Source organism: Streptomyces sp. NPDC048185 (assembly GCF_043202495.1).
Taxonomy (GTDB): Bacteria; Actinomycetota; Actinomycetes; order Streptomycetales; family Streptomycetaceae; genus Streptomyces.
The window spans coordinates 1-54474 of the sequence record NZ_JBIDAN010000006.1 but is presented as its reverse complement, the minus strand read 5'-3'; the positions used below and the strand labels follow the sequence as shown (position 1 = coordinate 54474).

Annotated in this window: 59 protein-coding genes (1 of these 59 only partly in view); 29 read left to right on the top strand and 30 right to left on the bottom strand. The window is 72.1% G+C overall.

Annotated elements, in window-relative coordinates:
- Positions 1–7, bottom strand: partial view of a winged helix-turn-helix domain-containing protein gene (locus tag ACGF3H_RS18950; RefSeq protein ID WP_362490049.1) — the 5' end (the start) only. It extends 869 nt beyond the left edge of the window; only the first 7 of its 876 coding nucleotides appear in the window; its start codon is at positions 5–7; its stop codon lies off the left edge, out of view.
- A gap of 149 nt (positions 8–156) precedes the next feature.
- Between ACGF3H_RS18950 and ACGF3H_RS18945 the strand changes: the two genes are divergently transcribed.
- Positions 157–345 (top strand): hypothetical protein, encoded by a 189-nt coding sequence (locus ACGF3H_RS18945; protein WP_362489757.1) that lies wholly within the window; start codon positions 157–159, stop codon positions 343–345.
- Positions 346–393: 48 nt separating this feature from the next.
- Here ACGF3H_RS18945 and ACGF3H_RS18940 read toward each other — a convergent pair whose 3' ends face one another.
- Positions 394–1305, bottom strand: coding sequence for a GntR family transcriptional regulator (locus tag ACGF3H_RS18940; RefSeq protein WP_362489755.1), 912 nt, complete (start codon positions 1303–1305; stop codon positions 394–396).
- Between the two features lie 188 nt (positions 1306–1493).
- Between ACGF3H_RS18940 and ACGF3H_RS18935 the strand changes: the two genes are divergently transcribed.
- Complete coding sequence (locus ACGF3H_RS18935; RefSeq protein WP_077799238.1) at positions 1494–1679, top strand: hypothetical protein; 186 nt, start codon at positions 1494–1496, stop codon at positions 1677–1679.
- A gap of 147 nt (positions 1680–1826) precedes the next feature.
- On the opposite strand, the gene ACGF3H_RS18930 is transcribed toward ACGF3H_RS18935, so the two are convergent.
- The 3 genes from ACGF3H_RS18930 to ACGF3H_RS18920 form a co-directional block, all read right to left on the bottom strand.
- The gene (locus tag ACGF3H_RS18930; protein WP_362489753.1) at positions 1827–3083 is read right to left on the bottom strand and encodes a GNAT family N-acetyltransferase; all 1257 of its coding nucleotides are present in this window, start codon (positions 3081–3083) and stop codon (positions 1827–1829) included.
- 80 nt (positions 3084–3163) lie between these two features.
- Positions 3164–4147, bottom strand: a complete 984-nt coding sequence (locus ACGF3H_RS18925) for an asparaginase (RefSeq protein ID WP_362489751.1) — start codon at positions 4145–4147, stop codon at positions 3164–3166.
- Positions 4148–4238: 91 nt separating this feature from the next.
- Positions 4239–4874: an aerial mycelium formation protein gene (locus ACGF3H_RS18920; protein WP_362489750.1), complete on the bottom strand. Its 636-nt coding sequence runs from the start codon at positions 4872–4874 to the stop codon at positions 4239–4241.
- Positions 4875–5044: 170 nt separating this feature from the next.
- Here ACGF3H_RS18920 and dtd point away from each other — a divergent pair, with 170 nt between their 5' ends.
- On the top strand, positions 5045–5470 hold the full coding sequence (dtd, locus tag ACGF3H_RS18915; RefSeq protein ID WP_362489748.1) for a D-aminoacyl-tRNA deacylase: 426 nt from the start codon (positions 5045–5047) through the stop codon (positions 5468–5470).
- A gap of 114 nt (positions 5471–5584) precedes the next feature.
- On the opposite strand, the gene ACGF3H_RS18910 is transcribed toward dtd, so the two are convergent.
- The 4 genes from ACGF3H_RS18910 to ACGF3H_RS18895 form a co-directional block, all read right to left on the bottom strand.
- The gene (locus tag ACGF3H_RS18910) at positions 5585–6550 is read right to left on the bottom strand and encodes a folate-binding protein (protein WP_362489746.1); all 966 of its coding nucleotides are present in this window, start codon (positions 6548–6550) and stop codon (positions 5585–5587) included.
- A gap of 9 nt (positions 6551–6559) precedes the next feature.
- Positions 6560–6997: a transcriptional repressor gene (locus tag ACGF3H_RS18905; RefSeq protein ID WP_362489745.1), complete on the bottom strand. Its 438-nt coding sequence runs from the start codon at positions 6995–6997 to the stop codon at positions 6560–6562.
- Between the two features lie 16 nt (positions 6998–7013).
- Entirely contained in the window at positions 7014–7589 is a 576-nt protein-coding gene (locus tag ACGF3H_RS18900) for an FABP family protein (protein ID WP_362489743.1), read from the bottom strand.
- Between the two features lie 236 nt (positions 7590–7825).
- A complete protein-coding gene (locus ACGF3H_RS18895) occupies positions 7826–8683 on the bottom strand; it encodes a hypothetical protein (RefSeq protein WP_393816509.1) in 858 nt (285 codons plus the stop codon).
- A gap of 52 nt (positions 8684–8735) precedes the next feature.
- Here ACGF3H_RS18895 and ACGF3H_RS18890 point away from each other — a divergent pair, with 52 nt between their 5' ends.
- Positions 8736–9098, top strand: a complete 363-nt coding sequence (locus ACGF3H_RS18890) for a DsrE family protein (RefSeq protein ID WP_077799246.1) — start codon at positions 8736–8738, stop codon at positions 9096–9098.
- 22 nt (positions 9099–9120) lie between these two features.
- Here ACGF3H_RS18890 and ACGF3H_RS18885 read toward each other — a convergent pair whose 3' ends face one another.
- From ACGF3H_RS18885 to ACGF3H_RS18850, 8 genes are all read right to left on the bottom strand, one after another.
- The gene (locus ACGF3H_RS18885; protein ID WP_362489740.1) at positions 9121–9381 is read right to left on the bottom strand and encodes a DUF3099 domain-containing protein; all 261 of its coding nucleotides are present in this window, start codon (positions 9379–9381) and stop codon (positions 9121–9123) included.
- Between the two features lie 96 nt (positions 9382–9477).
- Entirely contained in the window at positions 9478–9765 is a 288-nt protein-coding gene (locus ACGF3H_RS18880; RefSeq protein ID WP_006139129.1) for a DUF1416 domain-containing protein, read from the bottom strand.
- Positions 9766–9797: 32 nt separating this feature from the next.
- Positions 9798–10643: a sulfurtransferase gene (locus ACGF3H_RS18875; protein ID WP_362489738.1), complete on the bottom strand. Its 846-nt coding sequence runs from the start codon at positions 10641–10643 to the stop codon at positions 9798–9800.
- Between the two features lie 127 nt (positions 10644–10770).
- A complete protein-coding gene (locus ACGF3H_RS18870; RefSeq protein ID WP_350310325.1) occupies positions 10771–10851 on the bottom strand; it encodes a putative leader peptide in 81 nt (26 codons plus the stop codon).
- A 272-nt stretch (positions 10852–11123) separates the two neighbouring features.
- Positions 11124–11861 carry a DUF2993 domain-containing protein gene (locus ACGF3H_RS18865; RefSeq protein WP_362489736.1) on the bottom strand — a complete coding sequence of 246 codons (738 nt, stop codon included), beginning with the start codon at positions 11859–11861 and terminating at the stop codon, positions 11124–11126.
- A gap of 148 nt (positions 11862–12009) precedes the next feature.
- Positions 12010–13329, bottom strand: a complete 1320-nt coding sequence (locus ACGF3H_RS18860) for a hypothetical protein (RefSeq protein WP_362489734.1) — start codon at positions 13327–13329, stop codon at positions 12010–12012.
- A gap of 2 nt (positions 13330–13331) precedes the next feature.
- Complete coding sequence (locus tag ACGF3H_RS18855) at positions 13332–13586, bottom strand: MoaD/ThiS family protein (RefSeq protein WP_362489732.1); 255 nt, start codon at positions 13584–13586, stop codon at positions 13332–13334.
- 62 nt (positions 13587–13648) lie between these two features.
- A complete protein-coding gene (locus ACGF3H_RS18850) occupies positions 13649–14518 on the bottom strand; it encodes an alpha/beta fold hydrolase (protein ID WP_362489730.1) in 870 nt (289 codons plus the stop codon).
- A gap of 234 nt (positions 14519–14752) precedes the next feature.
- On the opposite strand from ACGF3H_RS18850, the gene ACGF3H_RS18845 reads away from it, so the two are divergent.
- The 6 genes from ACGF3H_RS18845 to ACGF3H_RS18820 all read left to right on the top strand — a co-directional run bounded on the left by ACGF3H_RS18845 (position 14753) and on the right by ACGF3H_RS18820 (position 20343).
- The gene (locus tag ACGF3H_RS18845) at positions 14753–15526 is read left to right on the top strand and encodes a response regulator transcription factor (protein WP_362489728.1); all 774 of its coding nucleotides are present in this window, start codon (positions 14753–14755) and stop codon (positions 15524–15526) included.
- A gap of 68 nt (positions 15527–15594) precedes the next feature.
- Positions 15595–16617 carry a LacI family DNA-binding transcriptional regulator gene (locus tag ACGF3H_RS18840; RefSeq protein WP_362489727.1) on the top strand — a complete coding sequence of 341 codons (1023 nt, stop codon included), beginning with the start codon at positions 15595–15597 and terminating at the stop codon, positions 16615–16617.
- 109 nt (positions 16618–16726) lie between these two features.
- Positions 16727–17827 (top strand): S1C family serine protease, encoded by a 1101-nt coding sequence (locus tag ACGF3H_RS18835; RefSeq protein WP_393816508.1) that lies wholly within the window; start codon positions 16727–16729, stop codon positions 17825–17827.
- A 19-nt stretch (positions 17828–17846) separates the two neighbouring features.
- Positions 17847–18044 carry a hypothetical protein gene (locus ACGF3H_RS18830; protein ID WP_362489723.1) on the top strand — a complete coding sequence of 66 codons (198 nt, stop codon included), beginning with the start codon at positions 17847–17849 and terminating at the stop codon, positions 18042–18044.
- A gap of 122 nt (positions 18045–18166) precedes the next feature.
- Positions 18167–18907, top strand: a complete 741-nt coding sequence (locus ACGF3H_RS18825) for a response regulator transcription factor (RefSeq protein ID WP_362489721.1) — start codon at positions 18167–18169, stop codon at positions 18905–18907.
- Positions 18904–20343 carry a HAMP domain-containing sensor histidine kinase gene (locus ACGF3H_RS18820; protein ID WP_362489719.1) on the top strand — a complete coding sequence of 480 codons (1440 nt, stop codon included), beginning with the start codon at positions 18904–18906 and terminating at the stop codon, positions 20341–20343. Before ACGF3H_RS18825 ends, ACGF3H_RS18820 begins: the two co-directional genes overlap by 4 nt.
- A gap of 80 nt (positions 20344–20423) precedes the next feature.
- Here ACGF3H_RS18820 and ACGF3H_RS18815 read toward each other — a convergent pair whose 3' ends face one another.
- Entirely contained in the window at positions 20424–22247 is a 1824-nt protein-coding gene (locus ACGF3H_RS18815) for a bifunctional metallophosphatase/5'-nucleotidase (protein ID WP_362489718.1), read from the bottom strand.
- 182 nt (positions 22248–22429) lie between these two features.
- Between ACGF3H_RS18815 and mshD the strand changes: the two genes are divergently transcribed.
- Positions 22430–23356 carry a mycothiol synthase gene (gene mshD / locus ACGF3H_RS18810; protein WP_362489716.1) on the top strand — a complete coding sequence of 309 codons (927 nt, stop codon included), beginning with the start codon at positions 22430–22432 and terminating at the stop codon, positions 23354–23356.
- Positions 23357–23473: 117 nt separating this feature from the next.
- Here the strand turns inward: mshD and ACGF3H_RS18805 are convergent, their stop codons facing one another.
- The 5 genes from ACGF3H_RS18805 to ACGF3H_RS18785 all read right to left on the bottom strand — a co-directional run bounded on the left by ACGF3H_RS18805 (position 23474) and on the right by ACGF3H_RS18785 (position 27957).
- Positions 23474–24109 (bottom strand): ABC transporter, encoded by a 636-nt coding sequence (locus ACGF3H_RS18805; protein WP_362489714.1) that lies wholly within the window; start codon positions 24107–24109, stop codon positions 23474–23476.
- 14 nt (positions 24110–24123) lie between these two features.
- Positions 24124–25647 carry an ABC transporter permease gene (locus ACGF3H_RS18800; protein ID WP_362489713.1) on the bottom strand — a complete coding sequence of 508 codons (1524 nt, stop codon included), beginning with the start codon at positions 25645–25647 and terminating at the stop codon, positions 24124–24126.
- The gene (locus tag ACGF3H_RS18795; protein WP_362489711.1) at positions 25644–26504 is read right to left on the bottom strand and encodes an ABC transporter ATP-binding protein; all 861 of its coding nucleotides are present in this window, start codon (positions 26502–26504) and stop codon (positions 25644–25646) included. The genes ACGF3H_RS18800 and ACGF3H_RS18795 overlap by 4 nt, the downstream gene beginning before the upstream one ends.
- Positions 26505–26569: 65 nt before the next feature.
- Complete coding sequence (locus ACGF3H_RS18790; protein WP_362489709.1) at positions 26570–27418, bottom strand: zf-HC2 domain-containing protein; 849 nt, start codon at positions 27416–27418, stop codon at positions 26570–26572.
- Positions 27415–27957: an RNA polymerase sigma factor gene (locus ACGF3H_RS18785; protein WP_239765751.1), complete on the bottom strand. Its 543-nt coding sequence runs from the start codon at positions 27955–27957 to the stop codon at positions 27415–27417. Before ACGF3H_RS18785 ends, ACGF3H_RS18790 begins: the two co-directional genes overlap by 4 nt.
- Before the next feature lie 255 nt (positions 27958–28212).
- On the opposite strand from ACGF3H_RS18785, the gene ACGF3H_RS18780 reads away from it, so the two are divergent.
- The 7 genes from ACGF3H_RS18780 to pstB all read left to right on the top strand — a co-directional run bounded on the left by ACGF3H_RS18780 (position 28213) and on the right by pstB (position 36374).
- The gene (locus tag ACGF3H_RS18780; RefSeq protein ID WP_362489706.1) at positions 28213–30465 is read left to right on the top strand and encodes an RNA degradosome polyphosphate kinase; all 2253 of its coding nucleotides are present in this window, start codon (positions 28213–28215) and stop codon (positions 30463–30465) included.
- A complete protein-coding gene (locus ACGF3H_RS18775) occupies positions 30446–31588 on the top strand; it encodes a CHAD domain-containing protein (protein WP_362489704.1) in 1143 nt (380 codons plus the stop codon). The genes ACGF3H_RS18780 and ACGF3H_RS18775 overlap by 20 nt, the downstream gene beginning before the upstream one ends.
- A 25-nt stretch (positions 31589–31613) precedes the next feature.
- Entirely contained in the window at positions 31614–32057 is a 444-nt protein-coding gene (locus ACGF3H_RS18770) for an NUDIX hydrolase (RefSeq protein ID WP_362489702.1), read from the top strand.
- Positions 32058–32240: 183 nt separating this feature from the next.
- The gene (gene pstS / locus ACGF3H_RS18765; RefSeq protein WP_362489701.1) at positions 32241–33371 is read left to right on the top strand and encodes a phosphate ABC transporter substrate-binding protein PstS; all 1131 of its coding nucleotides are present in this window, start codon (positions 32241–32243) and stop codon (positions 33369–33371) included.
- 127 nt (positions 33372–33498) lie between these two features.
- Positions 33499–34512 (top strand): phosphate ABC transporter permease subunit PstC, encoded by a 1014-nt coding sequence (gene pstC, locus ACGF3H_RS18760; RefSeq protein WP_362489699.1) that lies wholly within the window; start codon positions 33499–33501, stop codon positions 34510–34512.
- Positions 34509–35567, top strand: coding sequence for a phosphate ABC transporter permease PstA (gene pstA / locus ACGF3H_RS18755; RefSeq protein ID WP_362489697.1), 1059 nt, complete (start codon positions 34509–34511; stop codon positions 35565–35567). The genes pstC and pstA overlap by 4 nt, the downstream gene beginning before the upstream one ends.
- Before the next feature lie 30 nt (positions 35568–35597).
- Positions 35598–36374 carry a phosphate ABC transporter ATP-binding protein PstB gene (gene pstB / locus ACGF3H_RS18750; RefSeq protein WP_030191650.1) on the top strand — a complete coding sequence of 259 codons (777 nt, stop codon included), beginning with the start codon at positions 35598–35600 and terminating at the stop codon, positions 36372–36374.
- Between the two features lie 163 nt (positions 36375–36537).
- Here the strand turns inward: pstB and pitH are convergent, their stop codons facing one another.
- Positions 36538–37536, bottom strand: a complete 999-nt coding sequence (gene pitH, locus ACGF3H_RS18745; RefSeq protein WP_362489695.1) for a low-affinity phosphate transporter PitH — start codon at positions 37534–37536, stop codon at positions 36538–36540.
- A gap of 7 nt (positions 37537–37543) precedes the next feature.
- Complete coding sequence (locus tag ACGF3H_RS18740) at positions 37544–38164, bottom strand: DUF47 family protein (protein ID WP_351021466.1); 621 nt, start codon at positions 38162–38164, stop codon at positions 37544–37546.
- A 227-nt stretch (positions 38165–38391) separates the two neighbouring features.
- On the opposite strand from ACGF3H_RS18740, the gene ACGF3H_RS18735 reads away from it, so the two are divergent.
- A complete protein-coding gene (locus tag ACGF3H_RS18735; protein WP_362489693.1) occupies positions 38392–38769 on the top strand; it encodes a metal-sensitive transcriptional regulator in 378 nt (125 codons plus the stop codon).
- A gap of 15 nt (positions 38770–38784) precedes the next feature.
- On the opposite strand, the gene ACGF3H_RS18730 is transcribed toward ACGF3H_RS18735, so the two are convergent.
- Entirely contained in the window at positions 38785–38964 is a 180-nt protein-coding gene (locus ACGF3H_RS18730; RefSeq protein ID WP_362489692.1) for a hypothetical protein, read from the bottom strand.
- A gap of 68 nt (positions 38965–39032) precedes the next feature.
- Complete coding sequence (locus tag ACGF3H_RS18725) at positions 39033–39920, bottom strand: hypothetical protein (RefSeq protein ID WP_362490046.1); 888 nt, start codon at positions 39918–39920, stop codon at positions 39033–39035.
- An 88-nt stretch (positions 39921–40008) separates the two neighbouring features.
- Here ACGF3H_RS18725 and ACGF3H_RS18720 point away from each other — a divergent pair, with 88 nt between their 5' ends.
- Complete coding sequence (locus ACGF3H_RS18720) at positions 40009–40179, top strand: hypothetical protein (RefSeq protein ID WP_362490072.1); 171 nt, start codon at positions 40009–40011, stop codon at positions 40177–40179.
- Positions 40180–40526: 347 nt separating this feature from the next.
- Complete coding sequence (locus ACGF3H_RS18715; RefSeq protein WP_362489690.1) at positions 40527–42122, top strand: FAD-binding oxidoreductase; 1596 nt, start codon at positions 40527–40529, stop codon at positions 42120–42122.
- 2 nt (positions 42123–42124) lie between these two features.
- On the opposite strand, the gene ACGF3H_RS18710 is transcribed toward ACGF3H_RS18715, so the two are convergent.
- The gene (locus tag ACGF3H_RS18710) at positions 42125–42832 is read right to left on the bottom strand and encodes a phosphatase PAP2 family protein (RefSeq protein ID WP_362489688.1); all 708 of its coding nucleotides are present in this window, start codon (positions 42830–42832) and stop codon (positions 42125–42127) included.
- A gap of 225 nt (positions 42833–43057) precedes the next feature.
- Complete coding sequence (locus ACGF3H_RS18705) at positions 43058–44002, bottom strand: bifunctional lytic transglycosylase/C40 family peptidase (RefSeq protein ID WP_362490044.1); 945 nt, start codon at positions 44000–44002, stop codon at positions 43058–43060.
- Between the two features lie 456 nt (positions 44003–44458).
- On the opposite strand from ACGF3H_RS18705, the gene ACGF3H_RS18700 reads away from it, so the two are divergent.
- The 6 genes from ACGF3H_RS18700 to ACGF3H_RS18675 all read left to right on the top strand — a co-directional run bounded on the left by ACGF3H_RS18700 (position 44459) and on the right by ACGF3H_RS18675 (position 51755).
- Complete coding sequence (locus tag ACGF3H_RS18700) at positions 44459–44767, top strand: hypothetical protein (protein ID WP_019526682.1); 309 nt, start codon at positions 44459–44461, stop codon at positions 44765–44767.
- A 205-nt stretch (positions 44768–44972) separates the two neighbouring features.
- The gene (locus ACGF3H_RS18695) at positions 44973–45809 is read left to right on the top strand and encodes a hypothetical protein (RefSeq protein WP_362489686.1); all 837 of its coding nucleotides are present in this window, start codon (positions 44973–44975) and stop codon (positions 45807–45809) included.
- Entirely contained in the window at positions 45799–47148 is a 1350-nt protein-coding gene (locus tag ACGF3H_RS18690) for a hypothetical protein (protein ID WP_362489685.1), read from the top strand. Before ACGF3H_RS18695 ends, ACGF3H_RS18690 begins: the two co-directional genes overlap by 11 nt.
- 14 nt (positions 47149–47162) lie before the next feature.
- On the top strand, positions 47163–48704 hold the full coding sequence (locus ACGF3H_RS18685) for an SCO6880 family protein (protein ID WP_393590069.1): 1542 nt from the start codon (positions 47163–47165) through the stop codon (positions 48702–48704).
- Between the two features lie 12 nt (positions 48705–48716).
- Positions 48717–50129, top strand: coding sequence for an ATP-binding protein (locus ACGF3H_RS18680; protein WP_361565647.1), 1413 nt, complete (start codon positions 48717–48719; stop codon positions 50127–50129).
- Between the two features lie 18 nt (positions 50130–50147).
- Positions 50148–51755: a type IV secretory system conjugative DNA transfer family protein gene (locus tag ACGF3H_RS18675; RefSeq protein WP_362489681.1), complete on the top strand. Its 1608-nt coding sequence runs from the start codon at positions 50148–50150 to the stop codon at positions 51753–51755.
- A 32-nt stretch (positions 51756–51787) separates the two neighbouring features.
- On the opposite strand, the gene ACGF3H_RS18670 is transcribed toward ACGF3H_RS18675, so the two are convergent.
- A complete protein-coding gene (locus tag ACGF3H_RS18670) occupies positions 51788–52348 on the bottom strand; it encodes a GNAT family N-acetyltransferase (RefSeq protein WP_362489679.1) in 561 nt (186 codons plus the stop codon).
- Between the two features lie 94 nt (positions 52349–52442).
- On the opposite strand from ACGF3H_RS18670, the gene ACGF3H_RS18665 reads away from it, so the two are divergent.
- Both ACGF3H_RS18665 and ACGF3H_RS18660 read left to right on the top strand, forming a co-directional pair.
- Positions 52443–53690, top strand: coding sequence for a histidine kinase (locus tag ACGF3H_RS18665; RefSeq protein WP_362489677.1), 1248 nt, complete (start codon positions 52443–52445; stop codon positions 53688–53690).
- Positions 53687–54373 (top strand): response regulator transcription factor, encoded by a 687-nt coding sequence (locus tag ACGF3H_RS18660; protein WP_362489675.1) that lies wholly within the window; start codon positions 53687–53689, stop codon positions 54371–54373. The genes ACGF3H_RS18665 and ACGF3H_RS18660 overlap by 4 nt, the downstream gene beginning before the upstream one ends.
- Positions 54374–54474 lie beyond the last annotated feature (101 nt).

Sequence of the window (54474 nt, the reverse complement as noted above, 5' to 3'; positions counted from 1 at the left end):
CGACCAGACGCTACAACTCCGACCTACCTAGCGGGAGTTGTTTGAAACTTGTTTATAACCAGTAGCCAAGTGGGGACAACATAGGCAGAGTTGGTTGCCAACTTATCCGAGTTGGCGGAAGTTTTACGTCCCGAAGCTTCCGAAGGGGGAAAGACCATGCCCGTCCTCGCCCTCGTCTCCGCGATCTTCGTCGTCGCCTTCGAGCAGATCGTCCAGTGGAAGTACGGCGCCACCGGAGTCGTCGGCCTGCTCCTGCTCACCATAGGCATCAAGGCCAAGAGCCCGTCCGTCAGCTCGGCCGGCGCCGTGGTGCTGGCCCTGCTGGTCGCGGGACCCGCCCTGTGAGGGGGCGGCCCCCGGATCCGCACGGGGGACATCCGACGTGGGAGGCGGTCAGTCCGTGAGCAGCAGCTCCGAACTGATCGTCTCCCACAGTGCGTCGAACCACAGGTGCGACTGCCGCACGAACGACGTGTCGCGCGGACCGGCCCCCTGCTCGAAGGCGAACAGCGTCGAGCGGGTGCCCTCGGCGTCGTACACCTCCAGCCGCTCCTCGCCGACCTGCTCCTCGCGCCGGGTGAGCGTGTAGTACGCGAACAGCGCCTCCGTGCCGTTGAGCAGGTACAGCTTCACCGGCGGGGTGAAGGGCAGCGCGCGGAAGGAGACGCTCACGTCGATTCCGTGGGTGGCGCGCAGCGCCAGCAGGTTGTGCTTGAGCACCTGTCCCTGGGCGTTGCGCATGGCCAGCCACCGTTCGTGCACCGGGCCGGCGCCGCCGCGGTCCGCCACCGGCACCGGGAAGGCCAGGTCGACGCCCCGGCCCGGCAGCAGCACACGGACGTCGACCTTGGCCGGTTTCCGCCGCCCGGCGTGGATCTGGCGCAGCGGTTCGCCGATGGCGAGCGTGAGGGAGACCGCGGTCAGGCACAGCGCGTCGATCGTGACGTGGTCGGCGGCGAAGGCGTCCGCGATCCGCGGGGCGAGGGCCACCGTGGTCGGCTGGGGCAGCACGTCCGGCCCGGTCAGGGCCTTGCCGGGGTCCGGCGCGACGGTCGCCGGGCTCCCTTTGGACACGTTGGTGAGCAGGTGCTCCGACTGCAGGATGCGCAGGGCCTGGCGGACGGTGCCGCGCTCCACGCCGAACTCGTCGGCCAACTGCGCCTGGGTGGGCATGCGCTGGCCCGACTGCAACGTCCCCGACCTGATCCGGGCGCGCAGTTCGTCGGCCACCTCGCGATGGGTTCTCGCAGGCTCCTGAGGCTTCTTCCGCCCGTTGACGGAGGCATGTTCCCGCTCCACGACCAAACACTACAACTTCCCGCCATCTTTGGGCAGTTCGCGGAAAGGTGGTTATCGGTCGCCCCCAAGCGGAGATAACTAAAGAGAAGTTGGCTGCCAACTTGGGCAACGTGGTCAGACCCCCTTGGGGGTTGGCCACCACGTGACAGCAGAAGGGGAGCGTCCCGCGCGGGACGGCCCGAAGGGGGACCGCCATGCCGCTCATCGCCATCGTCGTCGCCGCTCTGGCCATCGGGTTCGAGCAGCTGGTGCAGTGGAGGTACGGACCGATGGGAATCATCGCGTTCGTCGCCCTGTCCATCGGCATCAAGGCGAAGAACACCGCGATCGGCGGGGTGGGCGCGGTGATCCTCGTGATGCTGCTCGCCCAGTCCGGCTGAGCCGGCGCACCGCTGTCCGGTCTCTCCTCCGGAGGGGAGCCGGGAGCCCGGACAGCCGGTCGGCACCACCGCACAACAACCACAACCGAAGAGCAGGCGCTGACTACGGACAGCGCGTCCACCCGTCGCCGGCAGAAGGGAGCGGCCTCAGAACATGTCCGGGCACCAAGGCCGCCTGGGCGTACGCAGCAGGGCGTCGGCCAGCCGGGCGGCGCCCGCTCGCTCTTCCCCGATCCGGCCGAGCGCCGCCAGCCGCACGGCCGACTCGTCACCCAGCCACAGTGCCGCCAGCTCGCCGACGTCGAGCACCAGGTCGGCGCTCCCCGTGGCCGGCGTGCAGGACGCCCCGCTCTCCGTGGCCTCCAGCCGCCACCGCCCGCCGGTCAGCCCGTCCCGGTCGACGACGTCCAGCACCAGCGCCCCCTCGGCACCGTACGTGCGTGCCTCCAGCGCCCGTACGACGTCCAGGATCCGCACCCACAGCCAGTCCGCCTGCGTGACGATCCTCGCGGCGCGCGGGTCCGGCAGCAGGTGCGGGAGCAGGTCGTCGGGGGCCCGCCAGCCGCTCCTGACCGTGGTGATCCAGTCGATCGAGCACAGGTACCGCCACAGCGCCCGCTCGGCGGCCGGGGTCACGCCGATCAGCCAGTCGACGGTCGCCGTGTTCAGCGGCTGCTTGGCGTCGCCCCACCTGTCGTCCGCCCGGTAGGAGACCATGCCCTCGACCTCGCCGCCGGCCGAGCGGTACACGGCGTAGAACGGCTCGGTCCACGGTCCGGCGTCCATGCGCACCGCACCGGTCCTGGCCAGCCACCAAAGCTCGGCCCGGCTGACCGCGCCCGGCTGGGCCCGGCGCAGCCGCTCGTGCAGTTCGGGGCCGAGCTTGCGGACGTCCTCGCCGTCCACGAGGTCGATCCGGCCGCCGTCCTCCGGAGCGGTCCGGCACGGGTCGAGACCGGCCCGGGGCACGTCGACGGCCCACTCGGTCATGGTGGTGGCGGGGCCGAAGCCGTAGCGGCCGTAGATCCGGTACTCCGCCGCGATCAGCGTGGCGACGACGTCTCCGCGTTCCTTCGCCGCCGCCAGGTCCTGCGCCATCATGCGGGTGAGCAGGCCGCGGCGGCGGTGGGTCGGGCTGACGGTGACGTTGGAGACGGCGTCGGCCGGGACGACGGCCCCGCCGACGGCGGTGACCTCCTGGTCGAAGGACCGGAAGGTCGCCACGCAGCGGTCGCCGTCGAAAGGTCCGAGGAGCCGGCCGGGGACGAACTGGTGGCGGCGAGCCTCCAGCTGTTCGGCGCCGACGGCGGGCGGCTGCAGGAACCCGGTGTTCAGGGCGCGGTTCCAGTCGGGGAGCTCGGCCTCGGTTATGGGACGTACGTCGATGTCGGTGCGGCGGGTCATGCGCTCACGGTAGGTCGCCGACCACCCCGCCGTCGCGATGTTTTGCCCCGCCGCCGCGCGCCCCCCTGCGCTCCCCCGCGTCAGAAGGCCGCGCGGATCTCGCCCACCTCGTGGCCGCCGCCCAGCAGCGGGGCGCGGCCGATGCGCTCGACCACCGGGGCGTCCACGCCCAGCAGCGTCAGTGCGCGGGCCAGGACCGGGCCCAGTGCCCGGCTCGCCCCGTCCTCGACCTTGAAGGCGAGCGCGCGGCCGTCGGGCAGGGCCACCGCCTGGACGGCCTCCGCTCCCATCTTGGAGAGCGTGCCGGGCACCTCGTGCATCAGCCAGGTGTCGGCGCGGCGGGTTCCGGCGACGTACTCGGGGTGGGCCCGCATCGCGTCGGCGACCCGGCGCTCCGCGGTGCCGGGCTCGGCGCCCACGAAGGTGCGGAAGGCGCGGGCCAGCCCGACCAGGCTGATCGCCATCAGGGGTGCCCCGCACCCGTCGGTGCCGACGGCGGCGACCGGTTCGCCCGCCGCGTCCTCCACGACCCTGTGGATGAGCCGCTGGAGCGGGTGGTCCGCGTCGAGGTAGCTCTCCAGCGGCCAGCCGCGCTGGGCGCAGACGGCCAGCATCGCGGTGTGCTTGCCGGAGCAGTTCATGGTGATCCGGTCGGGCGCCGCGCCCGAGGCCAGGTACGTGTCCCGTTCCTCCGGGTCCAGCGGCAGGTCGGGCGGGCACTGGAGCAGGGCCGGGTCGAGGCCGTGCTCGTCGAGCATCTTGCGGACCAGGTCGCGGTGGAAGGGCTCCCCGGAGTGGCTGGCCGCGGCCAGCGCCAGCCGCTCCCCCGCGAGGTCGAGACCGGCCCGCAGCACGCCCGCCGCCTGCATCGGCTTGTTGGAGGAGCGCGGGAAGACCGGCGCCGTCACGTCCCCGAGCGCCAGCTCCACCGCTCCGTCGGCGGCCAGGACGACCAGACTGCCCCGGTGCCGCCCCTCCACGAAGCCGGACCGGACGACCTCGGCGAGGACGGGCGGCGCGACGGGCGAGAGGGCGGACGTGGGCGCGGACGGGGACGCGGGCATCGGCGGTGGCCTTCCGGACGGGTGACCCGCCGCCGTGACGGCTCGGGTTCACCGAGCCCTCGGGGGCGGCTGTACCGGGCCGCTCCCCGCGTCACACGAGCAGGTCGTCGACTTGTGCTTCCCCCTCACGGTACCGGCGTGCGATCTCCGCGCTGCAGTCGTCGGCCGTCCGCTGCAGCCGGTGGCGCCGCCGGGAGACCTGCTGCTCGTAGCGCACGAGGCGGCCCATGGCGGCGTTCAGCTCCGGATCGGTGCGGGCCGTCAGGTCGGACAGCTCCACCTCGCCCAGCATCTCCGCGGCCAGCCGGCGGCCCTCCTCGCTGCGCGGTGTGCCGAGCGTCACATGGCGCGCGGAGGACCGCTGCCGGGCCGGCGCGTCGGTCAGGATCTCCGGCAGCCGTGCCACGACGGACGGCACGGACTCCGCGGCCGTCACGTCCGGATCCACCACGGGCCCCGGGCCGCGCCGCGCCAGCTCGGCCCGCAGGATGTCGATCCGCCCCTGCAGCAGCCGCCGTACGTAACTGAGATCGGCCTCCTCGCGCTGGGCGTCCCGGCGCAGGGTGCGCAGCTCGGGCAGGCTCAGCACGGGCAGGTCGTGCTCCGGCGGGCCCACGGGCAGCTCCGGGCTGTCCGTGCGCTGCACGGGCGGCCGGGGCGGCTCGAGGCCCCCCGGGCAGGTCCACGCGACGGCCCCAGGCGGCTGTCCCGTACTCGGTGTGCTCATATCCCTCAACCGTCCCCTCGACCGGCGTCTGGGGAGCATCGTGCCACCCCAAGTGGCCGCTATGTGACCGAGTGCCCCCGATCGGCCCCAGATGGGGGGTTACGGAGCGAAAAGAAGCCCCCGTACGGCCCGCCCGCCGGAGCCTCCGGGCGGCACGGCATCATGGCGGCATGCGTGCGGTGGTGCAGAGAGTGGACGGCGCGAGCGTCGTCGTGGACGGCGAGACGGTGGGCGCGATCGACGGCGAGGGACTGTGCGTCCTGGTCGGCGTGACCCACGAGGACACGAAGGAGAAGGCGGCGCAGCTGGCCCGCAAACTGTGGTCGGTGCGGATGCTGCACGAGGAGAGGTCGTGCAGCGACATCGACGCCCCGCTCCTGGTGATCAGCCAGTTCACCCTGTACGGCGACGCCCGCAAGGGCCGCCGCCCCACCTGGAACGCCGCCGCTCCCGGGGATGTCGCCGAGCCGCTCGTCGACGAGGTCGTCGCGCAGCTGCGCGCGCTGGGCGCGACCGTGGCGACGGGCCGCTTCGGCGCGACGATGCGGGTGTCGCTGACGAACGACGGCCCGTTCACGGTGCTGATCGAGGTCTAGGGGGTGGGTGTCGTCCGGATCAGGCCGGCTCCGGACCACGGTGCCGTGCTGCCGACCCGAGCGTGCCGGACCCCGTGACCCCGGCAAGATCCGAACGACGCCCCCTGGGAGCCCCTACGGCTCGACGACCGTCTCCTGGGCGGCCGCCGTGCCCTCGGCGACCAGCCGGGCGTCCACCGGCACGTTCCGCTTGACCAGGGCGAGGGCGACCGGGCCGAGCTCGTGGTGGCGCACGGACGTGGTGACGAAACCGATCCTGCGGCCGTCGGGCCCGTCGTCGGCGAGCCGGATCTCGGCCCCGGCGGGCGGCAGGTGGACCTCGCTGCCGTCCAGGTGCAGGAAGACCAGCCGACGCGGCGGCTTGCCCAGGTTCTGCACGCGGGCGACGGTCTCCTGCCCCCGGTAGCAGCCCTTCTGCAGGTGCACGGCCGTGCCGATCCAGCCCAGCTCGTGCGGGATGGTGCGGTGGTCGGTCTCGAAGCCGAGGCGGGGCCGGTGCTGCTCGACGCGCAGCGCCTCGTGGGCGAGGATCCCGGCCGGCGGACCGGCCTCGGCGGCGAAGGCCTCCAGCTCGTCGCGCGGCAGGAAGAGATCACGGCCGTACGGCGTCTCCCGCACGACGGCGCGCTCGGGGGCCGCGGCGATGGAACCGGCCGGCAGATGGACGACCGCGGTGTCGGCGGTGCGGTCGGCGACCTCGACCCGGTAGAAGAACTTCATCGACTCCAGGTAGGCGATCAGCTCCTCCTGGCTGCCGGGCTCCACGTGGGCCCACACGGTCTCGCCGTCGTCCACGAGGTACAGGGCGTGCTCGATGTGACCGTTGGCGGAGAGGATCAGCGCCTCGGTGGCCTCGCCGGCCGGCAGCTCGCTGACGTGCTGGGTGAGCAGCAGGTGCAGCCAGGCCAGCCGGTCGTCGCCGCTGACGGTGACGACACCGCGGTGGGAGAGGTCGACGAAGCCGGTGCCGTCGGCGAGGGCACGCTGCTCGCGGAACAGGTCGCCGTAGTGGGCGGCGACGCCTTCGTCCACGCCCTCGGCGGGGACGGCGCCGGGCAGGGACAGCAGGGGGCTCTTCATACGCCTAGCCTACGACTCGGCGTTCGGACCCTTCCGGGAGCACTCCCGGCACCGGCCGAAGATCGCGAAGTGCTTCATGTCGGTGTCGAAGCCGAACTGTTCGCGCAGTTTCGCGGTGAACTCGGCGGCCACCGACAGGTCGGCCTCGATGACGTTGGTGCAGTCCCGGCAGACCAGGTGGATGTGGTGGTGCCGGTCGGCGAGGTGGTAGGTCGGCGCCCCGTGCCCGAGGTGGGCGTGGCTGACCAGCCCCAGCTCCTCCAGCAGCTCCAGCGTGCGGTACACGGTGGAAATGTTGACCCCCGACGCCGTCTTCCTCACTTCGCCGAGGATGTCGTCGGGGGTCGCGTGTTCCAGGGTGTCGACGGCTTCGAGCACCAGCTGCCGCTGCGGGGTCAGCCGGTAGCCGCGCTGCCTGAGGTCGCTCTTCCAGTCGGTGCTCACCACACCCCTGAGTCTAGGACTACTTGAAGAAAGCGATCCCGTCGTCCGGCATGTCGTCGGGCAGGGCCTTCGCCCAGCGCTCGACGTCCTCCGGGGTGACGACCTTCTTCAGGTGCGCAGACATGTAGGGGCGCAGCTCGACCTCGGGGGTCTGCTTCTCGCCGACCCACATCAGGTCGCTCTTGACGTAGCCGTACAGCCGCTTGCCGCCGGTGTAGGGCTGCGAGGCGGCCGTGCGGGCCACGGCGTCGGTCACCAGGTCGATCTGCGGCTTCTGGTCGGCCAGTTCGCCGTACCAGATCTCGATGACGCCGTCGTCGCGGGTCATCGTGACCTCGACCTTACGGTCGGCGTCGATGCGCCAGAAGCCGTGCTCGGACTCGAGCGGGCGGACCTTGTTGCCGTCCTGGTCCAGCACCCAGGTGTGGGACTGGTACTCCAGGAAGTCACGGCCGTCGTGCGTGAAGCTGACTTCCTGCCCGAAGTTGCACTTCTCGGCACCCGGGAAGTCGTGCACGCCCGCGCCCGCCCAGTTGCCGAGCAGGAAGACGAGCGGGACGAGGTCCTTGTGGAGGTCGGACGGGATCTCGATCATGAGCAGAACTTCCTGGCGTGGGGGGTCAGCGCTGGCCCTGGTACAGCTTCTTCACGGTCAGTCCGGCGAAGGCGAGGACGCCGACGCAGACCAGAACCAGCAGGGTTTCGAAGAAGATCTCCACGGGTGCTCCTCGATTGAGCGGGGTGCGGTGCGTGCGCTGTGTGCACAGGGGCCGGTGCCCAGCTTACGCGGCCGGAACACGGCCCCGCCTGTGAGGGGCGCCGGGGACGGGATCAGTGAAGCAGCCGGCTCTGCAGGGCGACGGTCTGCTGGAAGGGCACCGCCGCCGCGCCGCCCGCGCGGCTCTGCACGATCACCGCCAGGACGTCCCCGGCCCCGAGGTAGGCCTCGCGCACCTGTTCCCCGCCGTAGGGCTCGGGCTCGACGTAGAGGGAGTACAGCAGGTCACCGATCTCCGCCTGGGCTGGAAACCCTTCGTCGGCGACGACCTCTTCCGTGCCGCGCACGGCATGACCGGGGGCGGCGTACGGGGCGAGATGGCGGTTGCGCAACTCGTCCACGACAGCCGCGGTGTCGAAGTGCAGCAGGTAGATCCGCGTGTGGGTGCCGTCCTCAGTGGTCCAGCCGCGGGCGGCGATGTGGCGCAGCCCGTGGTCGACGAGTTTCTGCCGCAGCTCGGGGCGCTCGGCCTCGTCCCGGTACTCCTTGAGGAAGACGTCCGTGTCCAGCCAGCCGTCCTCGCCGCGCAACGCGTTGTCGGTCTCGGCCCCCTCGGGCGCGGGCGGCAGGAGCGCCCGCAGGTCCGCGTAGTGGGCGCCTGCCTTGTTGGTTTCGGCGAAGGGTGCCGGACTGCCCGACGGCAGGGGCGGCCTGGTCAGCACCGGAAACGTCCATCGCCCGTCCGGCTCCGTCGCCGGCCCGGGTACGTCGGTCCGCTCCATCCGTGTGATGCCGTACGCCGTCGCCGACCCGACCGCGGCGAAGACGGCGACGACCGCCGTCCAACGCAGCACGGCACGCAGCCCTGGGCGGCCCTTGCCCTTCTTCGCCCCGACCGGGGGCACCGGCGAAGCAGCGGGGTCCGGGACGGCGGGCGGGGTGTCCGGCACGGGCGGCAGGGCCGGCGGCATGAGACGCGCGGCCCGGGCACGGGGTTGTGGAGGAGTTGATTACGATTCCGTCATGGCGAAGAAGCTCGTGATCAAGGTGACGGCCGGGGCCGATGCGCCCGAGCGGTGTTCTCAGGCGTTCACGGTGGCGGCGGTGGCCGTGGCCAGTGGGGTCGACGTCTCGCTGTGGCTGACCGGCGAGTCCGCCTGGTTCGCCCTGCCGGGCCGCGCGGCGGAGTTCGAGCTCCCGCACGCCGCGCCGCTGCCCGACCTGCTCGACTCGCTCCTGGCCGGGGGCCGGGTCACCCTGTGCACCCAGTGCGCGGCCCGCCGCGACATCACGGAGAAGGACGTCCTCGAGGGCGTGCGGATCGCGGGGGCCCAGGTCTTCGTGCAGGAGTCCCTCGCCGACGACACGCAGGCGCTCGTCTACTGACCGCGCCCGCCGGGCAGCCCCCTCAGCGGCCGCGCCGCTTGCCGTCCAGCTCGTCCCACCACTCGTCGGACTTCGCGTCGCCCGAGGGATCGTCCCACCAGCGGTCGTCGGGGCCCCGGCGGTTGGCGACCATCGCGGCCAGCGGGGGGATGACCATGGCCACCACGCACATGCCGACGGCCGCCGGCACCGACCAGAGGCGCACGACCCCCCAGGCCAGGACGAACAGCGCGATGCAGGTGCCCATCATCACGAAGTAGACGTGCCGCCGCCGTGCGTACATACGTCCAGCGTAGGTCCGCGCACACCGAAGGGGCCGCACCCCAGGTGTCCAACCCGGTGGGTGCGGCCCCTCGGCCGTCAGGTGTCGCGTCCGCCGTCAGACGGCGATCGCGACCTCCGCCAGCCCGCCCTGCTGGGCGACGACGGTGCGGTCGGCGCTGCCGCCCGGGACGAGCGCCCGCACGGTCCAGGTGCCCTCGGCCGCGTAGAAGCGGAACTGGCCCGTCGCGGAGGTCGGCACCTCCGCCGTGAACTCGCCGGTGGAGTCCAGCAGACGGACGTAGCCCGTCACCGGCTCGCCGTCGCGGGTCACCTGACCCTGGATGGTGGTCTCACCGGGCTTGATCGTCGAGGCGTCGGGGCCGCCGGCCTTCGCTCCGCACATGTCGTACTCCTGAGGGGTTGAGGGGGGCGGGCTTACTTGTTGGCGCCGAGCTCGATCGGCACGCCGACCAGGGAGCCGTACTCGGTCCAGGAGCCGTCGTAGTTCTTGACGTTCTCCACGCCCAGCAGCTCGTGCAGCACGAACCAGGTCAGGGCCGAGCGCTCGCCGATGCGGCAGTAGGCGATGGTGTCCTTCGCCAGGTCGACCTGCTCGTCGGTGTAGAGCTGCTTGAGCTCCTCGTCCGACTTGAAGGTGCCGTCGTCGTTGGCGTTCTTCGACCACGGGATGTTGCGGGCGGACGGGACGTGGCCCGGACGCTGCGACTGCTCCTGCGGCAGGTGGGCCGGGGCGAGCAGCTTGCCGGAGAACTCGTCGGGCGAGCGCACGTCGACCAGGTTCTGCGCGCCGATCGCCTTGACGACGTCGTCGCGGAAGGCACGGATCGAGGTGTCCTGCGCCTTGGCCTTGTAGTCGGTCGCCGGGCGCTCGGGGACGTCGGTGCCGTCGACCAGCTCGCGGGCGTCCAGCTCCCACTTCTTGCGGCCGCCGTCGAGGAGCTTGACGTTCTCGTGGCCGTACAGCTTGAAGTACCAGTAGGCGTAGGACGCGAACCAGTTGTTGTTGCCGCCGTAGAGGACCACGGTGTGGTCGTTGGAGATGCCCTTCTTCGACAGGAGCTTCTCGAAGCCCTCCTGGTCGACGAAGTCGCGGCGGACCGGGTCCTGGAGGTCCTGGGTCCAGTCGATCCGGATCGCGTTCTTGATGTGGTTCTTGTCGTACGCGGACGTGTCCTCGTCCACCTCGACGATCGCGATGGTCGGGTCGTCCAGGTGGTCCTGCAGCCAGTCGGCGTCGACCAGGACGTCGCTGCGGCTCATGCTTTCTCCTCCGGGGCAGTTGCGGCGGGGCGTGCGAGTGAGAGGGCGCGCGCGCTCATGCCGTGGCGGCGCGCGGGTGCCCTGAGCAGGGCGGTGCGGGGAACCGGACGGCGGCGTCGCCGTCCGCTCAGAAAGTGCGACAGAGCATGGCGGCAACGCGGCACAGGTCCACTGCCCGCCGCTTCGTGAGATCCGCCTGTCGCTTCATAGGCTCGATCGTAGGGACGTGAACCGGGCCATGTCACCGGCGTGTCGCATGATGAGACACGATCGTCCGTAATGTGGGATCGATGAGGCTCCCGGGGCGCCGCCGAGGGGCTCGCGACCGTCGTCTCCGCCGGCACATCTGCGGTGCGGACGTCGGCGTCTCGCCTGTCGGACGTCGCCGGCGACGCCGGACGGTCGCAGGGGGGTCGCCGGGCGTTCGGCGCGCGGGCCGTGGGTCGCGGGTCGGGCCTCCCGGGCCCGCCGACCGTCGTCCTACCCTGCCAGCCTGACGCCCGAACCCTTCACCGTGATCTCGACGCCGTTCTTCGCCGCCTCGACCTTGTCCAGCTTGATCCCGCCGGGCAGCTCGTCGATGGTCTGCTGGAAGTCGGTGATGTCCCGGATCCGCGACTCGGCGAACTGCTTGCCGCCTATCGTCGGCAGGCCGTCGGCGACGACCTCGACGTTGTCGTCCTCGACCTTGACCGAGCTGAGCACGTCGACCGGCTCGGGCAGTTCGACACCCAGCACCGTGGCCCGGAGCGACACCTTGATCTTGCCGTTGCCGCCGTCGGAGAGGCCGACGACCTTGGCGGTGATGCCGGGCCCGACCTCCGTGGGCTCGGACTTGGCGGCCTTCATCAGCTCGTCGTAGCCGATCGTCGCGGTGCCGGTGGCCGTGGCCGCGGTGGCCGAGCCGAAGTCGCTGGAGAACTCGACGCCCTTCATGTCCGCCCGCAGGTCGTCGATACGGATCTTCTCGGTGCCGTTGCCGGTGGCGGCCTCGTAGTCGTGGATGCCGACCTCGACGTCGTCGAGCTCACCGCCGGCGAGCTGTGTGAGGAAGGGGAAGCCGTTGATGGACACGTCCGGCGTCGAGGCCAGGTTCTCGGTGGTGCGCAGCTTGTCCGCCGCCTGGCCCTCCGCGAAGTTGACCGCGACCCGGTCGGCGATCACGAAGAGCCCGCCGAGGATCACGACGACGACCAACAGTATTCGCAGTGCGCGCATGCGAGCGTTCCCCACCAGTAAACGTCAACGAGAGCGGTCCCCCGACGACCGGCGGCCGTCCAGCGCGAGCGTAACGCGGTGGGCGACGGCCGCCGGGTTTTTGTCGATCACCTGTGACAAGCGGGGTGCGTGTGTCCCGTGTCCCTGCTCAGCCGAGCGCCCGGCCGAGCAGGTACACGGCCGGCGCGGAGGCCGCCAGCGGCAGCGCCACGCCCGCCGTGAAGTGCACGAACCGGGACGGATAGTCGTAGGCCGCGACCCGGTGCCCGATCAGCGCGCACACCGCGGCGCCCGCGCCGAGCAGCGCACCGGACGTGCCCAAGCCCGTCGCCGCGCCGACCGCGATCCCGGCACCGGCCGCCGCGAGCAGCGCCACGACCACGGACGCGGGCGTCGGCAGCGGCAGCGCGCGGGCCACGACGGCCACCGCCACGGCGACCGCGCCGACCGTCACCGCGTCCGCGTCGGCCGCGAGGTACCCGCCCGCGACGACGGCCAGGGCCGCCGCGGCGACGGTCGCCGTCAGGCCGTACATGCGCTCGTCCGGGTCGGCGTGCGAGCGCAGTTGCAGGACGAGGGACAGCAGCACCCACACGCCGAGCGTGCCGAGGAGCGCCGCCGGGGAACGGTCAGACGCCAGCATCGCCGCGTCCGCGGCCAGCGCGCCCGCGAAGCCCAGCGCGATGCCCTGCCGGGCGGGCCACATGCCGTTCAGCCGAAACCAGCCCGCCGCGGTGACGGCCTGCAGGACGACCAGCGGGACGAGCAGCGCGTAGGTGCCGACCGCGGCCGCGCCGGCCAGCAGCAGCCCCAGCAGCGCGGTGAGCGCGGCCGGCTGCATCCCGGGGTCGATGATCGGCGAACGCCCCTCGGCGCGGGCCCGCTGCGCATCGGTGATCCGGGCGTTGCCCGCGAGTGTGGCAGGACCGTACTCGGGCGCGTCGGCGGCGTCGGTGGCCGCCGGGGCGGCCGTGGCGGCCGTGGCGGCCGTGGCGGCCGGAGGCTCAGGGGCTGCGGGCGACTGCGGCGCGTAGGGCTGCGGCTGGGCCTGGGCCTGGGGGGCGTACGGCTGGTACTGCTGGGCGGGCTGCTGGTACTGCTGCTGCGCCTGAGGCTCGTACTGCTGCTGCAGCGGCTGCTGGTACTGCTGCGGCTCGGGTTGCGGCTGCGGCGGCTGCTGCCGGTACTGCTGCGGCTGCGGCTGGTGCTGCTGCGATCCGTACGGGTGTCCCCCGTACCCACCGCCGTACGCGCCGTCCGTCTGCGGGGGCAGGTACGCCGTCTCCTCCGCCGGGACGGGCGGTTGCAGCTGGGTCTCCCAGGTCTGGCCCTGCCACTGCTGCGTGTGCTCGCCCTGCTGGTGCTGTCCGGGCCACACCTGGGCGTCGTACCCCTCGTGTCCCTCGTACGGCTGATGCGGCTGATGCGGCCGGTGCGGCTGGTGCCCCTGATACGGCTGGTCGGTCATGGTCACCCTCCCGCGAACGGCGGGAGCACCTCGACGGTGCCGCCGTCGGTCAGCCGTACCGTCTCGTGCGCCCGCGTGCCCACGGGGTCGCCGTCGACGAGGAACGAGCAGCGCAGCAGCACGCGCGTGAGTTCGCCGGGGTGGCTCGCGCGCACCGCGTCGAGCGCGTCGGCGAGCGTGGCCGCCTCGTACGGCTCCTCGGCCGCTCCCGCCGCGGCCTTCGCGGCGGCCCAGTAGCGCACCGTGACCTTTGCCATCTGGATCCTTCGTCGCCGGTGCCGATCGGCGTCCGTGCCGATCGGCGGTGAACACCGTCAGGCTAGCCCGCCCGCGCCACGGCCCAGTCGCCGATCCTGTGCAGCAGCTCCTCGCCGGAAGCGTGCTCGGCGTGGCCCATGCCGGGCTCCACCCAGAGTTCGCCGTGGTCACCGGCCGCCTCGGCCAGCATCCGGGGGTGGTCGAGGGGGAAGTAGCCGTCCCGGTCGCCGTGCACGAGCAGCAGCGGCGTCGGCGCGATGCGCGGCACCGCCTCCACCGGCGACAGCGGGACCGGGTCCCAGTCCCGGTGGTGGATCCGGGTACGCAGGCCGTAGCGGCCCACCAGGCGCCCGGCGGGCCGCATCACCAGCCAGTGCAGCCGGCGCATGGGGGCGGTGCCCCGGTAGTACCAGCGGGCCGGGGCGCTCACCGACACGACCGCGTCGGTGCGGGCGTCCCGGTCGTCGCCGTCACCGCCGTACAGCGCCGCGTGCCGCAGCACCACCGAGCCGCCCATGGAGAAGCCGACGGTCACCACGCGCGCGTGACCGAAGCCGCGCGCCCAGGCCACCGCCGCCGCCAGGTCGAGCACCTCGCGGTCGCCGACGGTCGAGTGCCCGCCCGAGGCGCCGTGGCCCCGGAAGGAGAACGTGACGACGGCCCCGTGGCGCGCGAACGCCTCCGCGATCCGGCGCACGTGCGGGCGGCCGACGTCGCCGGTGAACCCGTGCGCCACGACGAACACCAGGTCAGCGGCTTCCCGGCGGTCTCGTCCCGGCTCGTACACGGCCTCGATCCGCACCCCGTCGGACGTGCGCAGAAACGTCCGCGCGGGCGGGCGGCGGGGCCTTCGTCCCGCCGTCCCCGGGGGTGTCCCAGGATTCGGACGAATGGTGGAACGCGCCACATGACCTGCCCGACCGTCGCTCATGTCGGCTATTCTGCTGGGCAGAGGACTCGGGCGATGTAGCCCCCGGGTCCTTTTGTGCTTTCGGGAGCGTTCACCAGCGTTCACCTCCCGGACTCGCAGCGGACCCCACGGGCGCGGGGCCCGCACCGTACGAAGCAGTGCCGTAAACGTCCTCGCAGGGACCGAGGAGGAACCAGACGTTATGGGCGAGCGAACCGTGCACGACCGTGAGACGACCCAGGCAGGTGGGGCGCGATGAGTTCTCTACTGCTCCTGACCAACGCCCTCCAGCCGTCGACGGAGGTGCTTCCCGCCCTCGGCCTGCTGCTGCACAACGTCCGCGTGGCCCCGGCGGAGGGGCCCGCCCTCGTCGACACCCCCGGCGCCGACGTGATCCTCGTCGACGGGCGCCGCGATCTCCCCCAGGTCCGCAGTCTGTGCCAGTTGCTGCGGTCCACGGGGCTCGGCTGTCCGCTGGTCCTCGTCGTCACCGAAGGGGGCCTCGCCGCCGTCACTGCCGACTGGGGCATCGACGACGTGCTGCTGGACACCGCCGGTCCGGCGGAGGTCGAGGCCCGGCTGCGGCTCGCCATGGGCCGCCAGCAGATCGTCGGCGACGACTCCCCCATGGAGATCCGCAACGGCGACCTGTCGGTGGACGAGGCGACGTACTCCGCCAAGCTCAAGGGCCGGGTCCTGGACCTGACCTTCAAGGAGTTCGAGCTGCTGAAGTACCTCGCCCAGCACCCGGGCCGGGTCTTCACCCGCGCCCAGCTGCTGCAGGAGGTGTGGGGCTACGACTACTTCGGCGGCACCCGCACCGTCGACGTGCACGTACGGCGGCTGCGCGCCAAGCTCGGCCCCGAGCACGAGTCGCTGATCGGCACCGTCCGCAACGTCGGCTACCGCTTCGTCACGCCCGAGAAACCGGAGAAGAAGGAGCGCGCCGCGGAGGAGACCAAGGCGAGGGCGGGGTCCGGGGCGAAGGCGGACGCCGCGGAGGCGGCGCACGCCGCGGCCGAGGCCTGAGCGTTACCGGGCGGACCGAGAGCTGATACGCCCTGCCCGGAGCGGGTCCATCCGCGTAGACTCCGCGCGTGGCCAAGGTGACTCGGGATGATGTGGCGCGACTGGCGGGGACTTCGACCGCCGTCGTCAGCTATGTCATCAACAACGGACCCCGGCCGGTCGCCCCGGCCACGCGCGAGCGTGTCCTCGCCGCGATCAAGGAGCTGGGGTACCGGCCCGACCGGGTCGCCCAGGCCATGGCGTCGCGGCGCACGGACCTGATAGGCCTGATCATCCCGGACGCCCGCCAGCCCTTCTTCGGGGAGATGGCCCACGCCGTCGAACAGGCCGCGTCCGAGCGCGGGAAGATGGTCCTCGTCGGCAACACGGACTACGTCGGCGAGCGCGAGGTGCACTACCTGCGCGCCTTCCTCGGCATGCGGGTCTCCGGCCTGATCCTCGTCAGCCACGCCCTGAACGACCTGGCCGCCGCCGAGATCGACGCGTGGGACGCCCGGGTCGTGCTGCTGCACGAACGCCCCGAGGCCATCGACGACGTCGCCGTCGTCACCGACGACCTGGGCGGCGCCCAGCTCGCCGTACGCCACCTGCTGGAGCACGGGTACGAGTACGTGGCCTGCATGGGCGGCACCGCCGAGACCCCGTCCGTCGGCGACCCGGTCTCCGACCACGTCGAGGGCTGGAAGCGGGCGATGAAGGAGGCCGGGCTCTCCACCGAGGGCCGGCTCTTCGAGGCGCCGTACAACCGCTACGACGCGTACAAGGTGGCCCTGGAGATCCTCGCCGGGCCCCGCCGCCCGCCCGCGGTCTTCTGCTCCACCGACGACCAGGCGATCGGCCTGCTGCGCGCGGCCCGCGAGCTGCGCATCGACGTCCCCGGCGAGCTGGCGGTGGCCGGCTTCGACGACATCAAGGAGGCGGACCTGGCCGACCCGCCGCTGACGACGGTCGCCTCCGACCGGTCGGCGATGGCGCGGTCCGCCGTCGACCTGGTCCTGGACGACGGGCTGCGGGTCGCGGGCTCGCGGCGGGAGCGGCTGAAGGTGTTCCCGTCACGGCTGGTGGTACGGCGGTCCTGCGGCTGCGAGTAGCCCCGGCGGTCGCGGGAGCCGGGTGCTTTATATCGGGCATACGAGGTTCTGCCGGGCTTCTCAGGCGGGACTCAGGAAGCTCTCATACGCGGGCGCGAAGCTCATGGACATGACCGAGAGCTTCCGCCGCAGCGGCGAGTACGAGAACGCGCATCCGTACGTGACCCCCTACGAGGGCGCCCAGCAGCACGCCTCCTCGCCGGACAGCCACGCGGCTCCGGTGACCCCCGGGAGTCACACGAGCCCGGTGAACCCGGAGTGGCCTCCTCCGCCGGCGCAACCGCCCCACCCCCCGACGGGCGCCGGGCCGGACGAGCCCGCCCAGCCGGCCCGCAGGCGGACCCGGCGCGGCCCGGTCGCCCTGCTCGCGGCCGTGGCGATCGTCGCGGCGGCCGTCGGCGGCGGCACCGCCTACGGCATCCAGGAGCTGACCGGCAGCGACACCGTCGCGTCCAGCTCCACCAGCACCAACGTGGTGCCCTCCAGCCAGAAGGGCACGGTCGCCGGCGTGGCCCAGGCGGTCAGCCCGAGCATCGTCGAGATCAGCGCCACCTCGAACGCCGGCTCCTCCACCGGGTCCGGCGTGATCATCACCGGTGACGGCGAGATCGTCACCAACAACCACGTGGTGTCCGGTGCCTCGTCGGTCAAGGTGACGACCAGCGACGGCAAGCAGTACGGCGCCGAGGTCGTCGGCACCGACAGCAAGAAGGACCTGGCGCTGATCAAGCTGGAGAACGCCTCCGGCCTGAAGACCGCCACCCTCGGCGACTCCGACGGCGTCCAGGTCGGCGACCAGGTCGTGGCGATCGGCTCCCCCGAGGGCCTGACCGGCACCGTGACCAGCGGCATCGTCTCCGCCCTCGACCGTGACGTCACCGTGTCGACGGACGAGGGGCAGCAGCAGGAGCAGCAGCGGCAGGGCGACCAGTGGCCGTTCGAGTTCCGCGGCCGGCAGTTCAACGGCGACACCGGTTCGTCCACGACGACGTACAAGGCGATCCAGACCGACGCCTCCCTGAACCCGGGCAACTCCGGCGGCGCGCTGATCGACATGAACGGCAACATCGTCGGCATCAACTCCGCGATGTACTCGGCGGCCGGTTCGTCCTCGTCGGCGGACGCGGGCAGCGTCGGCCTCGGCTTCGCCATCCCGGTCAACACCGTCAAGGCGGACCTGGCCACGCTGCGGGCGGGCGCCGACAACTGAGCGAAGGAGCGAGCACGCCATGATCCAGCGCATCGCGCACGCCGCGACGTCCATCGGCGGCGGCCCGGCCGCGGTCGTCCTCGCCCTGGAGGTCGCCTCCGCGCTGCACCCTCCGGTGCCCCGGGCGCCGGAGGTGCCGGCCCGCGCCACCACCCGCACCCCCGCCCGCCCCGTGGCGCACCGCACCGCCTCCCGCCGCCGCGCCGCACGGAGCTGACCCGCACCCACCGCGCCGCAGGGCGCCGGCCCCCGGCCCACGGCGCCGCACGGGCCGGCCCGGACGTGCGACGCTGAAGGCGTTGGCAGCCCTTACCCACCGCACCCGAGGAACCCGAGCCCATGAGCCCCGCAGAAGGCGACCGCGACCGTGACACCCAGCGCATCCTGATCGTCGACGACGAGCCGGCGGTCCGCGAAGCCCTCCAGCGCAGCCTCGCCTTCGAGGGGTACGGCACCGAGGTCGCCGTCGACGGCGCCGACGCCCTGGAGAAGGCGGCGGCATACCGGCCCGACCTCGTCGTCCTCGACATCCAGATGCCCCGCATGGACGGCCTGACCGCCGCCCGCCGGATCCGCGGCGCGGGCGACACGACCCCGATCCTGATGCTGACGGCCCGCGACACGGTCGGCGACCGGGTGACCGGCCTGGACGCCGGCGCCGACGACTACCTGGTCAAGCCCTTCGAGCTGGACGAACTCTTCGCCCGCATCCGCGCGCTGCTGCGCCGCAGTTCCTACGCGGCGGCGCTGGAGGCCACCGCCGCCGACGACGACACCCTCGGCTTCGCCGACCTGACCATGGACCTGGCGACGCGGGAGGTCAGGCGGGCCGGACGCCCGGTGGAGCTGACCCGCACGGAGTTCACCCTCCTCGAGATGTTCATGGCGCACCCGCGTCAGGTCCTCACCCGGGAGCAGATCCTGAAGGCCGTCTGGGGCTTCGACTTCGAGCCCTCGTCCAACTCCCTCGACGTGTACGTCATGTACCTGCGCCGGAAGACGGAGGCGGGCGGCGAACCGCGCCTCGTCCACACGGTCCGCGGCGTCGGCTACGTCCTGCGGCAGGGCGGCGCGGAGTGATCAAACGGTTCCGCACCCTGCCCCTGCGCTCCCGCCTGGCCCTGCTGGTCGCGGCGGCGGTGGCGTTCGCGGTGGCGGCGGTCTCGGTGACGTGCTGGTTCGTGGTGCGCAACCAGCTCTACCACCAGCTGGACGACCAGCTGCGCGGTGAGCAGGTCTCCAGCCAGCTGCTGCAGAGCATGCTGGCCAACTGCCGGTCGGCCGACCCGCAGGAGCTGCCCCAGGCACCCAACGCGCCCATCGTGACGATCCTCTACTCCGACGGCTCCACGTGCGTGGACCCGGGCAGCGAGGAGATGCGCGTGCAGGACGCGGACGTGGCCGTCGCCGACGGCCTGGCGGAGAGCACGCTGCACACCGGCAGGACGACGGAGGGCACCAAGGTCCGCGTCTACACCCGGCCGGTCGTCGACCGGCTGACGAAGCAGGTGCAGCCGGGCGTCGCCGTGTCCGTCGCCAAACCCGTGAGGGAGGTCACCGATCCGCTGTCCTCGCTGGTCTGGGTCCTCCTGCTCGTCTCCGGCATCGGCGTCGTGGGCGCCGGGGCCGCCGGACTCGCCGTCGCCCGGGCCGGTCTGCGGCCGGTGGACGACCTGGCCCAGGCCGTCGAGCACGTCGCCCGTACCGAGGACCTGAACGTCCGCATCCCCGTGGAGGACGACAGCGAGGACGAGATCGCCCGTCTCTCCCGGTCCTTCAACTCGATGACGTCCTCCCTGGCCAGCTCGCGCGACCTGCAGCAGCAGCTCATCGCCGACGCCGGCCACGAACTCCGCACCCCGCTCACCTCCCTGCGCACCAACATCGAGCTGCTCTCCCGCAGCGAGGAGACCGGCCGCCCGATCCCCGAGGCCGACCGCAAGGCTCTCCTCGCCTCCGTGAAGGCGCAGATGACGGAGCTCGCCGCGCTCATCGGCGACCTGCAGGAGCTGTCCCGCCCGGACACCGGGCAGCACGCGGGCAAGGCACAGATCCTCGCCTGGCAGGACGTCGTCGAGGCGGCGCTGCGCCGGGCCCGCCTGCGCGGACCGGAGCTGACGATCACCGCCGACGTCGCGCCCTGGTACGTACGGGCGGAGCCCTCCGCCCTGGAGCGGGCGATGGTCAACATCCTGGACAACGCGGTGAAGTTCAGCCCGGACCGCGGCACCGTCGACGTACGCCTCGCCGACGGCGTCCTCACCGTCCGCGACCACGGCCCCGGCATCCCCGCCGAGGAACTCCCGCACGTCTTCGACCGCTTCTGGCGCTCCCCGTCGGCACGCGCCCTGCCCGGCTCGGGCCTCGGCCTGTCGATCGTGGCCCGGACCGTCCAGCAGGCCGGTGGCGAGGTGACGCTGGCCCCGGCCGAGGGGGGCGGCACGACGGCCACGGTGCGGCTGCCGGGGGCGCCGGTGCCGCCGCCGGAACTGGACGCGGCGGACGGGGACCGCTGACACGGCACGAGGCCCGGGCCGCGTACCAGGTGGACGCGGACCGGGCCTCGGCGCGGAGGTGCGGAGGTGCGGACGGTCGCTTACTGCACGACCGTGATCCGGTCCGCGGCCGGCGGCGCGATCGGGGCCGACGCCGACGAGTTGGCCGTCAGGTACTGCTGGAGGGCCGCCAGGTCGTCCGTGCCGACCAGCTCGTCCGTGCCCTGGCCCAGCGTGGTGAACCCGTCGCCGCCGCCCGCGAGGAAGCTGTTCATCGCGACGCGGTAGGTGGCCGCCGGGTCGATCGGGGCGCCGTTCAGGCGGACGGAGCCGGTGACGACCCGGTCCGCGCCCGTCTTCGTCAGGTCCAGGGTGTACGTCAGACCGGACGAGACCTGGAGGATCTTCGGCGCCGCCTCGTTGCCGCCGCTCACCTGCTCCTTGAGCGCCTGGATCAGCTGGGCGCCCGTGTAGCTGCGCAGGTTCACCGTGTTGGCGAAGGGCTGGACCGTGAAGCCCTCGGCGTACGTCACCACGCCGTCGCCCTCACCGGCCTTCGCCGCGTACGTGAGCGGCGCCCGGATGCCGCCCGGGTTCATCAGGGCCAGGTCGGTCTCCGGGTCCAGGGACTTGCCGTAGGCCAGCTGCGCGTCGGCGATCAGGTCTCCGAGGGGGGACTCGGTGCCGTCACGGTTGATGTCGCCGGAGATGTAGCCGATGGGACGGTTGCCGATGGGGGCGGCCAGCGTGTTCCAGCGGTCGATCAGGCGGGTCATGTCCGGTGCCTTCGGGACGTCCCGCGTCACCACGTGGTTCGCCGACTTCACGGCCGTACGGGCGATGTCACCCGTCGCGCGGTCGTACGTCAGCGTCGTGTCCGTGTAGAGGCGGCCGAAGGACGCGGCCGACGTGACCATGCGGGGGTTGCCCGCCGGGTCGGGGATCGTGCAGACGTACGCGTTGTGCGTGTGGCCGGTGACCAGCGCGTCCACGTCGGGCGTGACGTTCTTGGCGATGTCGACGATCGGTCCGGAGATGCCGTCGCCGGCGCCCGGGGAGTCACAGTCGTAGTTGTAGGAGGACGACGCCGGGAAGCCGCCCTCGTGGATGAGGGCGACGATCGACTTCACGCCCTGGCGCCGCAGCTCCTTGGCGTACTTGTTGATCGTCTCGACCTCGTCCTTGAACTGCAGGCCCTTCACGCCGTCGGCGGAGACGATGTTCGGGGTGCCCTCCAGGGTCACGCCGATGAAGCCGACCTTGACGCCCTTCTGCTTCCACACCCAGTACGGCTTCAGGATGGGCTTCTTCGTCTTCTCGTCCAGGACGTTGGCCGCCAGGTACGGGAAGTCGGCGCCCTTGAACTTCTTGTCCGTGTAGCAGCCCTCGGTGGGGTGGCAGCCGCCGTTCTGCAGGCGGGCCAGCTCCTTGGCGCCCTCGTCGAACTCGTGGTTGCCGACGGACGTCACGTCGAGGTCGAGCTTGTTCAGCGCCTCGATGGTCGGCTCGTCGTGGAAGAGGCCGGACAGCAGCGGAGAGGCGCCGACCATGTCGCCGCCGGCCGCCGTGATGGAGTACGGGTGGCCCTTGCGGGCCTGGCGCAGGTGGGTGGCGAGGTACTCGGCGCCGCCCGCGTCGACGGTCTTCGTGGTGCCGTCCGGCTGGACCTCGGTGACGCGGCCGGAGGAGCCGGCCGGGGGCTCCAGGTTGCCGTGCAGGTCGTTGAAGGAGAGGAGCTGGACGTCCTGGTAGCGGCCCGGCCGGTGATCGGGCTTGTGACCGCGGTGGCTCTCGCCCGCGTTCGCCGACGCCGGGAGCGTCGCGGCGGCGAGCGCCCCGGCGGTGACGACACCGGCGGCCACCGCGAGGAGGCGGCCGGTACGGCGTCTGCGGCGCGGTTCGTACGACTGTGCTGTGGCTGGCATGCGCCCCCCTGTGGGTCTGCCTGCGGATCTGCCTGGTGCGGGCCGTCACGGAGAGGGACGGCCCGTCGGCGCAGCCTAGGGTCAACGCGCGTAGCACGACAGGGGTTTCCGGGTTACAGCCTGATGTACCTTCCCCGTCCCGTGCCGCCACTTTGCCGGGCCCGCCCCTTACTCTCGTACGCATGACCAGCGACGACACCGTGCGGCCCGGCCGCCCCCGCTCGATCGAGACCCTCGCCGCACTCACCCCGGAACAGACCGAAGCCGTGCTCGCCCTGCTCGGCGAGGCCGCCCGGAACGACGGGCAGCACGCCGTGTCCGAGCAGGGGCGACTCCAGCTGCGCGGTGGCGCGCGGGAGGGCATCGCCCACCTGCTGCTCTCCGTGGACGGCGATCTCGTCGGCTACGCGCAGCTGGAGGACACCGACCCGGTGGAGCCGCCGGCCGCCGAGCTGGTCGTCCACCCCTCGCACCGGGGCCAGGGGCACGGGCGTGCGCTGGGCTCCGCGCTGCTCGCGGCCTCCGGCAAACGGCTGCGGATCTGGGCGCACGGCGGCCACTCCGCCGCCCGGCACCTCGCGCAGGTGCTCGGGCTGACCCTCTTCCGCGAACTGCGGCAGATGCGACGCCCGTTGGCCGGGCTCGACCTGCCGGACCCGCGTCTGCCCGAGGGCGTGAGCGTGCGCACCTTCGTGCCCGGCCGGGACGACGCGGCCTGGCTCGCCGTGAACGCCGCCGCCTTCGCCCACCACCCCGAGCAGGGCTCCCTCACGCAGCGGGACCTCGACGACCGCAAGGCCGAGGCCTGGTTCGACCCGGCGGGGTTCTTCCTGGCCGAGCGCGGGGGCGAGCTGATCGGCTTCCACTGGACCAAGGTGCACGCCGAGGAGCGGCTCGGTGAGGTGTACGTCCTCGGCATCCGGCCCGACACCCAGGGCGGCGGCCTGGGCAAGGCCCTGACCACCATCGGCCTGCGGCACCTGGCGGAGCAGGGCCTGCCCACGGCGATGCTGTACGTCGACGCCGACAACAAGGCGGCGGTGTCCGTCTACGAGCGCCTCGGCTTCGCCACGCACGAGACGGACCTGATGTACCGCACGGAGACGTGAGCCGTCACCGGCGCGCCGTGCCTGTCGGGGACGGGAACCGAGCCCCCGCGCTCCACTCCTGCCGCGGGGGGCGCAGGGCTGGCCGGGCGGTCCGGGCGGGGTGACGGAACGCGGCCCTCATCCCTGTCTCCGCCGCCCCCGTCGGCCCACCGGCTCCGGCCCGCACGCCGCCCAGACCACCGCGACCGCGGTCAGCAGCACCGCCCACCGGTCGTGCGCAGCGGGCCACCGCGGGTCGTCCGGCACCACGAACAGCGACCGGTCCTCGGGTAGCAGCAGGGGCGCGAGGACGGCCACGACCAGCAGGGCCGCCGCGACCGCCGGGCCGGGGCGCGGCTCGTCCGTCAGCCGTACCGCCGCCGCGGCACCGGCGAGCGCCAGCACGCACATCGCCGCGGCCTCCAGGGTGATGTCGCCGGCCGGGGGACGGAGCCCTGAGGGCACGAGCAGCAGCACCGCCGTCCACCACAGCGCGGCGGGCGGTACGACGAGGGCCACCCGCAGTGCCTGCCGGAGGGGACGCCGGGTCGGTACGGGCGTGGTGAGGTGCCGGGCCCGGTCGTCCAGCAGGAAGGCCAGGCCGAGCGCGCCGATCAGGGCGACGCCCCGCAGCAGGGTGAGCGTCTGCCAGGGGGTCGGCTCGGCGCCCGCCATCCTCGGCGTCCCGGCGAGCAGCAGCCCCAGGGCGCCCGCCGCCCCCAGGGCCCGCCACGGCAGCGTGCGCCACACGGGGCCGGCCAGTGCGCGCGTCACTCGCGCGGGGCTGCTCACTCGCACGAGTCCGCCGTGGCCGGCCCGGCCACGCCCAGCAGCCTCGCGGCCTCGGCCGTCGTGACGTCCGGCGAGGTCAGCTCCGCCCAGTGCGCCTTCACCCGCTCGGCGACACCGGGGCCGGGCTTCTCGAGCAGCCGCCGCACGACGTCGGTCTGTCCCTCCGTCATGCTCAGCGGGTCGGTCGGGGACAGGACGATCGCGGAGCCCTCGACACTGTCGTCGAGACGGACCCGGCGCAGGGCGTTCACCGGGTCGTCCTGCCAGCTGAGGGAGAGCCACATGATGGTGACCATGCGCCCGTCGCACACCGCGTTGCTCGCCTCCTCGCTGCCCGCGACCAGCACGGCGGCGACGGCGGTGGAGAACTCCGGGACCCGGTTGCCGCCCCATGCGGTGCCCACGGTCACCTGGTGCGGGGCGGACAGCGCGGGGATCGCGGTGTCGCTCCCCAGGCCGTACCGGGCGTCTATGCGCTGCCGGACGAGGAGCCGCCGATCGTGTGCGGCGCCGCCGGCGAGGGACTGGACGTGGTCCACCACCCCGGCCCAGGCACGGGTCCGGGACTCCCACTCGGGGAACGCGCAGTACGTCGACGGGCCCCGCTCGACGCAGGTCTGCTCCTTCTCCGGGCTCACCGAGGCCCGTTCGCGGGCCGCGGTCAGCTCCGGCGACGGGTCCACGCCCCGGGCCTGCAGTATCCCGCCGGCGACCGTCAGGGCGAGGGTCAGGGCGAGGCCCGCCCGGACGGCCGGCCCGCGTCCGCCGGCGACCAGCACCGCGAGGAAGCCCACGCACAGGGCGGCGCCCGCCAGGTACAGGGCGTGCCAGGCGGCCGGCCGGCCCAGCAGGTCGGAGGGCAGGGAGTCGGGGCCGATCTCGGAGACCACCGGGGACAGCCACGACAGCCCGCCCGTGCCGCCCGGTCCGGTGCCGAGGACGAGCGTGAACAGCAGGCAGACCACCAGCAGCGGCGCGGCGACCGGTGCCCGCAGCACCCGGCCCAGCAGCACACCGAGGGCCCCGGCCAGCAGCACCGTCAGCGGTCCCACGAGCAGCTCGGCCGGTGAACCGGTCCCGACCGCGCCCGGCTTGGCCGCCTCCCGCGCGAACTGCCCGGCCACGCACAGCGCGGTGAGCAGCGCGGCCGGTACGACGGACAGCGCGTGCGCCACCGTACGGCGCCAGGGCGCCATGACCAGGATCGCGAACTGGGGCTCCGTGCCGTGGCGCGCGGAGCGCAGGACGGCGACGTTGGCGGACACCAGGACGGCGAGGCCGACGAGCAGGGGGGCGCCCTGGGTGGCGCGGTCGGCGTCCTGGAGGGCCGGATAGCCGTCCCAGGAGCTGCGGGTGCGCCACACGATCCAGGCGACGTAGCCGACGAAGGCGATGAGGACGGGGACGCTCAGCAGCAGCCGGCGGGCCTCGAACCGGGCGAGGGCCAGCACGGCCCGGGCACCGCCGCCGCGCGGCCCGGCGTCCACGGCCGGCGGGGCGGCCGTCGTCGCGGTGCTCATGCCGACACCCCCGCACCGGCGCCGTCGAGGGTCAGCAGGTAGCCGTCCTCCAGCGTCGGTTCGAGCAGTTCGGCGCCGGGGGGCGGGTCGCCCACGTTCCGGAAGGAGCCCGTGCCGGTGCGCCACCCGGCCTTCGCCCGCGGGTCGCGTTCGGTGCTGCTCCACACGCGCCCGGCGGCCCGCGCGGTCAGCTCGGCCGGGGCCCCGTCGAACCGCACGGCCCCTTCGGCCATGACGAGGACCCGGTGGCAGAGCATCGCCACGTCCTCGGTCTGGTGGGTGGACAGCAGCACGGTCCGCCCCTCCCCCGCCCCGGCGATCAACTCACGGAACCGCATCCGCTGTTCCGGGTCGAGCCCCACCGTCGGTTCGTCGAGGACCAGGAACCCGGGGTCACCGACGAGCGCCGCCGCGAGCGCGACCCGCTGCCGCATGCCACCGGACAGCTTTCTGATCCGCTTGCCGCGGACATCCCCCAGCGCGACCTCGTCCAGGACCCGCCGCACCTCGCGGTGCCGGCCGGCCCGGTCGGTCAGCTCTTTCAGGATCGCGACGTAGTCGACGAACTCGAAGGCGGTGAAGTCCGGATGGAAGCCGGGCGTCTGCGGCAGGTACCCGAGGCGGCGCCGCACCTCCTGCCGGCCCCGCGCGGTGCCCGGGTCGTGCCCCAGCACGGTGAAGGTCCCCCGGTCGGCGGGCACGGCGGTCGCCAGCACCCGCAGCAGCGTGGTCTTCCCCGCCCCGTTCGGCCCGAGCAGTCCGGTGACGCCCGGCGTCAGCCGCAACGACACGTCGTCCAGGGCCCGGGTGCGCCCGTAGTGAAGGCCGAGCCCGGAGGCGGAAACGGTGGGGGTCATACGGCGCTCCCGTACAGAGGTCGAGTACAGAGGTCGAAAGGAGGAGGAGGAAAGAGAGGACGGACTCACGCGGCACCCCGCGGGAAGACGTCGAACCGGTCGCGGAACAGGACCAGCAGCCCCGCCCCCAGCACGGCCACGGCCGCGGACACGCCCTGCCCGGCCGCGGTGAACGGTGCCAGCGGACCGCCCTCGGCGGTCTGCGCCGCGTCGGCGGCGAACAGCACCGCGCCCCACGCCCCGGCGACCAGCGAGGGCGCGGCCACCGGTCCCAGCCGGGGCGTCAGCGCCAGCCCCGACGCGGTGAGGGCGAGCGCGGGCAGCAGCCAGGCCAGCGCGCGCAGCCCGTATCCCGGCAGGGCGAGCGTCGCGAGGCCGTTGACGCCGAGGCCGACGGCCAGGACGGCGACCGTACGGATCATCAGCAGCCGGAAGCCGTGCATGGGCGAGACGACGGCCATCTCGTACGTCGGATCCAGCGCGGGCCCGTAGGCGAGCGCCACCCCGGCCAGCGGCAGCAGCGGCGCGAAGGCGAGGAAGACCGTGGGCCTGTCGGTGACACCGGACGTGAAGGCGACGACGAACGTCGTCACCAGCACCGCGACGACCGCACCCAGCCAGGACCGGCGCAGCACGGGCGTGGCCGTGAGCAGCCGCGCCGTGTGGTCGGCGACCCCGCAGCGCACCAGCAGACCCTCGAGCCACCCCGGCCGGGGCGCGTCCAGCTCCGCGTCGAGCCGCTCCCACCCCGCCTCCAGGGCGGCGGCGTCACTCACCTCGGCGAGGACGCCCCGGCACCGTGCGCAGGCGGTCAGGTGGGCGTCGGCGGACCAGAGCACGGGCGCCGCGAGCTCGCCGAGGGCGTAGGCCCGCAGGTCGTCCTCGTCCACGTGCCAGCCGTTGTCGATTCTCATGCCAGCGCCTCCCGCAGCTGCCGGCGGGCCCGCATCGCCCGCGTCTTGACCGTGCCCGGCGGGATGCCGAGCAGGACGGCCGCCTCGCGGGTGGTCAGCCCGTCGATGACCGTGGCCTGGAGCACCGCGCGCAGCTCCGGCGAGAGCCGGACCAGCGCGCCGGCGAGGTCCCCGTGCTCGACACCGGCGAGCACCCGCTCCTCGGCCGATGCCTCGTCCCGGTGCCGCAGGCGGGCCAGCGCCTGCCGCAGCCGCCCCCGAGCGCCGTCGCCGCGCAGCGCGTCGACCAGCCGCCGCGATCCGATCCGCCACAGCCAGCCGGCCACGTCCCCGTCCTCGCGGTAGCGCGCGCTGCCCCGCCACACCGCCAGGAACGTCTCCTGCACGACGTCGTCGACGACACCGGCGTCGGCGCAGCGGCCGCGCATCCGGGCGGTCAGCCACGGGGCGTACCGCCGGTACAGCTCCTCGAAGGCGCGCCGGTCGGCGTCCGCGGCGACGGCCCGCAGCAGCTCGCCGTCCGTTCGTGTTTCGCTCACATCTCCTCATCGGACGAGCCGGGTCGTCCGGTTCACACGATCACAGGTGAATTTCCGGCCGGGCCCGGGGGCGGCGTCCGACGCGGCGCGCCGCCCGCCGGAGGCCGCCCGCTATCCCACACGTCATGTCCCCGTAACCATCGATTCAGACAGCCTTGCGACCCTCGCCGAATGGAACCGACCGTGCCACCAGGAGCAGAGCATTCCGCGCCTTCCGACGCGCCTGTCCTGCGCGCGGCGCGGAAGAATGGGTTCATGAGGCAGCCGAACACCCAGGCCGAGGTCCAGCACCCGCAGCCCTCCGTGGGCTCCATCGCCGCGCACCGCCCGCACACCGTGGCCGCCACGGTCTCCGACCTGGAGCCCGACATCGACGCGGACCTGGACGCCTACGAGGAGTCCCCGGCGCCCGGCGCCGACGGCACCGGCACGGGCACCGCCCTCCCCCAGGGCCGCTTCCTGGACCGCGAGCGCAGCTGGCTCGCGTTCAACGAGCGCGTCCTCGAACTCGCCGAGGACCCGAACACCCCGCTCCTCGAGCGCGCCAACTTCCTCGCGATCTTCGCCAGCAACCTGGACGAGTTCTTCATGGTCCGCGTCGCCGGCCTGAAGCGCCGCATCGCGACCGGCGTGGCCACCCGCTCCGCCTCCGGCCTGCAGCCCCGCGAGGTGCTGGAGATGATCTGGGCCCGCTCCCGCGAGCTCATGGCCCGGCACGCCGCCTGCTTCCACGAGGACGTCGCCCCGGCCCTGGCCGAGGAGGGCATCCACCTGGTCCGCTGGAACGAACTCGCGGAGAAGGAGCAGGCCCGCCTCTTCACGCTCTTCCGGCACCAGATCTTCCCGGTCCTCACGCCCCTCGCCGTGGACCCGGCGCACCCCTTCCCGTACATCTCGGGCCTCTCCCTCAACCTCGCGGTCGTCGTCCGCAACCCCGTCACGGGCCACCGGCACTTCGCCCGCGTCAAGGTCCCCCCGCTGCTGTCCCGCTTCCTCGAGGCGTCCCCGGGCCGCTACGTGCCCATCGAGGACGTCATCGCCGCCCACCTCGAAGAGCTGTTCCCCGGCATGGAGGTCCTGGAGCACCACGCCTTCCGCCTCACCCGCAACGAGGACCTGGAGGTCGAGGAGGACGACGCCGAGAACCTCCTCCAGGCGCTCGAGAAGGAGCTCATGCGGCGCCGCTTCGGCCCGCCGGTCCGCCTGGAGGTGGAGGAGTCCGTCGACCGGGAGGTCCTGGACCTCCTCGTCCGCGAACTGAAGATCGGCGAGGCGGAGGTCTACCCCCTCCCGGGTCCCCTGGACCTCACCGGTCTCTTCCGCATCCACAGCCTCGACCGTCCGGAGCTGAAGTACCGGAAGTTCGTCGCCGGCACCCACCGCGACCTCGCCGAGGTCGAGTCCGCGTCGGCGCCGGACGTCTTCGCCGCCCTGCGCAGCCGCGACGTCCTGCTCCACCACCCGTACGACTCCTTCTCCACCTCCGTGCAGGCCTTCCTGGAGCAGGCCGCGGCCGACCCGGACGTCCTCGCGATCAAGCAGACGCTGTACCGCACCTCCGGCGACTCCCCGATAGTGGACGCGCTCATCGACGCGGCCGAGTCCGGCAAGCAGGTCCTCGTCCTGGTCGAGATCAAGGCCCGCTTCGACGAGCACGCCAACATCAAGTGGGCGCGCAAGCTGGAGGAGGCCGGCTGCCACGTCGTCTACGGGCTGGTCGGTCTGAAGACCCACTGCAAGCTGTCCCTGGTCGTCCGGCAGGAAGGCGACACCCTCCGCCGGTACAGCCACGTGGGCACGGGCAACTACCACCCCAAGACGGCCCGCCTCTACGAGGACCTCGGCCTGCTCACCGCGGACCCGCAGGTCGGCGCGGACCTCTCCGACCTGTTCAACCGGCTCTCCGGCTACTCCCGCCGCGAGACGTACCGCCGCCTGCTCGTCGCGCCCAAGTCCCTGCGCGACGGCCTGGTCTCCCGCATCCACAAGGAGATCCAGCACCACCGCGCGGGCCGACCCGCCTACATCCGCATCAAGGTCAACTCGATGGTCGACGAGGCCGTCGTCGACGCCTGTTACCGCGCGTCCCAGGCGGGCGTCCAGGTCGACGTGTGGGTGCGCGGCATCTGCGCGCTGCGCCCGGGCGTGGCGGGCCTGTCGGAGACCATCCGGGTCCGTTCCGTCCTCGGCCGCTTCCTCGAGCACTCGCGCGTCTTCGCCTTCGGCAACGGCGGTGAGCCCGAGGTCTGGTTCGGCAGCGCCGACATGATGCACCGCAACCTCGACCGCCGTATCGAGGCACTCGTCCGGGTCACCGACCCGGCCCACCGGGCGGCCCTGAACCGGCTCCTCGAGACCGGCATGTCCGACGGCACCGCCTCCTGGCACCTCGGCCCGGACGGCGAGTGGACCCGGCACTCGACCGACGCGGACGGCCAGCCCCTGCGCAACGTCCAGGAGATGCTCATAGACGCCCGGAGGCGCCGGCGTGGCACAGCAACACCTTGACCCGACGAACCGCCTGGCCGGACCGGCCGAACGGTCCGGACCGGCCGGGCCGGTTCCCGCGGAAGCCCTCGCGAGCTACCTCCGTGCCCAGGCCACGGAGTTCCTCCGCGCCCTGCGCCTGCACCGCGAGTCGGGCGCGGGCACGAGCGTCGTGCACGGCGAGGGCCTCGGCAACGGCTCGGCGGGCCCCGTGGACGCGGCGCGCGCCCTGCGGCGCGCGGCCCGCCGCCTGAGCGGCACCCTGCACACCTACCAGCCCCTGCTGGACGCCGACTGGGCGGAGGGCATGCGCCCCGAACTGGCGTGGCTGTCCGGCACGCTGGCGCTGGAGCACGCCTACGCCTCGCGCCTGGAACGCCTGCTCCAGGCGCTGCACCGCCTCTCCGGCTCGTCGGCGTGCCCGGCCCGCAGGCCGGTGGCGGCCGCGGCCGTGGCCGCGAACCTCCCCGCGTCCCCCGCACCCGCGCCCCCGGAGCGCGGCAACCTCACGGTCGGCGCGGCCAAGGCGGGCGCCCTGCTCGACCGCCAGCTGACCCTGGCCCGCACCCGGGCCCACTCCACGGCACTGCAGGCCCTGGGCAGCAGCCGCTTCCACGCGGTCGCCGACAAGGTCGCGTTACTGGCCAGCGAGGTGCCCCTGCGGGCCACCGCCGACGCCACCGCCGACCTCCGCCCGCTGGCCGGGGCGGCGGAGGGCCGCCTCGCCGACGCGGTGGCCGCTCTGCCCCTGGTCACCGCGGGCCACCCGTACAACGCGGAGGCGCTGGTCCACGGCCTGTCCCCGGACCCGGCCCCGCACCCGCAGGACGCCCCCTGGCACCAGGTCCGCCTGCTGCTGCGCCTGCACCGGTACGCCCGCGAGGTCCTGGCCGGCGAGGGCGGCGGCCCGGGCGGTGAGGACGCCCGCCTGCGCACCGCGGGCGAGGCCCTCGACCGCCACCGCGACGCCTCGGAGGCCGCCGCCGCCGCGGCGCAGGCGGCCCGCACGCCCCGCATCGCCCCGGCGACGGCGTACGCGCTCGGCGTGCTCCACGCCGACCAGCGCCACGAGGTGGAGGCGGCACGGTACGCCTTCCAGCACGACTGGCAGCACAGGGCCGTCCGTCCGGCACCGGCCCCCTGACCCGCGAAGGGACGGCGATCCCCGCATGAGCACACCCGAGGGCACCACCGTCCGCGCGGCCGGATGCGTCCTGTGGCGCCGCGACCCGGACACCGGCGAGCCGCAGCTCTGCCTGGTCCACCGGCCGAAGTACGACGACTGGTCGCACCCCAAGGGCAAGCTGCTGCGCGGGGAGGACCCGCTCGCCGGGGCCCTGCGCGAGGTGGCGGAGGAGACGGGGTACACCGCGGTGCCCGGCGCCGAGCTGCCCACCGTGCGCTACCTGGCGGACGGCCGCCCCAAGGAGGTCCGGTACTGGGCGGCGGAGGCCGTCTCGGGCGGCTTCACCCCGAACGACGAGGTCGACCGCATCCTCTGGCTGCCCGCCGCGGCCGCCCGCGCCCGCCTCACCCAGCCCCGGGACCGGACCCTCGTCGACGCGCTGCCGGCCGCGCTGCGCCCGGACGGCGACGCCCCGTACGACGGGTGACCCGGGACCGCGCCGTGTCTTCGGCGTAAGCGTTCCGTGACCTCACCGCACCGTCCACAGGGGTTCACCCCTCGTTCATTCATGCCCATCGGCGGCTTCACCTGTTCTGCCTAATTTCGGCCGTAGACAGTCCTCGCACGCCGCCGGATTCAGGACGGCGGCTCCTGGAAGGAACTCCCTCAAGTGAAGCTTCAGCGCATGAACCGGCGGGCCCTCGCTCTCGGTGCTCTCGCCGTCTCCGGCGCCCTGGCCCTCACGGCGTGCGGCTCCGACGACACCGGCGGGGACAGCAACGGCGGCGGCGCCTCCGCCAGCACGCAGGCCGGCAACATCAAGTGCGAGGACGCCAAGGGCCAGCTCCAGGCCTCCGGCTCCTCGGCCCAGAAGAACGCCATCGACGCCTGGGTCAAGCAGTACGTCGCGGCCTGCAAGAGCGTGCAGATCAACTACAACCCGACCGGTTCCGGCGCGGGCATCACCGCGTTCACGCAGGGCCAGACCGCGTTCGCCGGTTCGGACTCCGCGCTGAAGCCCGACGAGATCGAGGCGTCGAAGAAGGTCTGCAAGGACGGCCAGGCCATCGACCTGCCGATGGTCGGCGGCCCGATCGCCGTCGGCTACAACGTGCCGGGCGTCGACACGCTCGTCCTGGACGCCCCGACGCTCGCGAAGATCTTCGACAGCAAGATCTCCAACTGGAACGACCCGGCGATCGCCAAGCTCAACCCGGGGGCCAAGCTCCCCGACCTCAAGATCCAGGCCTTCCACCGCTCCGACGAGTCCGGCACCACGGACAACTTCACCAAGTACCTGAAGGCCGCCGCGCCGAAGGACTGGACGTACGAGCCGGGCAAGTCCTGGGAGGCCAAGGGCGGCCAGTCCGCTCAGGGCTCCTCCGGTCTGGCCGCGCAGGTGAAGCAGACGTCCGGCGCCATCTCGTACTTCGAGCTGTCGTACGCCAAGGACGGCATCAAGACGGTCGACGTGAAGACCGAGGCCGCCGAGCCGGTCAAGGCCACCGTCGACAACGCCACCGCCGCCATCGGCGCGGCCAAGGTCGTCGGCACCGGCAAGGACCTCGCGCTGGAGCTGGACTACACGCCGACCGCCGGCGGTGCCTACCCGATCGTCCTGGTGACCTACGAGATCGCCTGCGACAAGGGCAACAAGGCGGAGACGCTGCCCGCCACCAAGTCCTTCCTGAACTACATCGCCTCGGAGGACGGCCAGGGCCTGCTGGCGGACGCCGGCTACGCCCCGATGCCCACCGAGATCATCACCAAGGTCCGCGAGAACATCGCGAGCCTGAGCTGACCCGAGTGCGGTCCGGCCCCCGCACGGGGCCGGACCGCACCGTCCGGTGCACCGCCGCCAGGAGCCCTCGCACGGGCGGCTCCGACCGAGCCGTCGCGAACGACGGCTCCGCAGACCGGAGAACCCGATGGACATAACCACTGACCCCCAGAAGCCAGCAGCAGCCCCAGCACCCCACCGGCCCCCGGGCGCCGAGGACAGGAGCGCCGCACGCGGCGCCACCCGGCCCGGCGACCGGATCTTCGTCGGGCTCTCCCGCGGGTCCGGCATCCTGGTGCTGGTCATCATGGCCGCCATCGCGGCCTTCCTCACGTACCGCGCCTCCCTCGCGATCAGCGAGGACGAGGCCAACTTCTTCACCAGCTTCGACTGGAACCCCAGCGGTGACCCGCCGCAGTTCGGCATCGCGGTCCTGGCCTTCGGCACCGTCGTGTCGTCGATCATCGCCATGGCCATCGCGGTCCCGGTCTCGGTCGGCATCGCCCTGTTCATCACGCACTACGCGCCGCGCAGGCTGGGCGGCGTCATCGCGTACGTGATCGACCTGCTCGCCGCCGTGCCCTCGATCGTCTACGGCCTGTGGGGCGCGCTCTTCCTCGTGCCGCACATGGACGGGCTCTTCGGGTGGCTGGACGAGTACCTCGGCTGGACCGGCATCCTCGAGTGGAACGGCGGAGCGCCGCGCTCGCTGCTCACCGTGGGCGTCCTGCTCGCGATCATGATCCTGCCGATCATCACCAACGTCAGCCGTGAGGTCTTCCGGCAGGTGCCGCGCATGCACGAGGAAGCCGCACTGGCCCTCGGCGCCACGCGCTGGGAGGTCATCCGGATGTCGGTGATCCCCTTCGGCCGCTCCGGCGTCATCTCCGCGTCGATGCTCGGCCTCGGCCGCGCGCTCGGCGAGACGATGGCCGTGGCCATGGTGCTCTCGCCGACCTTCGACATCAACGCCAGCCTGCTCGACCCGGGCGGCGGCACCTTCGCCCAGAACATCGCCAGCAAGTTCAACGAGGCCACCGTGATGGGCCAGGACGCGCTGATCGCCTCCGGTCTGGTGCTCTTCGTCATCACGCTGCTGGTCAACGGCGCGGCCCGCATGATCATCGCCCGTCGCAAGGAGTACTCGGGGGCCAACGCATGAGCAACGCAACCCTCACCCCCAAGGGCAGCGGCTCGCTGCGCGGCGCCACCCTGCCCACGTGGTTCCCCTGGGCGGTCGCCGCCGGGTCGGTCGCCGTGGGTCTCGGCATCAGCGCCGCGGCCGGGCTGAACAGCAGCATCCAGTGGGCCCTGATCGCCGTGGTCCTCTTCGTCGGCGGCACCTACGCCGTCTCGGCGCGCGTCGAGGGCGGCCGGCAGGCCAAGGACCGCGTCGCGACCAGCACGGTCTGGGTCGCGTTCCTCCTGGCGCTGATCCCCCTGCTCTCCCTGATCTGGGAGACGCTCAAGCGGGGCGTGCAGGTCCTCGACGGCTACTTCCTCACCCACTCGATGGGCGTGGTCGCCGACAGCGAGCCCGGCGGCGGCATCTACCACGCCATCCTCGGCACCCTGGAACAGGTCGGCCTGGCCACCCTGTTCTCCGTGCCGATCGGCGTGCTCACCGCGATCTACCTGGTCGAGTACGGCCGCGGCCGGCTCGCCAAGGCCGTCACCTTCTTCGTCGACGTCATGACGGGCATCCCGTCGATCGTCGCCGGCCTGTTCGTCCTCAGCCTGTGGGTGCTCATCCTGGACATGGGCCCGTCCGGCGTCGCCGGCTCGTTCGCCCTGTGCATCCTGATGATCCCCGTGGTCGTCCGCTCCACCGAGGAGATGCTCAAGCTCGTCCCGAACGAGCTGCGCGAGGCGTCACTGGCGCTCGGCGTGCCGAAGTGGCGCACGATCCTGAAGGTGGTCCTGCCCACCTCGGTCGGCGGCATCATCACCGGCGTCATGCTGGCCGTCGCCCGCATCACCGGCGAGACGGCCCCCGTGCTGCTGCTGGTCTGGGGCACCGACTTCATCAACGCGAATCCGTTCCAGGATCCGCAGGAGTCGCTGCCGATGTACATCTACCTGCAGTACAGCGCCGGTTCCGACGCGGCGTACGACCGTGCCTGGGCGGCTGCCCTGACGCTCATCGCGTTCATCATGATCCTCAATGCGGTGGCCCGCGGCATAGCCCGCTGGAAGGCCCCGAAGACCGGTCGCTAAGGCCCCGGACCGAAAGAAGCAGTGATTCACATGGCCAAGCGCATCGATGTCAGCGGCCTCAACGCCTACTACGGCTCCTTCCTGGCCATCGAGGACATCTCGATGACCGTCGAACCCCGCTCCGTGACGGCCTTCATCGGCCCCTCCGGCTGCGGCAAGTCCACCTTCCTGCGCACCCTGAACCGCATGCACGAGGTCACGCCCGGCGGCCGGGTGGACGGCAAGGTCATGCTCGACGACGAGAACCTGTACGGCGCCGGCATCGACCCGGTGGCCGTGCGGCGCGAGGTCGGCATGGTCTTCCAGCGCCCGAACCCGTTCCCGACCATGTCGGTGTACGACAACGTCGCGGCGGGCCTCAGGCTGAACGGCAAGTACAAGAAGTCCCAGCTGGACGACATCGTCGAGAAGTCGCTGCGCGGCGCCAACCTCTGGAACGAGGTGAAGGACCGCCTGAACAAGCCGGGCTCCGGTCTCTCCGGCGGCCAGCAGCAGCGTCTGTGCATCGCCCGCGCGATCGCGGTGGAGCCGAACGTCCTGCTGATGGACGAGCCCTGCTCGGCCCTGGACCCGATCTCCACCCTCGCGATCGAGGACCTGATCGGCGAGCTGAAGGAGCGCTTCACGATCGTCATCGTGACGCACAACATGCAGCAGGCGGCGCGCGTCTCGGACCGTACGGCCTTCTTCAACCTGGCGGCGGTCGGCCAGCCCGGCAAGCTGATCGAGATCGACGAGACGGAGCGCATCTTCTCGAACCCGTCCGTCCAGGCCACGGAGGACTACATCTCCGGCCGCTTCGGCTAGGCCGGACCCGATCCCCTCGCGGTGCTGCATGGCGGTGCCACCGCGAGGCGCACAAGGGCCCGCCCCCGGAACGGGGGCGGGCCCCTTGCTCACGCACACGGCTGCGGGCAGTCGCGCCGCCGGGCCGTCCGACCCGCCTCACGCGGCGACGGCACCGGGTTCCCTAGAGGAACACCAGGTCCACCAGCCAGTACGAACACGCCGCCACCACCGCGGCCGCCGGCATCGTGATGAACCAGCCCAGGATGATGTTCTTCGCGACGCCCCACCGCACCGCGTTGACCCGCTTCGTCGCCCCCACACCCATGATCGCCGACGTGATCACGTGCGTCGTGGAGATCGGCGCGTGGAAGAGGAACGCCGACCCGAACATGATCGACGCCCCCGTCGTCTCCGCGGCGAACCCCTGCGGCGGATCGAGCTCGATGATCTTCCGCCCCAGCGTCCGCATGATCCGCCAGCCGCCCGCGTACGTACCGAGCGACAGCATCAGCGCGCAGGCGATCTTCACCCACACCGGGATCGGATCGCCGTAGTCCTCGACGTCGGCGATGACCAGCGCCATCACCACGATGCCCATGGTCTTCTGCGCGTCCTGCAGACCGTGCCCCAGCGCCATGCCCGCCGCCGACACCGTCTGCGCGATACGGAAGCCGCGCTTGGCCTTGTGCGGGTTGGCCCGGCGGAACATCCACATGATCGCCGTCATGACGAGGTAACCCACGACCAGACCGATCACCGGCGACACGAACATCGGGATGACGATCTTGTCGACCACTCCGTGCCAGTACACGGTCGTGCTGCCCGCCAGCGCCGCGCCGACCATGCCGCCGAACAGCGCGTGCGAGGACGAGGAGGGCAGGCCGAAGTACCAGGTGATGAGGTTCCACACGATGGCGCCGATCAGCGCCGCGAAGAGGATCCCCATGCCCTTCGAGCCCTCGGGTGTCTCGATCAGCCCCTCGCTGACGGTCTTGGCGACCCCGGAACCGAGGAAGGCACCTGCGAGGTTCATCACGGCGGCCATCGCGAGCGCCGCCCGAGGCGTCAGCGCCCGCGTCGACACGGACGTCGCGATCGCGTTCGCCGAGTCGTGGAAACCGTTGGTGTACGTGAAGAAGAGCGCGACCCCGATGGTCACGATCAGAGCGAAGGTGTCCATGAAACGGTCAGGACTCCTTGACGGCGATGGTCTCCACCGTGTTCGCCACGTGCTCGAACGCGTCGGCAGCCTCTTCCAGCACGTCCACGATCTGCTTCAGCTTCAGCACCTCCATGGCGTCGTACTTGCCGTTGAAGAGGTGGGCGAGCAGCTTGCGATGGATCTGGTCGGCCTGGTTCTCCAGCCGGTTGACCTCGATCCAGTACTCGGTGAGGTTGTCCATGGTCCGCAGGTTCGGCATGGCCTCGGCGGTCAGCTCGGCCGCCCGCGCCAGCACCTCGATCTGCTGGTCGACGCCCTTGGGCAGCTCCTCGATGTTGTAGAGGACGACCAGGTCGACGGCCTCCTCCATGAAGTCCATGATGTCGTCGAGGGACGACGCGAGGGAGTAGATGTCCTCGCGGTCGAACGGCGTGATGAACGACGAGTTCAGCTGGTGGAAGATCGCGTGCGTGGCGTCGTCACCCGCGTGTTCGGCGGCCCGCATACGCTCTGCGATCTCGGCCCGGGCGGGTGCGTCCGCCCCGAGCAGTTCCATCAGGAGCTTGGAGCCCGTGACAATGTTGTCCGCGGACGCGGCGAACATGTCGTAGAAGCTCGTCTCCCTGGGGGTCAGACGAAAGCGCACGTGGGGTCCTCGGGGTGCATCGGTTTCGGTCAGGCTGATGCTAGGCGCATCATCCGGCCACGGCTAACGGGCCGTCCCCCAGTGTCGCCCATGAGGCACAGTGATGAGCAGGGGGGCGACCGGAGGCCGTGCTCCGCGCTGCGTCCAGGGCTCCCCTACCCCGGAAAATTCGGTACCATATACCCACCAGGGGTATATGTCGGCACACTGCCCAACAGGAGGACGCGATGACGACCACCGAGGCCGGCGCAGGCGCGCCCTCCCCCACCGCGGACACGGTGGAGACGGACGGTACGGACGTCGTCACGGACCACGACCGCGGCGTGCACGGGTACCACAAGCAGAAGGACGAGCACCTCAAGCGCCTGCGCCGCATCGAGGGCCAGATCCGCGGCCTGCAGCGCATGGTCGACGAGGACGTCTACTGCATCGACATACTCACCCAGGTCTCCGCCTCGACCAAGGCCCTGCAGTCCTTCGCCCTGCAGCTCCTCGAGGAGCACCTGCGCCACTGCGTCGCCGACGCGGCCCTCAAGGGCGGCTCGGAGATCGACGCGAAGGTGGAGGAGGCGACGAAGGCGATCGGCCGCCTGCTGCGCACCTGATCCGGCGGCCCCGGCCTACTGGCCGGCGCCGGTGCCGCGCTCCTCGGCGACCCTCAGCACCTCGTCGATGCTCTCCAGGCTGAGCCGCTCCCGGGCGGCCGAGGCCGCGATGATCAGCTCCCCGCAGAGTTCTATCTCGGCGAGCGCCACGTGGTCCTGAACTGCCGTACCGCCGACCGGAGCCACGCGCGTCACCTCGTCTCTGCCGTCACCGGCTTCCTAGAGTAGGGAGCGGCCTACGCACCGCGCATGGCACGGAAGGGCTAGTTCTTGCCGCCCGCGCCTCCGCCGGGGCCCTCTCCCGGCCCTTCGGCGATCTTCCCGGCGTAGATGTCGTCCTCCTCGGGCAGCCGTACGCGCACGGCGGCGCCGAAGTCGTAGAGCAGTGTCGTCGAGGCGACGGCCACGGTGCCCTCGCTCCGCCCGTTGGCGAAACTGAACCGGTGCCGGACCTTGCGGATGCGGCCCGCGTCGTCGAGATAGGCGTCGAACGGCACCTCGGTGGTGGCGAAGCCCTCGGCCGCGGCGGCCAGTGCCGCCTTGTTGCCGTCCGACGCGTCCCGCGCCGCACTGGTGAGGTCGGCGGTCCCCCGGTAGTGCCGCACCGCCGTCCCCGCGACCTCGGTGCGCCCCACGTACGTCGCCGTCCGCGTCCCCCGCAGCACCTCGGCGGCGGCGAACGGGTCCGTCGCCCCGCCGGTCACCAGATTGCCGTCGGAGAGCGTGGCGGTCGCCACCCGCACCCACTTGTCGTCGGGCACGCCGGCGCCCCGGTTCTTCATGAAGAGGGCGCCAGGCGCCAGCAGTTCGGTGATCGGCCGGTGCTCGCTCGTGCCCGCGGCACCCTGCGGCAGCCTCACCTTCAGCATGCCGAGCCGCTCACGGAAGTCGTACACACCCTCGCCGCGGATGGTCACCCGCGTGCCGCCGCTGGCCATCTCCATGGCCGTGCGGGCCCTGGAACTCCCGGCGGCCACCAGACGGTCCGCGGCCCGGTGCAGCACGCGGACCGGATCCCCGGACCGGGCGTCCTGCACGGCGGCTCCCTGCCCGGAACACCCGGCCGCGGCGAGACCCGCGCCGACCACGACCCCGACGACGGAGACCGCCCCCGCCTTCCTGCCCAGCCGCTCCCTCTCCCGCCCGACCATCGCCACCTACCCCAGCCGACACGGCCCGTCCCGGACCCCCTGCCGTCCCGGTTAACGACGGGCGGACGACGCCGGTAACGTTGTGGCCGTGGCTCAGCAGGACGCTCGTGAAGCTCCCCAGGACATCCCGGAACACAGCACGACCACCGTCGAGCAGGGCGCCTTCTGCGTGGCCCGCTGCACCTGCGGCTGGCGAGGCCCGGCCCGCAGAGCCAGAAGCCAGGCCCGCACAGACGCCCAGACCCACCCCACCACGTAAGCGACACAGCCACCCGCGTAGGCGTAACGGCGGCCAATCGTGCCGCCCGCGTAGGCGTAACTGCGGGCAATCGTGCCGCCAAGGGCGGCACGGCTGGGCGCAGCGGCACCCCTCCGACGCCGGGCCGCACAACCCACCCCCGCCCCACGCGCACGCCGCACACTCCCCGCGCCCCGCCGGCCGCAGGCCACCGCACGGGCTGGCGCAGCGACACCCCGCCACCGCCGGATCACGCCACCCACCCCTCGCGCCCCCGCCGGAGGCACCCGCACGGCCCCACCCGTGGAACCCGCACCCCCACCACCCCGTCTACCCCCGAGAACCCCCCACGGGACGCGGAGACGCACATGAACCGGCGCACCTTCCTCGGCGGCACCACAGCCGCCGCCCTCCCCCTCGCCCTCACCCCCACAACAACCGCCTGCACGGGCACCCGCCCTGACACCCCCTCCGGCGCGGACAAGAACCCCGCCCCCGCCGGCACCCCCCGCCTCACCCGCACGGCAACCGCCACCAGGTCGGCCACCACCCCCACCCCCGCCGCCTGGACCGCCCTGGCGAAGTCCCTCGACGGCCTCCTCCTCCGCCCCGGCGACCAGCCCTGGCAGACGGCCCGTCAGCTGTACAACACCCGCTTCGACACCCTCCGCCCCAGCGCCGTCGCCTACGCCGCCCACCCCGGCGACATCCGCACGACCCTCTCCTACGCCCGCGCCCACCGCATCCCCGTCGCGATCCGCAACGGCGGCCACTCCTACGCCGGCTGGTCGTCCGGCAACGGCCGCCTGATCATCGACGTGTCGAGACTCGACCGCGTCCGGGCCGGCGGCAACCAGGCCACCGTCGGCGCCGGTGCCAAGCTGATCGACGTCTACCGGGCCCTCGCCGCCAAGGGCGTGACCATCCCGGCCGGCTCCTGCCCCACCGTCGGGATCTCCGGTCTCACCCTCGGCGGCGGCCACGGCGTCGTCTCCCGCGCCTACGGCCTCACCTGCGACAGTCTCACCCAGGCCACCCTGATCACGGCGGACGGCAAGCAGCTCACCGCCGACGCCACCCACCACAAAGACCTGTTCTGGGCCCTGCGCGGCGCCGGCAACGGCAACTTCGGCATCGTCACGGAGTTCCGTTTCCGCACCCACCCCGCACCCCAGGCCGTATCGGCGTACCTGACCTGGCCCTGGGCGAAGGCCGCCGCGGTCGTCCGCGCCTGGCAGGAGTGGGGCCCGGGCCAGCCCGACGAGATCTGGTCGTCCCTCCATCTCGAGGCCCGCCCCCACGGCACCCCGACCGTGTCGGTCGCCGCCTTCTCCCTCGGCACCTACGGCGAGTTCCAGAACGCCGTCGACCGCCTCGCCGGCCGCATCGGCGCCTCGGCGAGCGGCGTCTCCCTCAAGCGCCGTTCGTACGAGGCGTCGATGGAGGTGTACGCCGGCTGCTCCTCGTTCGCCACGGACGCCCGGTGCCACCTTCCCGGCGCCACGCCCGGCCGGTCACCGCAGGGCGCGCTGAGGCGCGAGACGTACGCGGCCCGCTCGGACTTCTACGACCGTTCGCTGCCGCCCGCCGGCGTCCGGGCCCTCCTGGCCCAGGTCCGCCCGGTCCGCGGCGGCACCGGCAGCATCGTGTTCACCGCGCTCGGCGGGGCGGTGAACCGCGTCGCACCGACGGCCACCGCGTTCGTGCACCGGCGCTCCCGGATGCTGGTCCAGTACCTCGCCTCCTGGCGGCCGGGCACGAGCGGCGCGGCGGCCGAGTCCTGGCTGGCGTCCGCGTACGGTGCCATGCGCCCGTACGCCTCGGGCGCCGCGTACCAGAACTACGCGGACCCGGCCCTCAAGGACTGGCGGCGGGCTTATTACGGAGACGCGGCCCCGCGCCTGGCGAAACTGAAGCGCCAGTACGACCCGGACCGCGTCTTTGCCTTTCCCCAGGCCCTGTAGGCCTAGGCGGCGAGGTCCCGCTCCTCGGCCCCGGCGTTCTCCTGCCGGGCGCCCGGGATCACGGGGCCCCGTCCCTCTCCGGCTCGCCCCCGCGCGCTGACCAGCCAGCCCGCCCGCGGCGACCGCTCGACGGCCTTGACCAGCGGCGTCAGCAGGGCCATGGCGACCGGCGACAGCAGCAGCGCGACCGCCGTGCCGAGGGCGAAGCCGCCGATGACGTCGGTCGGATAGTGCACGCCCATGTAGACCCGGGCGAAGCCGCCGAACAGGGCCAGCACGATCGCGGCGATGCCGAACTTCCGGTTGGCGACGAACAGCGCGACGGCCAGGGCCATGACCAGCGTCGCGTGGTCGCTCACGAAGGAGAAGTCGTCCTTGCCGGAGACGAGTACTTCCAGCCCCTCGTGGTCCTTGAACGGCCGGGGCCGCTCCACGAAGCCCCGTATCGGCACGTTGACGAGTACCGCGACGCCCGCCGCCAGCGGCGCCCACACCAGCGCGGCCACGGACGAGGCCGCGTCCGCACCGCCCCGCCGCCGCACACCCCACCAGCACCACAGCACCAGCAGCACGATCGCGAACAGCAGTCCGTACTCACCCACGAACTCCATGACCCGGTCGAACCAGTGCGGCGCGTCCTTGGCCAGCCCGTTGATGTCGTAGAGCAGCTCGACGTCGGGGTTCGACCCGGATTCGGCGAGTCCAGCCATGTTGCAGCGGCCCCTTCGTCATGTCCTCCGGCGCACCTTGCGCACGCCTTCCCTGCCACCCCCGTGGTCGTAGATCCGCCGGCCCTCTTCCCGCCGCCGCACACCTACACGACAACAGGAACGCACGGTCCCCGTTGATACGTTCCACACTCCACCGAATGATCACGCAGACGTTATCGAAGAGAGATACGTCGTCGCAGCTCAGGGGATGGGTTCACGCTCGGTTCACACCGTCGTGGGCAATGCTTTCGCGCCATCTTCGGTCACCCGCGTGGCCCCGAAGTAGTCGGGCGTGTCGACCGGGTCGAACCGGATCACCGCCCCCGACCGCGGCGCGTCGATCATGTACCCGCCGCCGACGTAGATCCCCACGTGCCGGATGGCCCGGGAATTGGTCAGGTCGTCGGAGAAGAACACCAGGTCCCCCGGCAGCAGCTCGTCCCTCGCGGGATGCGCCCCCGCGTTGTACTGGTCGTTGGCGACCCGGGGCAGCTTGATCCCGACACTCTCGTACGCGGCCTTGGTAAGCCCCGAACAATCGAACCGCCCTCCCTGGTCGGCGGTCCCGTTCCCGCCCCACAGATAGGGCGTCCCCAGCTTCTTCTGCGCGTACGCGATGGCCCCGGCGGCCTGCTCGGACGGATCGACCCGCGTCGTGGGCGCCGCGAAGCTCTCCTCCAGCGTCGTGATCACCTTGACGTAGTTCTGGGTCTCCTTGTACGGCGGCACGCCCTGGTACTTGATGACCGCGTAGGCCCCCGCGTTGTAGGACGCCAGCATGTTTTCGGTCGCGTTCCCGGGCACGTCCTTCACGTACGACGCGAGGGAGCAGTCGTACGACGCCGCCGACGGAATCGCATCAGCCGGATCCCACACGTCCCGGTCGCCGTCCCCGTCCCCGTCGATGCCGTGCGTGGCCCACGTCCCGGGGATGAACTGCGCTATCCCCTGCGCCGCCGCGGCACTCCGCGCCCGGGGATTGAAGCCGCTCTCCTGATACAGCTGGGCGGCGAGCAACGCGGGATTGAGGGCGGGACACAGATTGCCCCACTGCTGCACCAGCCCCTGATACGCCGCGGGCACAGCCCCCTTGGCCAACTTCTTCGCCCCACCGCCCACACCGCCCGCGAGGTTCCCGGCAACGATGTAGACCCCGACGACCAGCAGCATGACGAAGCTGACGCCCAGTGCGACCGCGGCGCCGCCGAAGAACCACACTTTACGCACGGCCCAACCCTTCCCCGTCCAGCTGCTTCCCAGGCCACGTCCCACGAGTGTGACGCCATTTCACCGAGGCCGCCCCACAACCGAGTCGATCCGCACGCACCCGCCGGCGAGACGGAGTCGCAGGAGTGGCCGACGACGGACCGCGCGGCACGTTGCGGACCCACCTCATTGCCGACCGTGACGCTCCGTGATACACAGAGTGACGATACGAATCTTTGCATACCGGTTCGCGCCACCCTACGAGGACATGGCGGGGACCGGTGGCAAGCTATCCGCACGAAACCCGCCAATCGATGACGCCAAGTCGACATACCAAGGCGCCGTCGTCGGCGACAATGAGGCCTGACCTCTGCACGCACGCAGAGGGCGCGGAACTACCCAACAGGGGCGGTGACTTACATGCTCTTTGCGGCCGACGAGGGAGACATCAACACCATCATCGGGGGGATCGCTCCGGACTGGGGCCCCTTCGGCAGCCTGGGCAACGAGGCGAAGGTGATGATCGAGGTGGTGATGGCCGTCGCCATCCTGCTCTGCCTCGGCATCGCCATCTGGGGCGCCGCCAAACAGCGCATCGGCGCGACGGCCCTCCGGGACACCTTCAGCGCCGAACAGGGCAAGGGCCTCATCATCGCGGGCCTGACGGGCGTGTTCATCATCGGCTCGCTCGGCACGCTCTTCACCATCGTGTACGGCATGGCCGTGTAGGCGGGCGCGCGGTCCATCGGCCCCGCCGGGCGCGCCCGGTGCCTCCTCCGTCCCACCCGCCCGTCGTGCCCACCGGCTGAGGTTGCGTTTCCCTGATGTCCAGTCACCACACCGCGTCCGAGCGGGAGCCAGCACCGCTACCGTCATACTTCTACGGCATGAGGTACGAGGTGTTCCCGCACGACGTCGAGGGGGCGTACGCGGCATGAGTCTCGGAGACGACCACCAGTCCTCCGGCGGTTACGGCGGCACGGGCCAGACGCGGACGCGGCTGCCCGACAACGGCGGCGACGCGTACGCGGGCACGCGCCGCGGCGGGCGCTCGTCCTCGCGGGGCCTGGTCACCGTGGTCGGCGTGGTCGTCCTGCTGATCGCCGCGATCGCCTTCGCGAACCGTGGAGGAGACGATTCCGCGGGGTCCGACAAGGCGGCGACGGGCGACAGGCCGCAGACCTCGGCGACGGCACCGTCCGGCACCCAGCCGACGGACACGAAGGCCTCCGGCATCCCCGCAGGCTTCCCCCACGACCAACAGGGCGCCCAGAGCGCAGCGGCGAACTACGCGGTGGCGCTGGGCTCGGCCGAGATGTTCAACAAGGTCAAGCGCGACGCCATCCTGCAGGCCATCATCGTGCCTTCGAGAGTGGGTGGCTTCCAGGCCTCTCTGGACAAGGCATACAGTCCTGCATTCAACAGAGCTGTCGGACTGAACGAGGACGGCTCGACGCCGAAGGGCTATACCTTCGTGTCACGCACGAGCCCGCTCGGCACCAAGCTCACGGAAAACTCACCCGACACCGCCACTGTCGAAGTCTGGTGCAACGGACTGCTCGGACTCGCAGGTCAGAACTCCACAGCCCCGGTCACCAGCAGCTGGTTCACCATCACGACCAAGCTTGAGTGGATTAGTGGTGACTGGAAGATCGTGACGCACTCCCAGAAGGACGGCCCGGCGCCGATTCCCGGCGACGACAAGGCATCGAGCGCCGACGAGATGGCCAAGGCCGTCCAGGAGTACGGAGGGTTCACGTATGCGCGCTAGCCACCGCGTACTCAAACTGACCGGTGCCGTCGCGGCCGTACAGGCGGCAGCGATCCTCTTCGCCACTCACGCTTTCGCCGCCCCCACCCCGTCACCGACCCCTAGCAACGACCCCTGTGACCTGATCCACGGCCCCGCCAAGGACTACTGCGAGCGCGGTGAATCCGGTGGTGGGTCCGGAGGCGGTGGTGGGGGGGACGCCCCCGAGATCACCTCCACCCTCGACCCCCTGTCCTCCCTCGCCAAGGGCTGTGCCGACGCCGCGTCCTGGACGATCGACAAGCTCAGCGCGGCCGTGCAGGACACCGCGAACGTCGACTTCACGAACCCGAAGTTCCTCCAGCAGTACGCCGTCGTCTTCGCGGCATCGACGATCCTCACGCTCCTCCTCTGGCTCCTCGCGGTCGCGAAGCGGGCCGTGCGCGGCGTCCCCCTCACCACCGCGCTCTCCGAGGCCATCGGGTTCCTCTGGCTCACCGTGCTGGCGTCGGCCTTCACGCCGCTGATCCTCTACACGGTCGTCTCCGCCACCGACGGCGTCACCGACGTCCTCGCGAAGGCCACCGGCGACCAGACGGACACCTTCTTCGGCACGTTCTCCGGCGCCCTGGAGAAGGGCGAGGACATCGGCGGTGGCCCGATCATGCTGATCGTCGTCTCCCTGGTCTCCATCCTCGCCGCCGGCATCCTGTGGCTGGAGCTCGTCATCCGCGCCGCCCTGCTCTACGTCGGCGCCCTGCTCGGCACCGTCGTCTACGCCGGGCTGGTCGACAAGAACCTGTGGGGCCACGTCCGCCGCTGGGCCGGGATCATGATCGCCGTGATCCTGGTCAAGCCCGTCATCGTCATCGTGCTCGGCCTCGCCGGTGCGCTCTCCGCCGACGACGGCCCCGACGCCTTCTCCGCCGTCGTCTCCGGCCTCGCGATCATCCTGCTCGCCATCTTCGCGTCCGCGATGATCTACCGCTTCGTCCCCGGCTTCGGCGACGAGATCGCGGGCTCCCGCAACAACCGCATCATGCAGGGCGCCGAGGGCAAGGCCGCGGCCGTCATCAGCTCCCCGGCCAACCTCGTCGCCCAGGGCATCAGAACCCACAGCACCCGCAACAACGGCAACGGCGGAGGCGGGGGCCAGTCCACCTCCTCCTCCGCGTCCCGCCCCTCCAACCCCGCATCCGGCGGGGTCGCCGCGCACAGCTCGCGCCCCTCGAACGGCGGCGGCGGAAATGTCCCCTCCGCCGCACCCGCACCGCGCTCCGGCAGCCCGGTGAACACGCCCCATGCCAGCAACACCCGCAACAGCGGCACCAGCAACAGCTCAGGAGGTGACGGGCGTTGACGACCGAGTCCCACATGTCCCATCCGGTCACGCCCCGCCGTACGTATCTGATCGGCCGCGCCCGGCCGAACGCGATCGTCGGACGCAACCGCGAGACCGGCGAGATCGCGCTGATCGTCGTGGGCGCGTTCCTCGGCATGATGTGCGGGCTCCTCGTCCCCGTCCTGACCCTGCGCATCGTGCTGCTCATGGGCTTCCCGATGCTCGCGCTGGCGGCGGTCTACGTGCCGTACAGGCACCGCACGTTCTACAAGTGGTTCGAGATCAACCGCAGCTACAAGCGGACGCTGCGCAACGGCACCACCTACCGTTCCGGCGTCATCGAGGCCGGCACCCGGCTCGACGGCCGGGAGATCGAGGTCGGCCCGCCGCCCGGCATCGGCCGCATCACCTGGCTGGCCGCGCCCTTCGGACCGGACGAGATCGCCGTCCTGCTGCACGCCGACCGCAAGACCGTGACCGCCGCGATCGAGATCGAGGGCCCCGGCGTCGGCCTGCGCGACTCCGAGGACCAGGAGGCCCTCGTCGACCGCTTCGGCACCCTGCTCAAGCACGTGGCCAACGGCGACGGCTTCGTCACCCGCATCCAGATGCTCGCCCGCACCCTCCCCGCCGACCCGGACGCCCACGCCAAGGACGTCGCCGTACGCGGCGACGACAAGGCGCTGCCGTGGCTGCAGCAGTCGTACGACCAGCTCCAGTCCATGGTGTCCACCAGCAGCGAGCAGCACCGCGCCTATCTCATCGCCTGCATGCACTACACCCGCGAACTGGCCGCCGAGGCCCACACCATGGCCCGGGCCGCCCGGCCGCAGAACGGGCGCAAGGTCGACCGGGACGCCGGCCTCGCCGTGGTCATGGCGCGCGAACTGACCGACATCTGCTCGCGCCTCCAGGAGGCCGACATCCGCGTGCGCCAGCCGCTCGGGCAGGGCAGGCTCGCCTCCCTCATCCACTCGATGTACGACCCGGACCACCCGATCGACCACATCCAGGCGATGACCAAGCGCAACGCCTGGCCGGCCGAGCTGGACGCCATGGAGCCCACGTACCTCCAGGCCAAGACCCGCGAGTCCTCCACCCGCGCCCCCTGGTGCCACGCCACGGCCTGGGTGAAGGAGTGGCCGATGACCCCGGTCGGCGTGAACTTCCTCGCGCCGCTGCTCGTCCACACCCCGGACGTCATCCGCACGGTCGCCGTCACGATGGACCTCGAACCCACCGAGGTGGCCATCGAGCGCATGCTGACCGAGAAGACGAACGACGAGGCCGAGGCCTCCCGCGCCGCCAAGATGAACCGGACCGTCGACCCGCGCGACATCGCCGCCCACAGCCGTCTGGACCAGCGCGGCGAGGACCTCGCCAGCGGCGCTGCCGGGGTGAACCTGGTCGGCTACATCACCGTCTCCTCCCGTTCTCCCGAGGCGCTCGCCCGCGACAAGCGGACGATAAGGGCCTCGGCCGGAAAGTCGTACCTGAAACTGGAGTGGTGCGACCGTGAACACCACCGCGCCTTCGTGAACACCCTTCCGTTCGCCACCGGCATCCGTAGGTAGGGGCTGAGCCTGATGCGGGATCCGCTGTCCGTCCTCACCGACGCCTTCACGTCCTTCCTGTTCGGGAAGGTCGAGACGACCCGCCTCCCGGTCCGCACGTCCACGGGCCAGGCGCAGGCCGTCTACCTGCCCACCGCCGCACCCGGCCTCGGCGACTCCGGCGTGATCATCGGTCGCGAGGTCTACTCCGGCAAGGGCTACATCTACGACCCCTTCCAGCTGTACGGCCAGCAGCTCCCAGCCCCGCACTGGCTGGTCCTCGGCGAGTCCGGCAACGGCAAGTCGGCGCTGGAGAAGACGTACGTCCTGCGCCAGCTCCGCTTCAAGGACCGCCAGGTCGTCGTCCTGGACGCCCAGGGCGAGGACGGCGTCGGCGAGTGGAACCTCATCGCGCAGGAGCTGGGGATAACGCCCATCCGCCTGGACCCGATGGCCGCCCTGGACCACGGCATCCGGCTCAACCCCCTCGACCCGGCGATCACGACGACGGGGCAGCTCGCGCTCCTGAGGACGATCATCGAGGTCGCGATGGGGCACGGTCTGGACGAGCGCTCCGGTTTCGCGCTCAAGGTCGCGCACGCCTACGTCAACGAGACCATCGTCGAGCGCCAGCCCGTCCTCACCGACATCGTCGAGCAGCTCCGCCACCCCGAGCCGGAGTCGGCCGAGGCGATGAACGTGGACATAGACGACGTACGGGCCTGGGGCCTGGACGTGGCGCTGGTCCTCGACCGGCTCGTCGACGGCGACCTGCGCGGCATGTTCGACGGCCCGACGACCGTCGGCATCGACCTCGACGCGCCGCTCATCGTCTTCGACCTGTCCCACATCGACCGCAACTCCATCGCCATGCCGATCCTCATGGCCATCGTCGGCGTGTGGCTGGAGCACACCTGGATCCGCCCCGACCGGAAGAAGCGCATCTTCCTGGTGGAGGAGGCCTGGCACATCATCAACAGCCCGTTCGTGGCGCAGCTGTTCCAGCGGCTGCTGAAGTTCGGGCGCCGGCTGGGTCTGTCGTTCGTGGCGGTGGTGCACCACCTGTCGGACGTCGTGGACGGGGCGGCGGCGCGGGAGGCCGCGGCCATCCTGAAGATGGCGTCGACACGGACGATCTACGCCCAGAAGGCCGACGAGGCCCGGGCAACCGGCCGGGTGCTCGGCCTGCCCAGATGGGCCGTGGAGATCATCCCGTCGCTCACTCCCGGCATCGCGGTGTGGGACGTCAACGGCAACGTCCAGGTGGTCAAGCACCTGGTCACCGAGACGGAACGCCCCCTGGTCTTCACGGACCGCGCGATGACCGAGTCGTCCGCCGACCTCACGGACGACGCCCTGCGCGCCGCCGAGCTGGAGGCGGAGGAGCGGGCGGCGGCCTTCATGGAGCAGCACATCGGCGACTCGTCCGAATCGACGGTGGCGTAGGCGCGGCGGGAGGGACGCATGGGACCGGACGACCGTCGCGACCAGCGGCCGGGACAGCAGGGCGGCATCCCCGACGGCCTGCTCCTCGGCATACTCGCGTTCCTTCTCGGCATGACCCTGCTGGTGTGGACGGCGACCGGCCTCGCCGGCCTGTTCTCCCACGGCTCCTGGCCCGCCGGCATCACCTTCGCCGGCACCCCCCTGGCCATGCGCCACCTGATCGGACGGCCCCACGACATCGCCGGTGCCTGGCCGGACGCCCCCGCGGCGGGACTCTCCGGGTACGGGCTGTTCTGGGGGCTGTTCATCGGGCAGCTGATGGTGCTCGTCGTCCTGGCGGTGTTCGTGATGGGCACGGTGGCCCGCTGGAAGGCCGTACGGCTCCAGCGACGGGCCGCACAGTCATCGGCGGGCCAGGTGCCACCACCACCCGCCACGACACGGACGCCACCGCCCGCAGCGACGCCGCCCGCCACGACACAGACCCCGCCGCCCGACCGGCCGCACCCGGCCTGGACCCCGCCCCCCGCGGCGCAGACACCACCGGAACCGGCAAGCCCGGAACCGGCACCCGCCGCGCCCCGCCACGAGGTGCCGACCCCGAGAACCGCCCCGGAACCCGCTCCCGCCGCCGAGCACCAGACCCGGGCGGCGACGGAGCAGCCGCCCGCGGCCTCCCCCCTGGGCGGCAGCCGCGGCGGCCCGGAGAAGATCCTGCTGGGCACGCGGGAGAGCCGCCGCTCCACCGCGACGCAGGCCGTGAGCGACGCGGACGGCCCCGTCCTCGTCGTCACGTCGAATCCCGCCCTGTGGCAGGACACCAAGGACGCCCGCGCCAAACTGGGCCCCGTCCTGCTCTACGACCCCACCCACCTCTGCGACACCCCGGCCCGCCTCCACTGGTCCCCCACCGCGGGCTGCGAGGACAAGCCGACGGCCGTCGCCCGAGCGACCGCGCTCCTCACCCCCGTACGGCCCACCGCCCGCCTCGACCAGGCCGTCAGCGACACCGCCACCACGCTCCTGCGGAGCTACCTCCACGCCGCCGCCATCGACGGCCGCACCGTCCGCCACGTCCACCGCTGGTCCCAGGGCAGCCAGATCCAGGACGCCGTACGCATCCTCCGCACCAACCCGAAGGCCGCCCCCGGCGCCGCGGGCGAACTCGAGGGGGCCCTCACCGCCCACCCCGAACGCCGGGACATGGCTCAGCAGCTGACCACCCGTGCGCTGGCAGCCCTCTCCGTGGTCAACATCCGGGAGGCGTGCACTCCCAACCGAACTGATGCCCTCACCTTGGATTCCTTCGTCCACGAACAGGGCACCCTTTACGTGGTGGGGGAATCCATCGAGGACCCCCGGACGAGCCCGGGCGCCATGCCGCTGCTGACGGCGCTCGTCTCCAGCGTGGTCGAGCGCGGCCGGCGCATGGCCGAACGGTCATCCTCCGGTCGGCTCGACCCACCACTGACACTCGTCCTGGACGACGTCGCCGCCGTGGCTCCGCTTCCCCAGCTCCCGGAGCTGCTGGCCACCGGCGCGGACCGGGGCATGCCCACGCTGGCGCTGCTCCGCTCCCGCGAACAGGGCCGCGCCCGCTGGCCGCACGACGAGCTGCCGGTGTAGCCGTGCCGGGGCGTCCGGTGCGGGACGAGGGATCAGCGGTCGACGACGAACTCCAGCTCCATCTCCTCCGGCCTGCCCGCCAGCGGCACGGTCCGCCCGCTCGGCGCGAACCCGGCCTTGAGATAGAACCCCTGGGCCCGTCCGTTGTCCTCGTGCACGATCAGCCGCACCCGTTCCGCCCCGGCGGACCACGCCCACTCCAGCCCGGCGTCGAACAGCGCCTTGGTCAGCCCGCTCCCCCGCCACTCGGGCCGCACGAACACACCGACGACGTGTCCCTGCTTCCGGTCCACGGGGAAGCCGGCCCAGTCGGTGGTCCCGGGCTCCTCCATCAGCACCGTCAGTGTGCCGAGCCACAGCCCGCCCGGCCCCTCCGCGACGATCTGCTGGGCCCCGGACACGCCCTCGGCGGCCCCGGCGGCCCGCTCCTGCCAGTAGGCGTCCGACCGGCCCACGGAGTCGTCGTAGGTCTCGAGGAAGGCCAGGTGCGCGACCGGGTCCCGCAGCGCTCGCAGCCGCAGCTCCTTCACGGCGGGCCACTCGTCGGCACGTATGGACCGGATCACGTAGTCACCGGGGACCGAGGCATTCATGCGGGCCACCGTAGTACCCCGGTACCACGTCCCTCATCTCATATACGGACCCTGGACGGACGCCGGCCGCCGCGTCACGCCCGAACATGGACGGATGGAGCCCCTGGTGGAAGAGCGAGCGGCCGAGCCCCTCACCGAGCACGTCCAGCGCGTCACCCGGCGGGTCCGTGCCTTCGACCGGCGACGGCCCCTCGTGTGGGACCTCCACTTCACCGCCTTCTGGGTCACGGCCGCCCTCATCGACTACGCCGGCGGCGGCTGGCGCAGCGTCGCCCAGGACCCCGGCGTCCCCGGCGGACTCGTCCTCGCCATGAGCCTCGGCCTGTCCGTCCCCCTGCTCTGGCGCCGAAGCCACCCCCGCGCCGCCCTCCTCGCCCTGGCGCCGGTCGCCGTGGCCAACGTCTGGACGGGCGCCGCCCTCCAGGTCTCCCTGCTCCAGCTGGTCCTCCTCTTCCACATCGCCCTGCGGCTGCCCCTGCGCAACCTGTGGTGGGCGACGGCCCTGATGACGGTCCCGATGTGCGTCACGCTGGCCCGGTACGGGGAGGAGGCCGGCCCGTGGAACCAGCAGGTCGGCTCCCAGGTGCTGTCCATGGGGATCGTGTGCCTCATCGCCGTCACGGTCCGCACCCGACGCAACTACACCGAGGTCCTGGAGGACCGCGCGCGGCGCCTGGAGACCGAACGCGACCAGCAGGCCCAGCTCGCCGCCGCCGCCGAACGGGCGCGGATCGCCCGCGAGATGCACGACATCATCGGCCACAACCTCTCCGTCATCACGGGCCTCGCCGACGGCGGCCGGTACGCCGCCGCCAAGTCACCGGAACGCGCCGCGCAGGCCCTGGACGCCATCGGCACGACCAGCCGCCAGGCCCTGGGCGAACTGCGGCGTCTGCTCGACGTCCTGCGCGACGAGGAGAAGGAGCAGGCCGAACTCGCGCCGCAGCCCGCCCTCACCGACCTCGACCGGCTCGTCGACGGCGTCCGCAGGGCCGGTCTGCCCGTCCGCACGGCCGTCAGCGGCGACGCGGCGCTCGCCCCGGGCCGTCAGCTCGCCCTCTACCGTGTCATCCAGGAAGCCCTCACCAACACGCTCAAGCACGCCGGCCCCGACGCCACGGCCGAGATCGACCTCTCCTACGGGGCCGGCGGCGCCGTCACCCTCACGGTCACCGACACCGGCCGGGGCGGTCCCGCCCCCGCGCTCTCCGACGGCCGGGGCCTGCCCGGCATGCGTGAGCGAACGTCCCTGTACGGCGGCACACTTGAGGCCGGCCCGCGCCCACGTCCCGACCGGGGCTGGCGCGTTCACCTGTACCTACCGGAGGAATCCGCGCAGTGACCACCGTCCTCATCGCCGACGACCAGCCACTCCAGCGTTTCGGCTTCCGGATGCTCCTGGAGAGCCAGGACGACATGACGGTCGTGGGCGAGGCCGCGAACGGCGCCGAGGCCGTCCGCATGACGGCCGAACTCCATCCCGACGTCGTCCTCATGGACGTCCGCATGCCCGGCCTCGACGGAATCGAGGCGACCCGGCGCATCATCGCCGCGGGCCATCGAACCCGGATCCTCATTCTCACCACCTTCGACCTCGACGAGTACGCCTACGCCGGCCTGCGCGCCGGTGCCTCCGGCTTCCTCGTCAAGGACGCCCAGCCGGAGGAACTCCTCTCCGGCATCCGCGCGGTGGCGACGGGGGACGCGGTGGTGGCCCCGGGCCTGACCCGCCGTCTCCTCGACGCGTACGTCCACCATCTGCCGGCCGGCACCGCGGCCGACGATCCGCTCGACGCCTCCGAAGGGTCGCCCGATTCTCGTCTGGCCTCCCTCACGGACCGCGAGCGCGAGATCCTCATGGTCATGGGCCGGGGCTGGACCAACACGGAGATAGCGGAGCGGCTGCACCTGGCCGAATCGACGGTGAAGACGCATGTGGGGCGCATCCTGGCCAAGACGGCTTCGAGGGACCGCGTCCAGGCGGTCATCCTGGCCTACGACACAAAGCTGGTGAAGCCGTCCTGAAAAACACCCTGAAACGCAGAAAACCCCGCACCGTGAGGTGCGGGGTTTTCCCAAAGATTGTTCGGCGGCGTCCTACTCTCCCACAGGGTCCCCCCTGCAGT

Bases quoted from the DNA above. Each gene is read 5' to 3' on its own strand.
- ACGF3H_RS18870 (WP_350310325.1), bottom strand. From the start codon at position 10,851: ATGAAGCGACAGGCGGATCTCACGAAGCGGCGGGCAGTGGACCTGTGC.
- ACGF3H_RS18850 (WP_362489730.1), bottom strand. From the start codon at position 14,518: ATGAGCGACGGTCGGGCAGGTCATGTGGCGCGTTCCACCATTCGTCCG.
- ACGF3H_RS18780 (WP_362489706.1), top strand. From the start codon at position 28,213: ATGAGGCAGCCGAACACCCAGGCCGAGGTCCAGCACCCGCAGCCCTCC.
- ACGF3H_RS18770 (WP_362489702.1), top strand. From the start codon at position 31,614: ATGAGCACACCCGAGGGCACCACCGTCCGCGCGGCCGGATGCGTCCTG.
- ACGF3H_RS18715 (WP_362489690.1), top strand. From the start codon at position 40,527: ATGAACCGGCGCACCTTCCTCGGCGGCACCACAGCCGCCGCCCTCCCC.
- ACGF3H_RS18695 (WP_362489686.1), top strand. From the start codon at position 44,973: ATGAGTCTCGGAGACGACCACCAGTCCTCCGGCGGTTACGGCGGCACG.
- pitH (WP_362489695.1), bottom strand. From the start codon at position 37,536: ATGGACACCTTCGCTCTGATCGTGACCATCGGGGTCGCGCTCTTCTTC.
- ACGF3H_RS18725 (WP_362490046.1), bottom strand. From the start codon at position 39,920: ATGGTCGGGCGGGAGAGGGAGCGGCTGGGCAGGAAGGCGGGGGCGGTC.
- ACGF3H_RS18700 (WP_019526682.1), top strand. From the start codon at position 44,459: ATGCTCTTTGCGGCCGACGAGGGAGACATCAACACCATCATCGGGGGG.
- ACGF3H_RS18890 (WP_077799246.1), top strand. From the start codon at position 8,736: ATGGCGAAGAAGCTCGTGATCAAGGTGACGGCCGGGGCCGATGCGCCC.
- dtd (WP_362489748.1), top strand. From the start codon at position 5,045: ATGCGTGCGGTGGTGCAGAGAGTGGACGGCGCGAGCGTCGTCGTGGAC.
- ACGF3H_RS18795 (WP_362489711.1), bottom strand. From the start codon at position 26,504: ATGACCCCCACCGTTTCCGCCTCCGGGCTCGGCCTTCACTACGGGCGC.
- ACGF3H_RS18900 (WP_362489743.1), bottom strand. From the start codon at position 7,589: ATGATCGAGATCCCGTCCGACCTCCACAAGGACCTCGTCCCGCTCGTC.
- ACGF3H_RS18685 (WP_393590069.1), top strand. From the start codon at position 47,163: ATGTCCCATCCGGTCACGCCCCGCCGTACGTATCTGATCGGCCGCGCC.
- ACGF3H_RS18945 (WP_362489757.1), top strand. From the start codon at position 157: ATGCCCGTCCTCGCCCTCGTCTCCGCGATCTTCGTCGTCGCCTTCGAG.
- ACGF3H_RS18880 (WP_006139129.1), bottom strand. From the start codon at position 9,765: ATGTGCGGAGCGAAGGCCGGCGGCCCCGACGCCTCGACGATCAAGCCC.
- ACGF3H_RS18835 (WP_393816508.1), top strand. From the start codon at position 16,727: ATGACCGAGAGCTTCCGCCGCAGCGGCGAGTACGAGAACGCGCATCCG.
- pstA (WP_362489697.1), top strand. From the start codon at position 34,509: ATGAGCAACGCAACCCTCACCCCCAAGGGCAGCGGCTCGCTGCGCGGC.
- ACGF3H_RS18845 (WP_362489728.1), top strand. From the start codon at position 14,753: ATGAGTTCTCTACTGCTCCTGACCAACGCCCTCCAGCCGTCGACGGAG.
- ACGF3H_RS18815 (WP_362489718.1), bottom strand. From the start codon at position 22,247: ATGCCAGCCACAGCACAGTCGTACGAACCGCGCCGCAGACGCCGTACC.
- ACGF3H_RS18670 (WP_362489679.1), bottom strand. From the start codon at position 52,348: ATGAATGCCTCGGTCCCCGGTGACTACGTGATCCGGTCCATACGTGCC.
- ACGF3H_RS18930 (WP_362489753.1), bottom strand. From the start codon at position 3,083: ATGACCCGCCGCACCGACATCGACGTACGTCCCATAACCGAGGCCGAG.
- ACGF3H_RS18920 (WP_362489750.1), bottom strand. From the start codon at position 4,874: ATGAGCACACCGAGTACGGGACAGCCGCCTGGGGCCGTCGCGTGGACC.
- mshD (WP_362489716.1), top strand. From the start codon at position 22,430: ATGACCAGCGACGACACCGTGCGGCCCGGCCGCCCCCGCTCGATCGAG.
- ACGF3H_RS18825 (WP_362489721.1), top strand. From the start codon at position 18,167: ATGAGCCCCGCAGAAGGCGACCGCGACCGTGACACCCAGCGCATCCTG.
- ACGF3H_RS18895 (WP_393816509.1), bottom strand. From the start codon at position 8,683: ATGCCGCCGGCCCTGCCGCCCGTGCCGGACACCCCGCCCGCCGTCCCG.
- pstB (WP_030191650.1), top strand. From the start codon at position 35,598: ATGGCCAAGCGCATCGATGTCAGCGGCCTCAACGCCTACTACGGCTCC.
- ACGF3H_RS18935 (WP_077799238.1), top strand. From the start codon at position 1,494: ATGCCGCTCATCGCCATCGTCGTCGCCGCTCTGGCCATCGGGTTCGAG.
- ACGF3H_RS18925 (WP_362489751.1), bottom strand. From the start codon at position 4,147: ATGCCCGCGTCCCCGTCCGCGCCCACGTCCGCCCTCTCGCCCGTCGCG.
- ACGF3H_RS18680 (WP_361565647.1), top strand. From the start codon at position 48,717: ATGCGGGATCCGCTGTCCGTCCTCACCGACGCCTTCACGTCCTTCCTG.
- ACGF3H_RS18885 (WP_362489740.1), bottom strand. From the start codon at position 9,381: ATGTACGCACGGCGGCGGCACGTCTACTTCGTGATGATGGGCACCTGC.
- ACGF3H_RS18860 (WP_362489734.1), bottom strand. From the start codon at position 13,329: ATGACCGACCAGCCGTATCAGGGGCACCAGCCGCACCGGCCGCATCAG.
- ACGF3H_RS18675 (WP_362489681.1), top strand. From the start codon at position 50,148: ATGGGACCGGACGACCGTCGCGACCAGCGGCCGGGACAGCAGGGCGGC.
- ACGF3H_RS18800 (WP_362489713.1), bottom strand. From the start codon at position 25,647: ATGAGCACCGCGACGACGGCCGCCCCGCCGGCCGTGGACGCCGGGCCG.
- ACGF3H_RS18705 (WP_362490044.1), bottom strand. From the start codon at position 44,002: ATGCTGCTGGTCGTCGGGGTCTACATCGTTGCCGGGAACCTCGCGGGC.
- ACGF3H_RS18865 (WP_362489736.1), bottom strand. From the start codon at position 11,861: ATGCGCGCACTGCGAATACTGTTGGTCGTCGTCGTGATCCTCGGCGGG.
- ACGF3H_RS18690 (WP_362489685.1), top strand. From the start codon at position 45,799: ATGCGCGCTAGCCACCGCGTACTCAAACTGACCGGTGCCGTCGCGGCC.
- ACGF3H_RS18735 (WP_362489693.1), top strand. From the start codon at position 38,392: ATGACGACCACCGAGGCCGGCGCAGGCGCGCCCTCCCCCACCGCGGAC.
- ACGF3H_RS18665 (WP_362489677.1), top strand. From the start codon at position 52,443: ATGGAGCCCCTGGTGGAAGAGCGAGCGGCCGAGCCCCTCACCGAGCAC.
- ACGF3H_RS18710 (WP_362489688.1), bottom strand. From the start codon at position 42,832: ATGGCTGGACTCGCCGAATCCGGGTCGAACCCCGACGTCGAGCTGCTC.
- ACGF3H_RS18790 (WP_362489709.1), bottom strand. From the start codon at position 27,418: ATGAGAATCGACAACGGCTGGCACGTGGACGAGGACGACCTGCGGGCC.
- ACGF3H_RS18910 (WP_362489746.1), bottom strand. From the start codon at position 6,550: ATGAAGAGCCCCCTGCTGTCCCTGCCCGGCGCCGTCCCCGCCGAGGGC.
- ACGF3H_RS18855 (WP_362489732.1), bottom strand. From the start codon at position 13,586: ATGGCAAAGGTCACGGTGCGCTACTGGGCCGCCGCGAAGGCCGCGGCG.
- ACGF3H_RS18830 (WP_362489723.1), top strand. From the start codon at position 17,847: ATGATCCAGCGCATCGCGCACGCCGCGACGTCCATCGGCGGCGGCCCG.
- pstC (WP_362489699.1), top strand. From the start codon at position 33,499: ATGGACATAACCACTGACCCCCAGAAGCCAGCAGCAGCCCCAGCACCC.
- ACGF3H_RS18875 (WP_362489738.1), bottom strand. From the start codon at position 10,643: ATGAGCCGCAGCGACGTCCTGGTCGACGCCGACTGGCTGCAGGACCAC.